The sequence below is a fragment of the Longivirga aurantiaca genome (assembly GCF_042660085.1).
Lineage (GTDB): Bacteria > Actinomycetota > Actinomycetes > S36-B12 > CAIYMF01 > Longivirga > Longivirga aurantiaca.
On the sequence record NZ_JBHSTI010000008.1, the window covers coordinates 840,180 to 895,676 of the forward strand.

Genomic DNA, 55,497 nt, shown 5'->3' on the forward strand with positions numbered 1-55,497 from the left:
AAGGCCGCGCCCGCGCGCAAGCGCTGATCCGGGCGGCTCCGGCCGCATCGGTGCACCACCTCCGGAGAGGGCCCGGGTCCACGAGGACCCGGGCCCTCTCCGCGCGTCCTGACCCGCTCAGGCGGGAAGGGTGACGCGCACGGCGATGCCGTCGACCAGGTGGAGGTGCACGCGCTGGCCGCTGCGCAGCAGAAGGAGCCCGCCGGCGGCGAAGGCCGCAGCGTCGTACGCCGCCTCGGTGCCGTCGTCGAGCAGCACGCTGCCGGCGCCGGTCGCGGGGTCGTGGACGCGGACGGTCGCGACCACCACGCCGACCGCGTCAGTCACCGTGCACCAGTGCTGCCGTGGCCGGCCCGAGCCCGAGGCGTCCGGCGTCCCAGAGGTCGACCTCGGTGTCGACGTCCCGACGTAGACCGGGGGCGGGGCCGGGCTCGAGCGCGACCGCTCCGGATGCCGCGTGCGCAGCCCTCGAGCGCGGGCCGAAACGGGGGCCGAGATCGCTGCCCGGCCGGGCCGTGAGCAGGGTCGTGCCAGTGCCGGCGGCGTCGGCCACGAACCCACGCGCCACCTCGCCGCCCGCCTCGAGGGCGCGTCGCAGCTCGTCCGAGCGGAGCGCCGGGAGGTCTGCCACCAGCGCCGCCAGCGCGACGTCCGGCTGCTCGAGCCGCAGCTGCGCGGCCACGGCCTCGACCAGCTCGTTCAGCCCGGCGCCCTCGATGTCGGGCACCCACCGGGCACCCAGGCCGGACACCGCCGACCGCACCTCCGCGTCGTCCGACGCCACCACGACCGAGCGGACCCGCTCGCACGCCAGTGCCGCGCGCACCGTGTCGACCGCGAAGGCGAGGGCGAGGCTGCGCCGTTCGGGAGCCGGGCGCCCGGAAAGCCGGGTCTTGGCGCGATCGAGCCGCTTCACGGGCGCGACGACGACCCAGTCGAGAGGGCTGGACGGGGAAGGCACGACCACATCCTCGCCCATCGGCGGTGTCAGGCTGGACCCGCGCCCCTGCGGAGGCGAGGATCGGCACCCGAGACGGCGAGAGGAGGCCCGGCGGATGGCCAAGCGAGCAAGCGGCAAGCACCTCGGGTTCTGGTACCTCTTCTGCGTCGGGCTCCTGAAGCCGTGGCTCCTGCTGCTGACCCGCCGCGACTGGCGCGGGGTGGAGCACCTCAGGCCGGAGATCCTGCCGGACGGCTCCCAGGAGGGCGTCGTGGTGTGCCCGAACCACATCTCGTGGTTCGACCCGCTCGTGAGCGCGCACTTCTTCTACGACAACGGGCGTCCGCCGCGCTTCCTCGGCAAGGAGTCGGTGTTCCGGGTGCCGGTCGTCGGATGGCTCCTGCGGCAGGCGGGCCAGATCCCGGTCTACCGGGAGACGGCTGACGCCGCCAACGCCATACGTGACGCGATCTCGGCGGTGCAGCGCGGGGAGTGCGTCGTGCTCTACCCCGAGGGGACCATCACCCGGGACCCTGGCATCTGGCCGATGCGCGGGAAGACGGGCGCCGCCCGCGTGGCGCTGCTGAGCGGCGCACCGCTGATCCCCGTCGCCATGTGGGGGCCGCAGGCCGTGATGCGCCCGTACGTCAAGGAGTTCCGGATCCTGCCCCGCAAGACCATGCAGGTGGTGGCAGGCCCGGCGGTTGATATCGACGACCTCCGTGGCAGGCCGCTCGACGCCGAACTGCTGCAGGAGGCGACCGACAGGCTCGTCGACGCGATCGTGCTGCTGGTCGAGGGCCTGAGGGGGGAGACTGCACCCGCGGAGCGGTTCGACTTCAAGGCCTACCGGGCCGCACAGGCTGCTGCGGCGGGGGAGACGTCAGGGCAGCAGGGCCCCGTCGGCACGGACGAGCAGGAGAGGTCGCAGGACTGATGCGTATCGCGGTCATGGGCACGGGGTCGTGGGGCACGGCGTACGCGATGGTGCTCGCGGACGCCGGCAACGAGGTCGTCATGTGGGGCCGCGACGCCGAGCTCTGCGAGGCGATCACCTCGACGCACGAGAACCCGCGCTACCACCCGGGGATCGCGCTGCCGACCTCGCTCCGGGCGACGACCAACCCCGGCGAGGCTCTGGGCGGCGTGACGGTGGCGGTGCTCGCCGTCCCCGCGCAGACGTTGCGCGCGAACCTCGGCTCGTGGACCGACGTCCTCCCCAGGGGTGCGGTGCTCGTCTCGCTCATGAAGGGCGTGGAGCAGGGCACCACGAAGCGGATGAGCGAGGTCGCGGCGGAGGTCGCCGGCGTCGACGCCATGCAGGTGGCGGTGGTGTCGGGGCCCAACCTCGCGCGCGAGATCGCCGAGCGCCAGCCGGCGGCGACCACGATCGCCTGCCCGAACCCGGCCACGGCCGAGCTCCTCGCCGAGGCGAGCACGACGGCGTACTTCCGGCCCTACTGGACCACCGATGTCGTGGGCACCGAGATCGGCGGGTCGGTGAAGAACGTCGTGGCCCTCGCGAACGGCATGGCCGTCGGCATGGGGTACGGCGAGAACGCGCAGTCCGCGCTCATCACGCGTGGCCTGGCCGAGATGACGCGCCTCGGCGTGGCTCTCGGCGCGTCGCCGCTGACGTTCCTCGGTCTCGCCGGGATCGGCGACCTGGTGGCGACCTGCCAGTCGCCGCTGTCGCGCAACCGCACCTTCGGCGAGCACCTCGGCCGCGGACTCACGCTCGACCAGGCCACCGCGGAGATGAAGCAGACCTGCGAGGGCGTGAAGTCGTGCCGGGCGATCCTCGAGCTCGCCCAGCGACAGGGCGTGGAGATGCCGATCACCGAGCAGGTCGTCGAGGTCGTGCACGCGGGCCTCGACCCGCGCGAGATGCTCCAGGCCTTCATGAGCCGCAGCCTGAAGGCCGAGGCCGAGGTCGGCTGACGTTCGCGATGGATGCGACCTTCATCCAAGAGAGCCGAGCAATCCGGCCATCATCCGGTCGTTCTCGATGATGGTCGCCTTCATCCAGAACGGGCGTCCCCCTACGGGGTGAGGGCGTCGAGCGCCTGGGCCAGGTCCGTCCAGAGGTCGTCGACGTCCTCGATGCCGACCGAGAGGCGGATGAGCGTCTCAGGGATGTCCGGGCGCTCCTCGATCCACCGCCGCCGGCGCTCCCACGAGGTCTCGACGCCGCCGAGGCTCGTCGCGTGGATGACGACCGAGGTGCGGTCGCACATCGCGTCGGTCTCCTCCGCGGTGCCGGTCGTCTCGAACGACACGATCGTCCCGAAGCCGCTCATCTGCTTGGCCGCCACGAGGTGCCCGGGGTCGTCCGGCAGCCCGGGGTAGCGGACGTTGCGCACAGCGGGGTGCGACTGCAGCCGCGTGGCGAGCTCGTACGCCGAGGCCTGGGCCTGGCGCAGGCGCAGCGCCAGCGTCCGGACCCCGCGCAGGGCCAGGTAGGCGTCGAGCGGGCCGGGGATCGCCCCGACCAGGGTGCGCACCCGCAGCAGCCTCGCGAGCAGGTCCTGATCAGCAGTAACGACCGCGCCCATGAGCACGTCGGAGTGGCCCGCCAGGGCCTTCGTCGCCGAGTGCACGACGACGTCCGCACCGAGCGCGAGCGGGCGCTGCAGCAACGGAGTGGCGAAGGTGTTGTCGCACACCGTGAGGGCGCCGTGCGCGCGCGCGGCAGCCGTGGCGGCGGCGAGGTCGCACACCTCCAGGGCGGGGTTGGTCGGTGTCTCGATCCAGAGCACCGAGGCGCCCTCGCAGGCGGCGGCGACGGCGTCCGGGTCGTCGATCTGCACGAGCCGTACGACGACGCGGCCGGCGGCCTCGAGGTCGCGGAGCCGCGCCGCGGTGCCGGAGTAGGAGTGCGACGACACCACCACGACGCCGCCGGTGGGCACGAGGTCGAGCACCGCGGACACCGCGCCCATGCCGCTCGCGAAGGCCAGGCAGCGGCCGCCCTCGAGCAGGCCGAGCGCCTCCTCGAACGCCTCCCACGACGGGTTGGACGTCCGGGCGTACCCGACGGGCCCGCCCGCGTGGAAGGTGGAGCTCAGCACCACGGGCACGTTCACGGGCGCATCGGGTGCGGCCTCGGGACGTCCTGCGGACACGACGACGGTCTCGGGGCGCAGCGTCTCGGGCGGCTGGGGCTCGGTCACGTGAGGACGCTAGCCGACCGAAGCCTGCCGGGGGCACCGACTGCACCCCACTAGGGTTGACGCCGTGAGCGAGCCCCGACGCATCCGAGTCGCCGTCGTCTTCGGTGGGCGCTCCAGCGAGCACGCGATCTCCTGCGTCTCGGCCGGCTCGGTGCTCCGTGCCCTGGACCGCCAGCGGTACGACGTCGTCCCGATCGGGCTCACCACGGACGGTCGCTGGGTGCTCGAGAGCGACGACCCGGACCGCCTGCGCATCACCGACGGCGTGCTGCCTGAGGTCGACGGCAGCGGCACCTCGCTCGTGCTGCCCGGGGACCCGACCCGGCGCGACCTCGAGGTGCACGCTCCCGGCGACGTGCCGGGCACGCTCGCCGGGGTCGACGTCGTCTTCCCCGTCCTGCACGGCGCGTACGGCGAGGACGGCACGATCCAGGGCCTGCTCGAGATGGCCGGCGTGCCGTACGTCGGGAGCGGCGTCCTCGCCTCTGCCGCCGCGATGGACAAGGGCGTCATGAAGGCGCTGTTCGCGAACGCCGGCCTCGCGCAGGCGCCGTACGCCGTCATCACCGACCGAGACTGGGCGCGCGACCGCGACGGCGCCCTGGCGCGCGTCGCGGAGCTCGGCCTGCCCGTGTTCGTGAAGCCTGCACGGGCCGGATCCTCGCTCGGCATCACGAAGGTGTCCGACGCCGACGGCCTCGTCGCCGCGATCGAGGCTGCGCGCGCGCATGACCCGCGCGTGGTGGTGGAGGCCTCGGTCGAGAGCGCCCGCGAGATCGAGTGCGGCGTGCTCGTGGATGCCGACGGTGTCCCGCAGCCGAGCGTGTGCGCCGAGATCGTGGTGAAGGGCGACCACGAGTTCTACGACTTCGATGCCAAGTACCTCGACGACGCCGCCGACCTCGTCGTACCCGCCGATCTGCCCGCCGACGTGAGCGACCAGGTTCGTGCCCTCGCCGTCCGCGCGTTCGACGCGCTGTCGTGCGAGGGGCTCGCCCGGTGCGACTTCTTCGTCGACGCCGACGGCCGCGTGCTCATCAACGAGGTCAACACGATGCCGGGGTTCACCTCGATCTCGATGTTCCCCCGCGTGTGGCAGGAGACCGGCGTCGACTACCCGACGCTCGTCGACCGCCTCGTCGCCGACGCCCTGCGTCGCGGCACCGGCCTGCGCTAGGCCGACCCTCAGGCGACGACGAGCGCGTCGCCTCGCGCGTCCAGCACGGTGAGGCCGTACGCCACCGCCCACCGGTGGCCGAGGGCACCTGCGACATCGGCCCGTCCGGGCGTCGACCCCGGCAGCGCGCGCACCACGAGGTCGAGCAGCTCGGAGTCGCCAGCCGGTCCGCCGACGAGCAGCACGTCCACACCGGCCGCCATGCCGGACGTCGCCCGCGCGATGTTGTCCCCCACCACGGCGCGCTTGAGGTGCTGGCGCAGCATCCGCCATTCGCCGGGGGCGAGCCGCCGGTGGAACGGCAGAAGACCGGCCGGGCCTGGCACGACGAGGGATCCGACGGCGTCGGCGGGCACAGCCGTCTCGACGAACCGGCGCTCGCCGTCCTCGCCCACCAGCACGTGCGGCCCCTCGAGCCGCGACGACGCCCCGCGCTTGGCCCACTCCGCGGCCCCGCGCGGCACGTCGAGCACGTGCGCCACCGCAGCGGTGAGCAGGTCGCCCGCGCCGGCCACGACGCGGGCCTCCTCGCCGTCAGGCACCACGTCGACGGTGCCGCCACCGAGGTCGATCACGAGAGCGCCCGGACGTGCGGACGGCGTGGTCATCGCACCGGTGCGCGCTGCGTGAGCCTCCGACGACACCCGGGACACGGGGACGCCGAGCGCGTGCGCCAGGACCGCGGCCGGATCGTCGTCGGGTGACGCGGAGGCCAGCGTGGCAATGGCGACGGCCCGGCCGTTGACCGACCGGGGCCGTGCGGCGGCGCTCGCACCGACCGCGTCGAGGTCGACCGCCCAGGCGTCGTCGACGACGTGCTCGACGAGCCGGCCGCGGGTGGGCAGCCCGACGGCGACCACCGCACCCCGCGGTTGCGGCGCCGCTGCCAGCTCGTGCAGTGACGACCTGTGTCCCCAAGCCGTTCGCGCCCAGGCGATGTCGGCGTCGTCGGCCGTGCTGCGGGGCATCGGCGACCCGATCCCCACGGCGGCGTCGCGCAGGCCGCGCAGGGACGCCGCCGCGGCCTCGGCGGCCGCGTGCTCCGCGCTGTCGAGGTCGAGCAGCGCGGCGACCCGCACCGGATCGACGAGCTGGGCGAGGCCGTGCTCGGCCACCTCGACCGCAACCAGCGAGCAGGCGAGCGCGGCGTCGGTGTCGACCTGGTCGACGACCGGCACAGGGCGCGAGATGCGCCGGCTCACGAGCACCGCCTCGTCGCCGGCGAGCAGCACGGCGACGACGTCGGCTCCGGCGGCCTGCCACACGTCGATCCGTTCGGACGTCGCGCGATAGCCGCGCGGATCGCGCGCCACGAGGACCACTGGACCATCGACCGCACCCGGTTCGTCGGCGAGGTCGACGGGCCGTCCCACGCCGGCTCCGGGAGCGCCCGGCGTGGCACTGCCCGATCCGAGCACCCGCAACCGCCCGGTGTCCGGCGGGGTTGCAGGCAGGACGAGGGTGTGCGAGTCGACGGGGCGCTGAGGAGCGACGACCACGCGGGTGACCTCGACGCCCGCCTTGCGCGCGAGCCGACGTACGACGACCGCGGCGGCCGACGCCGCAGCGGCGGAGCCCTTGCGGCCCCGCGTGGGAGTGCGCTCCCACACCAGCGGCATCGGAGGTACGACCGAGACGTCGACCAGCACGACCTCGGTGGTGGCGTTGCCGACGTCGACCCCCGCGACGACCGTGCGCGTCATCGCACCCGCTCAGCCCTCGGCCAGCAGGCCGCGACGGGCGTACGCGGCCGCGGCCTCACGGACGAGCGCCGCATTGAGGGCCGCGCCGCGCGACTCGAGCGAGGCGGCGATGGTCTCGAGCTGCACGGTCGTCGAGCGACGTGGCCGCAGCGCGTCGTAGACCGCGAGCACCTCGTCGTCGGGCAGCCCGGTGAGCTCGGCGGCGCGTCGCAGGTTGGCCGCGAGCTGCGGGTTGGCGTTCGCCTCGGCGACTGTCGCCTGGTGCTCGAGGGTGTCGGGGTGGATGCGGATGTCGTCGATGGACACCAGTCCGTCGCGGACGGCGTCGAGGGTGATCTCGCTGCTGTCGCGGCCCGAGCGCGCGGTGGTCATCGGTGCACCTCCAGCTCTTCCGGTCCGAGTGCAGGGTCGAGGCAGCCCCGTTCGATCGCCACGAGCGACACCACCTTGGTGTGGAAGCGCGCCTCGATCGCCATGTCGGAGTAAGGGTTTCGGAGCGGCTCCGGCGTCGAGCCCTTGGCGTGCCGGCCGGCGTTCGACCCGAGCGCACGGTAGAGCTCGGCGGTCACTGTGGGCGCGACGCTGAAGAGCTCAAGGTTGGCCAGAGGTGCGAGATCGCGACGGTGGATGAGCGCCGTGCCCTTGGCCTGCAGCCCGATTGCGATGCCCGATCCCGAGAGCCGCGCCGCAGTGAGGCCGATGAGGCCGAGGTCGACCGTGTCGTTGATGCGCACCACCCGACCGCGGCAGCCCTCCTCCTCGAGCCCCGCGAGCAGCTCCTCGAGGACGTCCTCGACCGAGAGGCCCGACAGCGTCGTCCAGATCCGCCGCCCCGTTGCTGCCGAGACCCCGATGACGACATCGGTGGGGTCCGACCCCGCTGCAGCCGGCCCGCGCACGGTGAACGCGCCGGTGCTGCCCGTCGCCTGCTCGCGCAGGAGGTCGTCGACCGACCGCTGCTGACGGACGGTGTTGATCTCGTGCAGGCGGGCGCCGGTCGGCCGATAGCCCGTGCCGGGACCGGCGTAGTCGTTGGGGTCGGTGACCAGCGAGAGCACGTTCATCTGCTCGTCGAAGATCGCGGCGGTCTGCAGGTAGTCGCCGGCCACGCGCGCGTGCAGCATCGCGAGCAGCCGCTCGGCCTCCTCGGCGTATCCGCACGCGTCGAGCGCGGTCACGACGTCGATCATCGTGACGCCGGACTGCCGGATGACCCGTGACGCCTCCAGCGGCACCATGAGGTCCGCGGCGGGGACGTCCTTGCTGCCCGCGGCGTCGACCGCCTGCTCGAGCCAGTCGTCGTCGAGGTCGGCGAGCCCGAGCCACCGGTACACGTCGCGCACGGCCTCGGCGGCACGACGACGCAGGCGCGCGACCTCCGGCTCGGCCGCGGTCCGCAGGCCGCCGTCGACGGTCCAGTCGCGCTGCATGACCAGGTAGTCGTCGATGTCCTCGGAGTTCCACTGGCTCGGGCCGAACATGTTGTCGTAGCGCTGGATCGAGCCGAAGCCGCTGCAGATGAAGTCCGAGCCGCCGATGAAGATCGGGTGCGTCCGCGACGTACGACGGACCTCGGACTCGCTCATGAGCGCGTCGTTGCCGGTGCACGCCTCGAGGTTGCGCAGCATCACCATGAGGTTCTCGGCCATGAGGCTCCGCACGCCGCCGGGGACGGAGCCGGCCACCGAGGCGGAGTCGATGCCGCCGTTCTGCACGCCCTGCGCGCCCATCGCGCGGGCGAGCGACACGCAGCGCGCCTCGAGGTAGAACATCGAACAGCCCTCGGCGCCGCCCATGAGCGCCTCGGAGCCGCCGCCCGTGGTCACGCGCATCTTGATGCCGCGGCTCGCGTACGCCGAGGTGAGGAACGCCTTGGACCACGGGGTGTCGTCGCCGTCGACGAAGATCTGCTCGGTGCCGTAGAGCGACACGGTCTCGGCGTACGACACGAGGCCCGCCATGCCGAGCTCGAGCTCGAGCGCCTCCTCGACCGAGCACTGCACGAGGACGCCGGGGGAGCCGACCGCAGCGCCGATCGACACGGCCACGGCGTTGCTGGGGGCGTCGCCGAGCACGGGCACGGTGGTCTCGATCTCGCGGAAGCCGAACGCTGCCGCGGTGGCTGCGTCGGCGGCGAGCAGCAGCGGGTCGTCGGAGCGGTTGGTGACGTGGGCCTGGTTGCTCGGCGTGCGCCGCGCGCGCATCTTGGTCATCGCGATGACGAGCTCGGCGGGCGTCAGCTGGGCGAGCACGCGCGCGAGCTTGGCGGGCGTCGCGCCCGCGGCGAGGCGCACCACCTCGGAGCGCGGCACGGCGACGTCCACCAGCATGCGGGCGAGGGCGACGTCGTCGAGCGCCATCACCTCTCCTGCTACGGACACGTCGATGCCGTGCGCGGCGATGAACGCGTCGACGACGTCGAAGTCGGCCTCGGCCCTGCCGTCGAGCTCGACGACGCGCCCGGACGCGTCGACCGCCAGGTTCGGCACGGGGTCGCCGGGGGAGTCGAAGGCCACGAGCCCGAGCGAGGGCTCCTCGACCGCGAACCCGTCGAGGTTGACCCGCTGGGCGTCCATGAAGCGGAAGCGCCCGATCGGCTGCTCAGCCACGGTCGTCTCCCTCCGCGTCGTACGAGGCCTCGAGGTGGTCGAAGACCGCCGCGCCGGCTGCCGCCGCCGCGGCGTCCTGCGCAGCCGTCCCGCCGCTGACGCCGACCCCGCCGACGACGCGGCCGCACGACCACAGCGGGACACCGCCCGCGAAGGCGATGTAGCGGCCGCCGTCCGCCGAGTTCATGCCGACGAGCTCGCCGCCGTCCGTGACCAGGGGGCCGAGCTCGGCCGTGGCGATGCGGTGCGCCACCGCCGTGTACGCCTTGTCGCGGGCAAGGGTCGGCCCCGCGATCTCGGCGCCGTCCATGCGCTGGAAGGCGACCAGGTGCCCGCCGCCGTCGACGACCGCCACCGACACGAGCGCGTCGGCGTCCGCCGCCGCGGCGCGGGCCGCCCCGCACATCGCGAGTGCGAGGTCGAGGTCGATCTCGGTCCTGGTCGCGCGGGCCATGCGGGCTCCTGGGGGAGGGGTTGAGGACAGAATGCGCCCCAGAAGGGCGCGTTCTGCCCTTAGCGGGAGAACTGGCGCAGGGCGGCGTGGGTGCCGCGCATGGCGACCGCGCCCGCGAGCACGGACTTGGGCACCTTCGCGACCACGGTGTAGTTGGTGTCGACCACGTTCGCCACCGGTGTCAGCGCGGTCTGCGACACGAGCTGGTAGGCGTCGAGGATCGACTGGCCCGTGAGCTCGGCGACCCAGAGCACCATCTGCTGGTGGGCGATGCGGAACGCGTCCTCGAGAGGACGGGCCGAGCCCGTGGTCATGATGAACGTGTCGTTCTCCATCCGCGGCCACGGTGTGGGGATGCCCTTGACCAGGTCGAGGATCACGACGGTGTCCATGGCGCACTCGACCGCGACGCCGCAGGTCTCGCCCTCGCCCTGCCGCGCGTGACCGTCGCCCAGGCTGAACAGCGCGCCCTCGACGTTCACGCCGAGGTAGCAGGTGGTGCCCGCCCGCATCTCGGGGGTGTCCATGTTGCCGCCCCAGTCGCCCGGGGTGAGGGACGAGCGCACCTCGCCGAGCGGGGGCGCGACGCCGACCGTGCCGTGCATGGGATCGAGCGGGAGGTCGGCGGTGAACTTCGTGTCGGCCGCGCTGTAGCGGACGAGCCTGTCCGTGGCGTCGATCTCGTAGATCCAGGTGCGCTCGAGGAGCGCGGGCTGGAGCGTGGCCGTCTGCGGGGTGGAGGTGAGCGATCCGAAGAAGGGGACCGTGCTGCTGACGCCCCAGGCCTCGCGCGGCTCGATCGAGACGAAGTGGACGGCGAGCGTGTCGCCCGGCTCGGCGCCCTCGACGTAGAAGGGGCCCGTCTGCGGGTTGAGCAGGCGGGGGTCGCACACCTCGCTCGGGAGGTCCGACGTGGAGCGCACGCGGCCGCCGAAGCAGTCGAAGGTCCAGGTCGACAGCCGGGTCCGGGGACGGACGGAGGCGACGGGGGCGACGCCGCCGAAGGTGTAGGTCAGGGCGGCGGGGTCGCCGTCGGGGTCGGGAGCCCAGAACAGGTCGGTCAGCGAGTCGGTCACGGCAGCAGTCTCCCTGCGCAGGCGACGGTTCGGAGGGCGAACGAAGGGGGTGCGCCGCGCATCTGCGCGACGCACCCCCTTCGGTGGTGCGAGGTCAGACGCGCTCGTGCGCCTCCTCGAGGGTGGTCTGGCCGATCTCGTCGTAGATCTCCGGCTTGGCCTTCTTGACCCAGAGGGCGTAGAGGAAGCCGATCACGAGGATGCCGACGATGTACCACGGCATGAGCTGGAACACGAGGCTGTCCGAGCCCAGACCGGCCGCGAACGCACGGTTGGTCCAGAGCAGGTACAGCGCGTAGAGCATGCCCGCCGCGCCGAGGAGCGGTGCGATGAGCGTGGTGATGATGTTGCCCTTGTGCGTCTTCTTGACCCAGAAGTACGAGATCACCGCGAACGAGGTGATCGTCTGGACCAGCAGGATCATGGCCGTGCCGATCACGGCGATGAGGCCGTAGACGTTGACGTAGGGCACGAGCTCGGGCGTCGCCACCGGGTTGCCCTCGGCGTCGGGCACGTACACGTTCGTGAAGAGCAGGAACGCGACGAGGATGACGACGGTGATGCCCGTCTGCAGGTACACCGCGTTGGCGGGCGACTGGTGCTTGGCGTTGATCTTGCCGAACGAGTTGCGCATCCAGCCCCACGCGCCCTCGCGGGCAAGGGCGTAGATGTAGCGGGACGCGGCGTTGCCGAAGGCCAGGGCGCAGGCGAACGAGCCGATGACCAGGAGGATCTTGTAGACCGTGGTCATGAAGTCGCCCATGTTGGCGGTGACGAGGCCTAGCCAGAGGTCGACCGGGTTGGCGCCGGCGGAGATCTCGACCGACTGCGCGGCACCGTTGCCGACCACGACCACCCACGACATGAGCGTGTAGAAGAGGCCGAGGCCGATGACGGCGATCATCGTGGCCCGCGGCACGTTCTTCTTCGGGTCCTTGGACTCCTCGCCGTACACGGCGGTCGTCCCGTAGCCGATCCACGACCAGAACGCGAAGAAGATGCCGATGGCGGCGGCACCCTGTGCCACGGCGGTGCCGAAGGCGCCCTCCTCGAGGGAGTTGAACGCGTTCTGCACGGGCACGATGTCGCTGAACATGAGGCCGTCGGGGCCGCCCTTGGCGAAGACCGTGACCGCGAGGCCGAGCAGCAGGAGCACCTCGGCGACGAGGGTGACGCTGAGGACGCCGGCGGCGACGGTGATCGAGAAGTACGTGAGGAGCCCGATCGCGATGGCGCCGATGAGGGCGATCACGATCCAGTTCACGTTGATGCCGGCCGGCACGAGGATGTAGCTGGTGGCGAAGTACGCGAACCCGCCGATCAGCGAGGCCTCGAAGACGATGTAGGCCACTGCCGCGAGAAGGCCGGACGCCATGCCCCACACCTGGCCGAGGCCCTGGGAGATGAAGCCGTAGAACGCGCCCGCGGTCGTCACGTACTTCGCCATGGCGACGAAGCCGATGGTGAAGATCGTGAGGACGATCGTGGCGAAGAGGTAGCCGGCCGAGGCGCCGATGCCGTTGCCGTAACCGATCGCGATGGGCACGTTGAAGCTCATCGCGGTGATCGGCGCGGCGTTGGCCACGGCCATGAAGAGGACGCCGACGAGGCCGACGGCGCCCGCCTTGAGGCGGACCTCCTCCTTCGGGCTCACGTGGTGGTCGCCCGGGAGGGCGGTGGGACCGTCAGGACCGTGTTCGGTCGTCATGCGCGGGTGTTCCTTTCGCTGGAGGCGCTGGGGGCGTGCCGCCGTCCGTCGGCCCGCTCCGTGATCGGGCTCACACGTTGTGGCGGAGTATTCACTGGACCTTTGGACCGAATCAAGCATTTTGGCGAACCGTTTACGCAGCCGAAACGGTCCCCCGTTCGGTCCAGCGTGGGGCGGGGGTCGACGAAATGTCCGCGTACGGCACGGTCGCCCCGCACGGCCCCGCAGGATGTGCCGCACATACGGTCTTGTTTTGGTCTGGTCATTCGGTATGCTCCGGTCATCGGTGCGAACGCGACCGGAGGTTCCCATGACCGACCAGATCCGGGTCGAGGACGGCGAGACGCCGCTCGACTACGGCTTCTTCTCGTTCGCGTCCAAGACCGAAATGCTCGAGAAGAGCAAGGAGTTCTGGAACCCGGACAAGACCACGTTCTGGTCCGAGTCGGGCGTCCCCCTGGTCATCGACCGGCGCGAGGACTACTTCATCTACGACGTCACCGGCAAGCGCCTCATCGACGTGCACCTCAACGGCGGCACGTACAACCTCGGGCACCGCAACCCCGAGATGGTGCAGGCCATCACCGTGGCGATGCAGCACTTCGACATCGGCAACCACCACTTCCCGTCGCTCGCGCGCACGGCGCTGGCCGAGGCCCTCATCGCCACCGCGCCGAGGAACCTGTCGAAGGTCGTCTACGCGTCCGGCGGCGGCGAGGCGATCGACATCGCGATCAAGACCGCGCGGCACGCCACGCAGAAGCGCAGGATCCTCTCGATCGTGAAGGCCTACCACGGCCACACCGGCCTCGCCGTCGGCACGGGCGACGACCGCTTCTCCAAGCTCTTCCTCTCGGACCAGCCCGAGGACTTCCCGCACGTCCCGTTCAACGACCTCCAGGCCATGGAGGACGTGCTCAAGGGGCGAGACATCGCCGCGGTGATCATGGAGACGATCCCGGCGACGTACGGCTTCCCGCTGCCGGACCCGGGCTATCTCGAGGCCGTCAAGCGCCTGTGCGAGAAGTACGACGCGCTCTACATCGCCGACGAGGTGCAGACCGGGCTCATGCGCACCGGCGAGCTCTGGGGCATCACCAAGCACGGCATCGAGCCGGACATCCTCGTGACGGGCAAGGGCATCTCGGGCGGCATGTACCCGATCGCGGCCGTGCTCGTGAGCGAGCGGGCGGCCGGCTGGCTCGACGAGGACGGCTTCGGCCACATCTCGACCTTCGGCGGCGCCGAGCTCGGCTGCATCGCCGCGCTCAAGGCGCTCGAGATCTGCAACCGCCCCGAGACGCGGTCGATGGTCCACTACATCTCGGACTTCATCGGGCGCGGCCTGCGCGACATCCAGGCGACCTACCCCGACTGGTTCGTCGGCATCCGCCAGAACGGCGTGGTGATGGGCCTGGAGTTCGCGCACCCGCAGGGGGCCAAGGCGGTCATGAAGAGGCTCTACGAGAACGGCGTGTGGGCGATCTTCTCCACGCTCGACCCCCGGGTGCTGCAGTACAAGCCCGGGATCCTGCTCAAGCCCGAGGTGGCCGAGGAGCTGCTCGACCGCACCGAGGTGGGCATCGCCAGGGCCCGCGAGGACGTGCTCGGCGCGGGCAGGAAGGCGTGGCGCTGATGGTCGAGACCATGTTCGAGATGCCGCTCGACCCCGCCGGTGTGCCGCGCGGCCGGGCCATGGTCGAGCGCGCCGAGTGGGCGGCCCGCGCGTTCGCGTCGTACGACGCCGCCACGGTGCAGCGCATCGTCGACGCCGCTGCCGGTGCGGGCGCCGCCCACGCGAAGGAGCTCGCCGAGGAGGCCGTGCGCGAGACCGGGTTCGGCGTGGCCGAGCACAAGCTGCTCAAGAACCTCGCGTGCTCGCGCGGGATCGCCGAGCTCTACAGGGCGGCCGACTACGTCGACGTCGTGGTCGACGCCGACGCGAAGATCGTGTCGGTGCCGCGCCCGGCCGGTGTGGTGCTCGCGCTGACGCCGTCGACCAACCCTGTCGCGACCGTCTTCTTCAAGACCCTGCTCGCGCTGCTGACGCGCAACGCCATCGTGATCTGCCCGCACCCTTACGCCAAGGAGGTGTGCGCCAAGGCGGCGCGCATCATGTCCGAGGCCGCCGTGGCCGCGGGAGCCCCCGACGGCTGCATCCAGGTGGTCGAGGAGCCGTCGATCCCGCTCGTCAACGCGCTCATGACCGACCCGCGCACCGACGTCATCGTGGCGACCGGCGGCTCGGCGATGGTGCGCTCGGCGTACCGCAGCGGCAACCCCGCCATCGGCGTGGGGCCCGGCAACGTGCCGGTGCTCGTCGACGCCTCCGCCGACCTCGCCGCGGCCGCCAAGCGGATCGTCGACAGCAAGGCGTTCGACAACTCGATCCTGTGCACCAACGAGAGCGTGCTCGTGGTCGAGAAGGCGGTCGCGAAGCAGCTGGTGAGCCAGCTCGAGCGCGCGGGCGCGCACCTGCTGGCCCCCGACGAGCGCGACCGTGTGCGCGACCTGATCTTCCCCGGCGGCCACTTCGACACCGCGTGGGTGGGCAAGGACGCCACCGACATCGCGAAGGCCGCCGGCGTGCGTGTGGGGCCGCGCACCCGGATCCTGCTCGCGCCGTTCGACCTCGTCGTGCCCGAGGAGCCGCTCGCGCACGAGAAGCTCTGCCCGGTGCTCGGCATGGTGGTGGTCGAGACGGCCGCCCGCGGCATCGACGCCGCCCGCGCGGTCCTGCGCATCACGGGCGAGGGTCACTCGGCCGCGATCCACAGCACCGACGCGCGCACGATCATGGAGTTCTCCGCGGCGGTCCGCGTGCTGCGCGTGTCGGTCAACGTCGGCAACAGCCTCGGCAGCTCGGGTCTCGAGACCAACCTCGCGCCCTCGATGACGATCGGCACCGGCTTCTTCGGCCGCTCGTCGGTGGGCGAGAACCTCGAGCCCAAGCACCTCGTCAACTGGACGCGCATGGCGTGGAACGCCGACTCCTCGGTGCGGATGCCCGACCTCGCCGCGCTCACCCCGTGGCACGCGCCCGACGGCCCGGTGCCGGCGTACCCGCGGGCGTCCAACGACGGAGGGTCGCCGCTCGTGCCGTCGCCCACGACGGACATCGCGGTCGAGGGCGCGCCGGACAACCTGCGCGACGAGATCCGCCGGCTCATCATCGAAGAGCTCAACGCGATCGTGCGGGGCTGACCTGTGGCCGAGCTCCGTTCGTTCATCTTCCTCGACCGTCTGCAGCCGCAGACCATGAGCTACATGGGCTCGACGGTCAAGGGCGCCCTGCCGCGCGCCGACATGGCCTCGCTGATCATCGAGGTGGCGCCCGGTCTCGACATCGAGCCGCTGACCGACGTCGCGCTGAAGTACGCCGAGGTGCAGGCGGGCATCCTCGTGGTCGAGCGGCAGTACGGCTACCTCGAGGTGCACGGCCCCACCGGCCAGGTGAAGGCCGCGGGCGACGCCGTCCTGCAGGCCCTCGGCGCGGACCCCGACCAGGCGACGAGGCCGCAGGTGCTCGCCTCGCGGATCGTGACGATGCTCGACCGCCAGCACGCGTTCCTCATCAACCGCAACAAGGCGGGATCGATGGCGCTGCCGGGCGAGTCGCTGTTCGTGCTCGAGATGGCGCCGGCGTCGTACGCGATCCTCGCCACCAACGAGGCCGAGAAGGCCGCGGCGATCAAGGTCGTGGACTTCCGCATGATCGGTGCGACGGGCCGGGTGTACCTGTCGGGCAAGGAGAGCGACGTCCGCCAGGCGGCCGATGCCGCCGAGGCTGCCCTGCGGGCGGCACGATGAGCAGTCTCGACGGGACCGAGCGGGACCTCCTGCGCCAGATGGTGCGCCAGGTCCTGCTGGAGGTCGTGCCCCAGACGATGGCCGCGGCATCCGCGTCCGCGAGCGCGTCCGACGAGAGCGTCGTGCTGACCAACGACGCCGAGCTCGAGGCGTTCGTGCGCCGGGTCGCGGTGCTCTGCGAGGACCCGGCCGAGCGCGAGGCGCTGCGCAGCGGGAGCCGTCGCTTCCGTCTGGCCGGCCACCCGGCGCCGTCCACATCCGCTCCCGCCCCCGCAGCCGCGGTGGTCCGGGTCGACAAGGGGGCCGTCACCGAGCGGCACGTGCGCGAGGCGGCGGCTGCGGGCGCCGACCTCGTCCTGGGACGAGGCGCCGTCCTGACTCCGCTCGCGCGCGACCGCGCGCGGGCTGCGGGCGTCCGGATCACGAAGGAGAAGTGATGCTGCGCGGACGGGTGATCGGGAACGTGTGGGCCAGCCGGAGGCTGGACGAGATCCCTTCAGGCGCGTTCCTGGAGGTGCAGATCGAGGGTGGCGCGACGCTCATCGCGTTCGACGTCCTCGGCAGCGGGATCGGGGAGTCCGTGCTCGTGTCCACGGGGTCGGTCGCGGCCTCATGGTTCCCGGGCGCCGCGCCCCCGATCGACGCGCTCATCATCGGCTCCATCGACGAGACAGCAGGCGCGCAGCAGTAGCTGGCGCCCCATCAGCCCCCACGCCGTCCGCGGCGTGGTCAACGAGGAGGAACATCCATGTCGAACAACGCGATCGGTCTCATCGAGACCAAGGGCTACGTCGCCGCGCTCGCCGCCGCGGACGCGATGGTGAAGGCCGCCAACGTCGTCATCGTCAGCCGCGACTCGGTCGGCAGCGGCCTCGTGGCCGTGACGATCGTCGGCGACGTCGGCGCCGTGAAGGCGGCCACCGAGGCCGGCGCCGAGACGGCGTCGTCGGTCGGCGAGCTCGTGTCGGTGCACGTCATCCCGCGCCCGCACGTCGAGCTCAGCAAGCACTTCACGGTCAGCGGCGACGCGTGAGCTCGGCCCCGATCGCGGGGCCGGAGCTGCGTGTCTACCTGCTGATCGAGGACCTGCAGCAGCAGTTCGCGGCGTACCTCGGTACGCCGACGCGAGCACGCGGCTACCCGCCGTACGCCGGGCAGCACGCGCTCATCATCGAGGTCGCACCAGGCCTCGCCATCGAGCGCGTGACGCACCAGGCGCTGACGTCGGTGCCCGACATCGAGCCGGGCATCCTGTTCGTCGAGCGTCAGTTCGGCGTGCTCGAGGTGCACGCGTCGTCGCTCGACGACGTGCTGCGCGCGGGCGAGGCGATCCTCGACGGCCTGGGCGCGGAGCCGGCCCACCAGCTGGCGCCGCGCGTGCTGTACCACGACGTCATCGAGGACGTCACCGACATGCACGCGGTCATCATCAACCGCAACCGGCAGGCCTCGATGCTGCTGCCGGGGCAGTCGCTGCTCGTGTACGAGATGACGCCGGCGCTGTTCGCGGCCGTCGCGGCCAACGAGGCCGAGAAGGTCGCGCCGGAGAACACCCTCGTCGACGTGCAGATGATCGGCGCCGCCGGTCGCGTGTACATCGGCGGCACCACCGAGGGCGTCATGAAGGCGCGCGACGCGATCACCCGGGTCCTCGGGTCGATCGAGGGCCGCGGCCACTAACCTCCAGCACCACGGGCGTTCCAGCCGCACGACGAGTCGATGGGAGAGCGAGTGAGCACGGAGCTCGACACCGAGCACCTCGAGGTCTTCGCGCGCGGCGCGGCGGCCGAGCACGGGATGCCCGACGCGGAGATCACGCTGCTCAACGTGTCGGAGAACGCGACCTACCGCGTCGACTCGGCCGACGGCCGTCGGCTGGTCCTCCGCGTGCACCGCACCGGCTACCACACGCGCGAGGCGATCGAGAGCGAGCTCGCCTGGATCAGGGCGCTGCGCGCCGACGGTGTGGTGCACACGGCCCCCGTGATCGCGACCCCGGACGGCCGCGACATCGTCGTCGTTCGCCACCCCGGCGGCGAGGAGCGCAACGTCGTCGCGTTCGAGTGGATGAACGGCACCGAGCCGCCGGAGGACAGGCTCGTCGACGACTTCCGCGAGCTCGGGGCCATCGCCGCGAGGCTGCACCGGCATGCCCGGCAGTGGGTGCGCCCGCCCGGGTTCACCCGGTTCCGCTGGGACTTCGACACCTCTCTCGGGGCGAACGGGCACTGGGGGCGCTGGCAGGACGGCATGGGCATGGGCCCGGCCGAGCTCGACGTGCTCGGCCGTGCCGCCGACCTCGTGCAGCGGCGGCTCGCCGCCTTCGGCACGGGTCCGGACCGGTTCGGCCTCGTGCACGCGGACATGCGCCTCGCCAACCTGCTCGTCGACGGCAGCAGCGTGTGCGTGATCGACTTCGACGACTGCGGCCTGTCCTGGTACCTCTACGACCTGGGCTCGTCGCTGTCGTTCATCGAGCACCTGCCGGTGGTGCCCGAGCTGGTCGACTCGTGGATCACCGGCTACCGCACCGAGGGCACGCTGTCGCAGGAGGAGGTCGACGAGCTGCCGACCTTCATCATGCTGCGCCGGCTCCTGCTGGTGGCCTGGATCGGCTCGCACTCCGCCGTCCCCGAGGCTCAGCGGATGGGCCCGGAGTTCACCACCGTCTCCTGCGACCTCGCCGAGAAGTACCTCGTCCAGCACGGCTGACCCGCCCGGAGGATCCATGTTCAGCTCCATCGCCGGCCGCTCCGTCATCGTCACCGGTGGCACCAAGGGGATCGGCAAGGGCATCGCCCGCGTCTTCGCCCGCGCCGGCGCCAACGTCCTCATCACCGGCCGGAACGAGGCCGACGCAGCCGCCTGCGCGGAGGAGCTCACGGCGCTGGGCGGCGGCACGGTCACGTACGTGCTCGGCGACGTCGCGTCCGCCGCCTCGTGCGCGGAGATGGCGGCCACGGCGGTCGAGCGCAACGGCGGCATCGACGTGCTCTGCGCGAACGCCGGCATCTTCCCCGACTCCAAGCTCGCCACCATGACCGAGGCCGACATGGATCTCGTCTTCGGCACCAACATCAAGGGCACGCTGCTGTCGGTGCAGGCGTGCATCCCCGCGCTCACGGCGTCGGGCCGCGGCCGGGTGATCCTCACCTCGTCGATCACGGGGCCGATCACCGGCTACCCGGGCTGGTCGCACTACGGAGCCAGCAAGGCCGCGCAGCTGGGCTTCATGCGCACGGCCGCGATCGAGCTCGCACCGCGCAAGATCACCGTGAACGCCGTGCTTCCCGGCAACGTCGCGACCGAGGGGCTTGCCGAGCTCGGTGCCGACTACCGCGCCTCGATGGAGGCGACGATCCCCATGAAGGCGCTCGGCGAGGTCGACGACATCGGCAACGCCGCGCTGTTCTTCGCCACCGACGAGGCGGGCTACATCACCGGCCAGGCGCTCGCGGTCGACGGCGGCCAGGTGCTGCCCGAGTCGCTCGCGGCGCTGGAGGCCGCGGCCGACTAGAGGCCGTACCGTGGTCGAACCGACGCCGCCCAGGGGGTGAGATGACCGAGACCGACGCCCTGCTGGGGCCCACGGCCGACGAGGCGCGTCGCAACATCGTCCGGCTCATCACCTCCGGTGCCCTGCGGCCGGGCCAGCGGCTCGGCGCCGAGCGCGACCTCGCGGTGCAGCTCGGCGTCAGCAGGTCCACCCTGCGCGCGGCGCTCGCGTCGCTCGAGCAGGACGGGCTGGTGCGCCGGGTGCCGGGCCGCGGAGGCGGCACGTTCGTCGCGCGGGAGAAGATCGACCGCGACCTCTCGCGCATCGTGGGCGTACCGGCCCTGCTGCGCGACCAGGGCTACACCGCGGGGTCGCGGGTGGTCAGCGGCGCGGTCGTCCCGCCTGACGCGGACGCCGCGGCTGCGCTCGCACTGCCGCCGGACTCGTTCGTCGTCGACCTCGTCCGCATCCGCCTCGCGGACGGCAGCCCGATCTCGCTGGAGCACGCGCGGTTCCCCGCCGAGCGGTTCCCGGGGCTGCTCGAGCGTCCGCTGGGCGGCTCGCTGTACCAGCTGCTCGAGAAGGACTACGGCGTCGGCCCGCATCAGGCCGTCGAGAGGCTCGAGGTGGTGTCGGCCTCGGACGACGAGGCCCGGGTGCTCGGCGTCGCACCCGGTGCGCCGCTCATCTCGATCACCCGCACCACCGTGGACGCGGACGGGGAGCCGTTCGAGTACTCGCACGACCTCTTCCGGGCCGACCGCACCCGCATCACCGTGCGGACGTCGGGCGCGCCGGCCGGGGCCGGGCAGGACGCCACCCGCGGCCGCCTCGTCGAGGTCCGCGAGAACATGGCCTGACCCCGGCGGTCGGTGCGAGCATCGGGGCGCGGCGTACGGCGGGTCGCTCCCGCCGAGGCAGGAGCGCTACGGAGCGGCCGTGATGGCCGCGGCGACCGCCGGCGAGATGTCGACGAGCGCATCGGCCTCGGGCGCGTACTCGTCAGGAACGCTGACCTCGACGTTGAGCTCGCGGCCCACCGTGGTGAACAGGTAGCCGCGCTCGAGCGGCTCCGGCAGCCAGTCGACGCCGTCGACGGTGATGAGCTGCGAGGTCGGCCCGAGGGCCGCCGGGACGGGGACGCCGCAGCGCACCACGATCGCCGGGTCGCCCCACGCGGCGGTGAACGAGCTGCGGGGGTCGACGGCCGTCACCGTCTGACCCACGACCTCGTCCGGGAGGTTGCTCTTGAAGTTGGCGCACGCGTAGGCGCCGGCCCCCTCGGGGAGGGGGTCGGGCAGCGGGACGGCGAGCCCTCGGGAGCAGCCGGTGAGCACCAGCACGGACGCGGCAGCGGCGATGCCGCCGACGAGCCTCCTGCCCACGACTGCCGGGATCAGAGGTGGACGACGGGGCAGGTGAGGGTGCGGGTGATGCCCTCGACCGCCTGGATGCGCGCCACGACGAGCTTGCCGAGCTCGTCGACGCTGCGCGCCTCGGCGCGCACGATGACGTCGTACGGGCCGGTGACGTCCTCGGCCTGCGTGACGCCCTTGATCTGGGCGATCTCGGCGGCCACGTGGGCCGCCTTGCCGACCTCGGTCTGGATGAGGATGTAGGCCTGTACCACCATGGTCGTCCTCCTCGGTCGGATGCTGGTGCGGACGGGGGACGTGCGACCTGGTGCCACCCCGTGGATCGTGCGGTCCCGCGCCTGTGCAGGGCCGCAGGGCGACACTAGCGCCAGGGTGAGCCGCTCGGAGAACGGGTACGGGACCCTCCCGCCGGACGTGAAGGAGAACACAGTGCCGAATGTGCCCGCCGGTGGTGCCGGCGAGGTGTCCGGGCTGGGGGAGTTCGGCCTCATCGGAGCGGTCGTGGGCCGGTTCGCCGTGACGCCCGACGTCCTGCTCGGCCCCGGCGACGACGCCGCGGTGGTGGCGGCCCCGGACTCCCGGGTGGTGGCCACCATGGACCTGCTCGTCGAGGGGCGGCACTTCCGCCGCGACTGGTCCTCCGCGCACGACGTAGGGCGCAAGGCAGCGGCCCAGAACCTCGCGGACCTGGTGGCCATGGGGGCGCGGCCCACGGCGCTGCTGGTGGGGCTCGGCTGCCCGCCGGACCTGCCCGTCGACTGGGCCACCGGGCTCGCGGACGGCCTCGCCGACGAGTGCGCGCTCGTCGGCGCCACCGTCGTCGGGGGCGACGTCGTACGCAGCGACCACGTCGTGGTCGCCGTGACGGCGCTCGGCGATCTCGAGGGACGGGCGCCCGTGACACGGTCCGGTGCTCGGCCGGGCGACGTGCTGGCCGTCGCCGGCCGCCTCGGATGGTCGGCAGCCGGTCTCGCCGTGCTCGGGCGCGGCTTCCGGTCGCCGCGCGTGCTCGTCGAGGCGCACAAGGTGCCGGCGCCGCCGTACGCCGCAGGCCCGGCCGCCGCGGTGGCGGGGGCGACGTCGATGGTCGACGTGTCCGACGGGCTGCTGCAGGACGCGGGCCATGTGGCCACGGCGTCCGGGGTGGTCCTGGAGATCGACACCGCGACGCTCGAGGTGGGCCAGCCCCTGGCCGACGCGGCGGCGGCGTTCAGCGCCGACCCGCTCGAGTGGGTGCTGCGCGGGGGAGAGGACCACGCGCTGCTGGCGACCTTCCCACCGGGCGCCGCGCTGCCCGACGGCTTCGTGGCGATCGGCCGCGTGAGCGCGGGCGAGGCGTCGGTGCTGGTCGACGGCGTACCTGCCACCGGTCTCGGCGGCCACGACCACTTCCGGTCCTGACGCTCGAGGAGTCAGGTGAGGCGGTAGGTGGCGCCGGGGACGGTGACGACGTCGCCGGCGGCGAGCTGGGCGCCGCGGCGCTGCTCGACCGCGCCGTTGACCTGCACGTCGCCCGCGGCGAGGAGGTCCTTGGCCTCGCCGCCGGTCTCGACGGCGTTGACGTACTTCAGGAGCTGGCCGAGGCGGATGCCTGCGGCGCCGACCTCGACGTCCTCGGTGTGGCTCATGGCCGCATCCTCTCTCGGTCGTGGGGCTGGGACGTGCGAAGGGCCGCACCCGATCGGGTGCGGCCCTTCGACAGGAGTGCGGAGCGTCAGACGCGGGCGACCTTGCCGGCCTTGATGCACGAGGTGCACACGTTGAGCTTCTTGGGGGTCTTGCCCACGAGGGCGCGCACGGTCTGGATGTTGGGGTTCCAGCGACGCTTGGTCCGGCGGTGCGAGTGCGAGATCGAGTGGCCGAAACCCGGGCCCTTGCCGCAGACGTCGCAGTTGGCAGCCACGGTGGTAGTCCTCACAGTCGAAACGGGTGGATCCGCCCACCAGCGGCAGGCGTCACGCCCGGACGACCGGGCAACCCTGGAAGGGTACAGGGAGAGGTGCGGCAGGCCCAAACCGGGCGATCCGGGCCGCCACCCCGCGCCGGTGCGCACCAGCGGGTCGGCGTCGCCCCCGGACACTACGCTCGCGGGGAGCCGTGACGACCGTCACGCCGTCCACCGCCCCGAGGGAGCAGCGACACCGTGCTCGAGCGCCTCGACGCCGCCGGGATCCGGCGCTGGGCCGACCTCGGCCTCGAGGCCCTCGGCCGCCACCGGGCCGAGATCGACGCGCTCAACGTGTTCCCGGTGCCGGACGGCGACACCGGCACCAACCTGTTCCTCACCTTCGAGTCGGCCGCCGCTGCCCTCTCGGACGCCGGCGCGAACCTCGACCTGCGCGACACCGTCCGCACCTTCGCCCACGGCGCCCTGCTCGGTGCCCGCGGCAACTCCGGGATCATCCTCAGCCAGCTCGTGCGCGGGTTCGCCGAGGCGCTCGCCGGCGCCGACCAGTTAGCCCACCATCAGGAGGCGGTGCTCGTCGACGCCTTCCGCAAGGCCTCGGACTCGGCGTACGCCGCGGTCGCCGAGCCCAAGGAGGGCACGGTGCTCACGGTCGCGCGGGCGGCGGCCGACGCCGTGGCGGCGCTCGGGCCCGGCACCAGCCTCGTCGGCCTCGTCACGGCGGCGGCCGACGCCGCGAGCGACGCGCTCGCGCGCACTCCGGAGCAGCTCGAGGCGCTCGCCCGCGCGGGGGTCGTGGACGCCGGGGGCCGCGGCCTCGTGGTGATCCTCGACGCGCTGGTCGAGACCGTCACCGGCGTACGCCGCGAGGCCGGTCCGGTCGCGCTGCCGCTCCCGAGGGAGAACGTCGGCGACGACATGCTCGAGGGCGGGGGCGCGTACGAGGTGATGTACCTCGTCGACGCCGAGGAGCCGGCCGTGCACGGCCTGCGCTCCACCCTCGGCGAGCTCGGCGACTCGCTCGTGGTCGTGGGCGGCGGCGGCCTCTGGAACGTGCACGTGCACACCGACGACATCGGCGCGGCCATCGAGGCCGGGATCGTGGCGGGGCGGCCGCACCGGATCCGCGTCACCGACCTGCGCCGCGACACCGATCTGCGCGCCGGGGCCGAGGGCCGCGGCGGACGTGCGGTCGTGGCCGTGGCGCACGGCAACGGCACGGCGGCGCTGCTCGAGGCCTCGGGCGCCGTCGTGGTCAGGGCGCATGGCAACGTCGCGCCGTCCACGGCCGAGCTGCTCGACGGCGTCCACCGTGCGGGGGCCGCCGAGGTCGTGCTGCTGCCCAGCGACTCCGACATCCGGCCCGTCGCCGAGGCCGCCGCCGATGCCGCGCGCCGGGAGGGCATGCGGGTGTCGGTGGTGCCGACGCGCTCGATCGTGCAGACGCTGGCCGCCGTCGCGGTGCACGAGGCGGGGCTGTCGTTCGAGGACGACGTCGTCTCGATGACGCGCGCGGCCGGTGCCACGCGCTACGGCGGTGTCTCGTTCGCCTCGCGCGAGGCGATGACGAGCGCCGGCCTCTGCCGGGTTGGCGACGTCCTCGGCATCGTCGGCGGCGACGTCGTCGAGATCGGCGGCTCGGTGGAGGACGTCGCGGCCGCGGTGCTGCTGCGCCTGCTCGCCACGGGCGGAGAGCTCGTCACGGTCGTGCGTGGGGACGATGCCGACGAGGCCGTCGTAGCCGCCGTGGCCAAGCGCGCCCGGCGCGAGCACCACGGCACCGAGGTCGTCGTCTTCGAGGGCGGGCAGCCGTACTGGCCGCTGATCCTCGGCGTGGAGTGACGGTGGCCGACCTGAGGATGGACGACCCGCTCAAGAAGGTGCTGGGTCGCACGGCCGATGCGCTCGAGAAGGGGCTCGGCCTGCGCACGGTCGAGGACCTGCTGCGCCACTACCCCCGCCGGTACGCCGAGCGGGGCCAGCTCACCGACCTGCGCATGCTCGAGGTCGACGAGCACGTCACCGTGCTCGCGCGCGTGAGCCGGGTCGACGTGAAGCAGTACAGGGACAAGCGCACCGGTCGGATGGTCGACCGGCTCGAGGTGGTCGTCGGCGACGGCGCCAGCACCCTGCAGCTCACCTTCTTCAAGCAGTCGTGGCGCACCAAGGACCTCCGCGTCGGACGCGTCGGCCTGTTCAGCGGCAAGGTCGGGAAGTTCCGCAGCGACCTGCAGCTCGCGCACCCCGACTACGTCCTGCTCCCCGACGACTCCGACGTCGCCCCCGCGGACGAGGTCGAGGACGACACCGTCCTGCGCTACGCCGGCGCGCTCATCCCGGTCTACCCGGCCACCGCGGCGATGCCGTCGTGGAAGATCGCGACGTCCGTGGGAGTGGTGCTCGACCAGCTGCCCGCCGACCTCGACGACCCCCTGCCCGAGGCCACGCGCACCCGCCACTCGCTGCCTCCGCTCGCCGGCGCGATCCGCAAGATCCACGTGCCCACCACGCGCGAGGAGATACGCGAGGCTGTCGAGCGCCTCACGTGGGACGAGGCGTTCGTCCTGCAGGCGGTCCTCGCCCAGCGCCGGTACGCCGCGGCCGCGCTGCCCGCCACGCCGCGCACCCCGGTGGCCGGCGGCCTGCTCGAGGCCTTCGACGCAAGGCTGCCGTTCACCCTCACCGCCGGCCAGGTCGAGGTGGGCGCGACGATCGCCGACGACCTCGCCCGCACGCACCCGATGCACCGCCTGCTGCAGGGAGAGGTCGGCTCCGGCAAGACCCTGGTCGCCCTGCGCGCGATGCTCACGGTCGTCGACTCCGGCGGCCAGGCGGTGCTGCTCGCGCCGACCGAGGTGCTCGCCCAGCAGCACCAGCGGTCGATCATCGCGATGCTCGGCCCGCTGGCCGAGCGCGGCCTCCTGGGCGGCGGCGACGTCGGCACCCGCGTCGCACTGCTCACCGGCTCGGTCACCGCGGCGCGACGGCGCGAGGCGATGCTCGACATCCAGTCGGGCGAGGCCGGGATCGTGATCGGCACCCACGCCCTCCTCGAGGAGAAGGTGCAGTTCTTCGACCTCGGCCTCGTGGTGGTCGACGAGCAGCACCGGTTCGGCGTCGAGCAGCGCGCAGCACTCGCGGCCAAGGCCCGCGACGACCAGCGACCGCACGTCCTGGTCATGACCGCGACGCCGATCCCGCGCACGGTCGCGATGACGACGTTCGGCGACCTCGAGACCTCGGTGCTCACCGAGCTGCCCGCCGGCCGCTCGCCGATCACCACGCACGTCGTGCCGACCTCCGAGAAGCCGGGCTACCTCGACCGCGCGTGGGAGCGCATCCGCGAGGAGGTCAGCGCGGGCAGGCAGGCGTACGTCGTCTTCCCGCGCATCGGCGGCGACGGTGCCGCGGGGGAGGACGTCGACGAGCCCGCCGACCCCGCGGCCGAGGAGAAGCGCCGACCGCCGCTCGCGGTGCTCGACCTCGTCGACCACCTGACCGCCGGGCCGCTGGCCGGACTGCGTGTCGGCGTCCTGCACGGACGGATGCCCAGCGACGAGAAGGACGACGTGATGCGCCGCTTCGGCGCCGGCCCGTCGTCGCCCGACGGCATCGACGTGCTGCTCGCGACCACCGTGGTCGAGGTGGGCGTCGACGTCCCGAACGCCACGGTCATGGTCGTGATGGACGCAGACCGCTTCGGCGTCTCGCAGCTGCACCAGCTGCGCGGCCGTATCGGGCGCGGAGCGCACGCCGGCCTCTGCCTGCTCGTCACCGAGATGCATCCGGCCTCGCCCGCCCGTGGGCGGCTCGACGCCGTGGCCGCGACGTCCGACGGCTTCGAGCTGTCCCGCATCGACCTCGAGGCGCGCCGAGAGGGCGACGTGCTGGGGGCGTCGCAGTCCGGAAGGCGCTCGTCCTTGCGCCTCCTCTCGGTGCTGCGCGACGAGGACGTCATCGTGGCCGCCCGCGAGGAGGCGGGCGAGCTCGTCGCCCGCGACCCCGAGCTCACCACCGTGCCCGCACTCGGGCGCGCCATCGCCGCCCTCCTCGACGAGGACCGCGCCGACTACCTGGAGAAGTCATGACGTACGACGAGACGGCCTCGACGCTCACGCTGGCTGACGGCCGCGAGCTCGACCTGCGCCGCCGCGGCCCGTCCGGCGGCGACGTGCTCGTCTACATCCACGGCACGCCGAGCAGCGCCGCGGCACCGTCCGCGCTGGCCGAGGCGGCGCACGCGCGCGGCCTGCAGCTCGTGAGCTGGTCGCGCCCCGGCTACTCGACGTCGACCCGTCAGCCCGGTCGGTCGATCGCGAGCTTCGCGACCGACGCCCGGGAGGTGCTCGACCGGCTCGGGATCGACCGGGTGCACGCGCTCGGCTGGTCCGGGGGCGGCCCGCACGTGCTGTCGCTCGCCGCGCTGCTGCCCGACCGCATCCGCTCCGCCACCTCGCTCGCGGGCGTCGCGCCGTACGCCGAGACCTCGGGCGAGCTCGAGTTCCTCGCCGGCATGGGTCGGGACAACATCGAGGAGTTCGGAGCCGCGGTCGAGGGCGAGGAGCCGTTGCGGCAGTTCCTCGCGCCGTTCGTGCCGGCGCTGCGGGTGGTGACGCCCGCCGGCATCGTCGAGGAGCTCGCGAGCCTGCTGCCCGACGTCGATCGCGCGTACTGCACCGACGAGCACGGTGGCGAGCTGGCCCAGGCGTTCCACGAGGCGCTCGTGGTGTCCGAGGACGGCTGGGTCGACGACGACCTCGCGTTCGTCCGGCCGTGGGGCTTCGACCTGGCCTCGATCCGGGTGCCGGTGCACGTGTGGCAGGGGAGCGCCGACCTCATGGTGCCGTTCGCGCACGGCGTCTGGCTTGCCTCGGCTGTCCCCGGCGCCGTGGCGCACCTGCTCGACGGCGACGGGCACCTCTCGATCGCCGTCGGCCAGGCCGAGGCGATCGTCGACGCGCTGCTCGCCTCCGGCTGATCCCGGATTCGCCCTGGCCCAGGTGATACCACGGCGGTACCATCGACCCATGGCCATGACGCTGCGTCTCACCGACGAGGAGACCGACATCCTCCGCGCTCTCGCCGAGCGTGAGCACCGCTCCATGCAGGAGGTCGTGCGACTCGCCGTCCTCGAGCGCGCCGAGCGCGCCGGGCGCGCCGTCGAGCGCGACGAGGTCCTCGACTGGGCTGAAGGGCGTTACGCGGCGCTGCTCGAGCGCCTGTCGCAGTGAGCGGCGAGACGCGGCTGCTCACGACCGAGGACCTCGTCGCCATCGCGACCCGGATCGGCCGGGGTGACCCCCAGGTGCGCGACCTCGGGCTGCTCGAGTCTGCGGCGGCGCGGCCCGGCACCTCCGTCTTCGGCGACGACGCCTATCCGGACATCGAGACCAAGGCCGCCGCCCTGCTCGAGTCGCTGGTGCGCAACCACGCCCTGATCGACGGCAACAAGCGGCTCGGCTGGCTCGCTCTCGTCCTGTTCCTGGCGCTCAACGGTCATCGCCTCGACGTCGACGACGACGAGGCGTACGACCTGGTGATCGGCGTCGCCGAAGGCCGGCACGAGATCGCCTCGATCGTCGGTGTCCTCCGCGGCTGGGGGGTCTCCTCGTGACACGGATCATCGCGGGCTCGGCGCGCGGGCGGCGGCTCGCCGTGCCTCCGAGCGGGACTCGCCCGACGGCCGACCGGGTGCGCGAGGCGCTGATGTCGGCGCTCACGCACGAGCTCGGCTCGCTCGGGGGAGCGGCCGTCGCCGACCTCTACGCCGGCACGGGCGCCGTGGGGCTCGAGGCGCTCTCGCGCGGGGCAGCGCACGCGCTGCTGGTCGACAAGGAGCGCAAGGCCGTCGAGACGCTGCGCGCCAACGTCGAGGCCGTCGGCGTCCCGGGCGCCGTGGTGCTCGCCGACGACGTCGTGCGGCTCACGGGATCCGTGCCGCCGGCGCTCGCGCGGGCGCCGTACGACCTGGTGTTCGCGGATCCGCCGTACGACGTGGCCGACGACGTCGTCGTGCAGGTGCTCACCGGTCTCGCGTCCCACGGGTGGCTCGCCGACGGCGCGCTCGTGGTGGTCGAGCGGGCGCGGCCGCGGCGCGGGGCGACCTTCGCCTGGCCCGACGGCTACGAGCCAGGCAAGGACCGCACGTACGGGGAGACCGTGCTGCGTACAGCCCTTTGGTACGGTCGCGACGCCTGACCAGCGGCCTCCCCGCCGCACCTCGCCGAACCGAGGAGTGACCGTGCGCAAGGCCGTCTGTCCCGGCTCGTTCGACCCGGTCACCAACGGGCACCTCGACATCATCGTGCGCGCCGCGTCGCTGTTCGACGAGGTGACCGTCGCGGTGCTCATCAACAAGACCAAGAGCAGCATGTTCACGGTCGACGAGCGGATCGACCTGCTGCGCGAGGTCGTCGCGCCGTACCCGAACGTGAAGGTCGACTCGTTCCACGGGCTGCTCGTCGACTACTGCCAGGCGCGCGACATCGCGGCGATCGTGAAGGGGCTGCGGGCGGTCAGCGACTTCGACTACGAGCTGCAGATGGCGCAGATGAACCACCGCCTCGCCGGCGTCGAGACCCTGTTCGTGAGCACCAACCCGCTCTACAGCTACCTGTCCTCGTCGCTGCTCAAGGAGATCGCGACGTACGGTGGTGACGTGTCCGGGCTCGTGCCCGAGACTGTGCTCGCCCGCCTCGGCGAGCGGATCGCCGAACGAGCGCAGGGCTGACGCCCCGCGCGACCCGACAGCCGAAGGACCCCCGTGGACGTCCACGACAAGCTCGACGAGCTCTCCGCCCTGGTCGAGGGCGCCCGCGCGATGCCGATGTCGGCGTCGTGCGTGGTCAACCGCGCCCAGGTGCTCGACCTCCTCGACGAGGCCCGCTCGCTCCTGCCCGCCTCGCTCGACCAGGCCGACGACATCCTCGCCGAGCGCGACGGCATCGTGGCCGCCGCGCGGGTGAGCGCCGCCGAGGTGCTCGCCCAGGCCGACGAGGAGGCCCGGGCACGGGTGTCCGAGCACGAGGTCTACCGCGCGGCGCTGGCCGAGGCCGACGCCGTCCGGGCCGAGGCCGACGCCGAGGCCGAGCGCATGCGCCGCGAGACCGACGACTACGTCGACGCCAAGCTCGCCAACTTCGAGGTGGCGCTGCACAAGACCCTCGCCGCGGTCCAGAAGGGCCGCGACAAGATCCGTGGCCGCCAGGAGTACGACGAGCTCGGGTACGACGACAGCCCGCTGCCCGGCTGAGCCGTCCGTCCGGTGCTGGAGTCCGGTTTGGGCGGTACGGCGGCCCTCCGGTACCCTGGCGTGTCGGCCGTCGTGAGGCCGATCCCCACCGCAGCGCACCCGGTGACCCCGGGGGCGCGCCTGCACGGCCCGGAAAGGCGATCTCCTGACCACGCTCGACCCCCGATCCCCTCTCGTGCTCGACACGCGAGAGCTGGGACGACGTGCGGGGTCGATGCGCGAGGAGTCGCTCGTCCGGTCCGCGCCGGAGGGGATCGGGATCATGTCGATCGGCGTCCCCCCGGGGAGCGAGGTCGAGCTGGATCTTCGGCTCGAGTCGGTCATCGAGGGTGTGCTCGTGTCGGGAACGGCGCGGGTGCAGCTCACGGGCGAGTGCAGCAGGTGCTTGGATCCGGTCTCCGACGAGCTGGAGGTCGACATCCAGGAGCTGTACGTCTACGAGGAGACCGATCATCGCGGTCGCCCCGTACGGACGGACTCGCTCGAGGGTGAGGACGAGGACGAGCAGCGACACCTGGTCGGGGACTACCTCGACCTGGAGCCGGTGCTCCGCGACGCGGTGGTGCTCGACCTGCCGCTCGCACCCGTGTGCAGGGACGACTGCCCGGGGCTGTGCCCGCAGTGCGGGTTCCGCCTCGAGGACGACCCGAAGCACGGCCACGACGTGATCGACCCGCGGTGGGCCGCCCTCGGCGCACTGGCGGACGAGACGAGCTCCGCCCGCACGAACGCACCGAGCACCGACGACCAGCAGGAAGAGGACTAAGGCCATGGCCGTCCCGAAGCGCAAGACCTCGCGCAGCAACACCCGCCACCGCCGTTCGCAGTGGAAGGCCAAGCTGCCCCAGATCAACAAGGTCGTCCGCAACGGCCGCGTCGAGTTCGTGGTGCCCCACCGCGTCGACGCGGACGGCGAGTACAACGGCCGCCAGGTCCTCGACGTCTGAGCTCGACGTCCGAGCGCGACCTGGACCACCAGCACGCATCCCGCGGCACCCGACCGCGGCCCGTCCCACGCCGGACGTGCCGCCGGTCGGGTGCCGCGTCGCGTCCGGGGTTAGCCTTCGGCCATGACCACCGAGAACCTGAGCCTCGCGGCCCGGGCCCTCGCGGTCGTGCTCGACCTCGAGGCCGTCGATCTGCGGGCTGACAGCCCGCTCGACGACCTGGGGGCCGACTCGATCGCACGGGTCCAGTGGGCCGACGTCGTCGAACAGCTGGCTGCCGGCGACGGCCGCCCCGTGACCGTGGACGACTCGGCCCTGCGCGACGCCGTCGTGCTCGGCGACCTCGCCGACCACCTCGTGCCCGTCGGCGCCGCAGGAGGCTCGGCGTGAGCCCCCGCTCGCACCCGCCGATGTCCGAGCTCGCCGCCCGCCTCTCGGTAGAGATCGGCGACGACATCCTGCGGCGCGCGCTCACCCACCGGTCGTTCGCGTACGAGAACGGCGGGCTGCCCACGAACGAGCGCCTCGAGTTCCTCGGCGACTCCGTCCTCGGCCTCGTGGTGACCGACACGCTGTTCCGCGCCCACCCCGACCTGCCCGAGGGGCAGCTCGCCAAGCTGCGCGCCGCCGTCGTCAACGCCAAGGCCCTGGCCGGCATCGGCCGCTCGCTCGGCCTCGGCGAGCACCTGCTGCTCGGCAAGGGCGAGGAGGCCACCGGTGGCCGCGACAAGTCCTCGATCGTGGCCGACACGGTCGAGGCGGTGATCGGCGCGGTCTACCTCGACCGCGGCCTCGAGGTGGCCACCGAGCTCGTGCACCGGCTGTTCGACCCGCTCATCGCCGAGTCGGCGGGCCTCGGTGCGGGCCTCGACTGGAAGACGAGCCTGCAGGAGCTCTGCGCGTCGCTCTCGGCCGGCGTCCCCGAGTACGTCGTCGAGGAGAGCGGGCCCGACCACCAGAAGAGCTTCCGCGCCCGCGTCCGGGTCGGCGAGGACCTCTACGGCGACGGCAGGGGACGCAGCAAGAAGGAGGCGGAGCAGGAGGCCGCGGCCACCGCGTACGCCGAGCTCTCGGACAAGCGCGACACGCTGATCGCCACCGAGGCGGGTGCCCCCTCCGGCTCGGAGGCGTAGTGCCCGAGCTCCCCGAGGTCGAGGTGGTGCGCCGAGGCCTCGACCGCTGGGTCGCCGGTCGCACCGTGGCCTCGGCGGCCGTCCTGCACGAGCGGGCCGCCCGCCGGCACGCCGCCGGCGGCGACGACCTCGCCGCGCGCCTGCTCGGCCGCACGATCGAGACGGCGAGCCGTCGGGGCAAGTACCTCTGGCTGCCGCTCGACGGACGCGACGCCGCGCTCGTCGCGCACCTCGGCATGAGCGGCCAGCTGCTCGTGCAGCCGCCGGGCAGCCCCGACGAGAAGCACCTCCGGGCCCGGCTGACCTTCACCGACGGCGGTCGCGAGCTGCGGTTCGTCGACCAGCGCACCTTCGGCGGAGTGGCCCTCGACGACCTCGTGCCCGACTCCGCCGACGGCCGCGTGCCGGCGTCGGTCGCCCACATCGCCCGCGACCCGCTCGACCCGCTCTTCGACGACGCCCTCTGGGTGCGGCGGCTGCGCTCGCGCCGGACGGGCCTGAAGCGCGCGCTGCTCGACCAGACGCTGGTGAGCGGCATCGGCAACATCTACGCCGACGAGGCGCTGTGGCGCGCGCGCCTGCACTGGGCCACGCCGTCCGATGCCGTCGCCCCGGCCCGCGCCCGCGAGCTGCTCGGGCACGTGCGCGACGTGATGGGTGACGCCCTCGTCCAGGGCGGCACGTCCTTCGACGCGCTCTACGTCAACGTCAACGGCGAGAGCGGCTACTTCGACCGCTCGCTCGCGGCGTACGGCCAGGCCGACCGGCCGTGCCCGCGCTGCGGCCGACCGATCGTGCGCGAGGCGTTCATGAACCGCTCGTCGTTCCGCTGCCCGCGGTGCCAGCGGACGCCGCGGAGCCCGCGGTGGTGACGGTCCGCCTGACGGCGTGGGTGCGCGGCCGCGTGCAGGGCGTCGGCTTCCGCTGGTGGACCCGCGCCCGCGCCCTCGAGCTCGGGCTCGCCGGGTGGGCCCGCAACCTGGACGACGGCCGCGTCGAGGTGGTGGCCGAGGGGCCGCGGGAGGCCTGCGAGGCCCTGCTGGGGCTGCTCCGCGCGGGTGGCGCGCCGGGCCACGTGCAGACGGTCGTCGAGCAGTGGTCCGACGCCCGCGGGGCCGAGGGCTTCCTCGAGCGGTGACGCGGGCCGCGGCGAGGGTGCCCTGACCTGCGACGTCGCCTCCGCCTGGTGTGCTGCGCGTCTCAGCGCCGCGCCCCGAGCCGGGTTGACGCCTCCGCGGCCCCGCTGTCACCCTGGTCGCACCGGCCCACGCGTCTCGCGAGAAGCCGCCACGACCTCTCCGCCATCTCGAGGCGATCCGCGTGCCTGCAGGGCACCGATCCGCACGCACGCCGCACGTGTCAAGGGAGACACCGCATGTCCAAGGCGATCTACGGCCACCTGGGTTCGTCCGATGCTCTCCTCGTCGCCGAGGTGACCCGCCTGCGCCGCCGCGTCCGCGAGCTCGAGGAGCAGCTGGCGACGTACGAGTCGATGGTGCCCTCCGACCTGGCCGACCTCGAGCGTGTCGACGTCACGGTGCGCGAGCTGCCGGCCGACGCGCCGGTGCCCGCCTGACCGACCACCGACCGCCGCGGCACCCCGAGGGGTGACCGCGGCGTCGTCGTGTCCGGGGGTCCCGAGGCGGGGCGTCGACAGGCCGGGGCGTGCCTCCGCGAAGCGGCCAGGGGCCGAGATAGGGTGTCGGCACTTCCCCCGCCTGGTCGCCGTGCCCGGTGAAACCCGTTCACCACGAAGCGCCTGGAGCATCCCGCGTGCACCTGAAGAGCCTCACCCTGAGGGGCTTCAAGTCCTTCGCGTCCTCGACGACGCTGCACTTCGAGCCGGGCATCACCTGCGTGGTCGGGCCGAACGGCTCGGGCAAGTCCAACGTCGTCGACGCCATCGCCTGGGTCATGGGCGAGCAGGGTGCCAAGAGCCTGCGCGGCGGCAAGATGGAGGACGTCATCTTCGCCGGCACGTCCGGCCGCCCGCCGCTCGGCCGGGCCGAGGTGCTCCTCACGATCGACAACCACGACGGCGTGCTCCCCATCGACTACGCCGAGGTCACCATCTCGCGCACGATGTTCCGCAACGGTGGCTCCGAGTACGCCATCAACGGCACCCCGTGCCGTCTGCTCGACGTGCAGGAGCTGCTCTCGGACTCCGGCATCGGCCGCGAGATGCACGTCATCGTCGGCCAGGGCAAGCTCGACGAGATCCTGTCGGCGTCGCCGGAGGACCGCCGCGGCTTCGTCGAGGAGGCCGCCGGCGTCCTCAAGCACCGCAAGCGCAAGGAGAAGGCGCTCCGCAAGCTCGACGCGATGCAGGCCAACCTCACGCGCCTGCAGGACCTCACCACCGAGCTGCGCCGTCAGCTCAAGCCCCTCGGCAAGCAGGCCGAGGTGGCGCGCCGGGCCGCCGTCATCCAGGCCGACCTCCGCGACTCGCGCCTGCGCCTCATCGCCGACGACCTTCTCAACCTCCGCGACGCCGTCCAGCAGGAGGTGGCCGACGAGACCGCCCTGCGCGAGCGCCGCGGCGAGGTCGAGTCCGAGCTCGCCGGCGCCCAGGCGCGCGAGGCCGTGCTCGACGCCGAGATGGCCGGCGAGGCCCCGGCCCTCGCTCGCGCGCAGGACACCTGGTTCCGGCTGTCGTCCCTGCGCGAGCGGGTCTCCAGCACGGCGGCCCTCGCCTCCGAGCGGGTGCGGCTGCTCGCTCCCGAGCCCGAGGAGGAGCGCCGCGGCCGCGACCCCGAGGAGCTCGACGCCGACGCCAAGGCCGCGCGCGAGGAGGAGGCGGCGCTCGGCCGCGACGTCGCCGCCGCCCGCGAGGTCCTTGCGGGTGCGGTCACGGCGCGCGCCACCGCCGAGGGCGCCCACGCCGCGGAGGAGCAGCGGCTCACCGCTCTGCAGCGTGCCGCCGCCGACCGTCGTGAGGGCCTCGTGCGGCTCACGGGTCAGGTGCACGCCGCGACGTCCCGCCTCGAGGCTCGCGCGGCCGAGCTCGAGCGGCTCGCCGCTCAGGCCGCCGACGCGCGCGCCCGCGCCGACAAGGCCAACGCCGACTTCCACGCGCTCGAGACGCAGGTGGCCGGGCTCGACGAGGGCGAGGTCGGGCTCGACGAGGAGCACGAGATCGCCTCGTCGGAGCTCGCCGCCGCGGACGGCCGGGTGCAGGCCCTGCGGATGCAGGAGCAGGAGGCCGAGCGCGAGCGGCACGCCCTGACCGCACGCGTCGAGGCGCTCGAGCTGGGCCTCGCCCGCAAGGACGGCGGCGCGGCGGTGCTCGCTGCCGGCGACCGCCTCTCCGGCGTGCTCGGCACCGTCGCCGCGCTGCTGCGCGTCCGCCCGGGCTACGAGGCCGCCGTCTCCGCCGCGCTCGGCCCGCTGGCCGACGCCGTCGCGGTCGGCTCGGTCTCCCAGGCGGTCGACGCCCTCACGCTGCTGAAGTCCGACGACGCCGGTCGCGCCTCTCTCCTGGTCGCCGGCGCGGCCGCGCCCGACCGTTCGTCCTGGCCGGCGCTGCCGGCGGGTGCGGTGTGGGCCGTCGACGTCGTCGAGGCGCCGGACGCGCTGCGTGGCTCGGTCGGCGTCGCGCTCGCCCGCGTCGCTCTCGTCGAGGACCTCGCGACGGCCGGGTCGCTCGTCCGCCAGCACGACGTCGTCGCGGTCACCCGCGCCGGCGATGTCGTCGCGGCCGGCGTGGTGCACGGCGGGTCGGCGTCCGCGCCCTCCCTGCTCGAGGTCCAGGCCGCCGTCGACGAGGCGCGCACCAAGCTCGACGACGCCACCCACCGTTACGAGCGCGCCAAGTTCGAGCTCGTCGGCGCGCTCGAGGCGGTCGCAGCAGCGCAGCACCGCGTGGACTCCGCCCTCTCGCGCCTGCACGAGTCCGACGCCCGCATGGCCGCCGTCGCCGAGCAGCTCGGGCAGCTCGGGTCGGCCTCGCGCGCGGCGTCGGGCGAGGCGGACCGCATCGCCGCCGGCATCGCCTCGGCGACCGCAGCACGCGACGCCGACCAGGCGACGCTCGAGGAGCTCACCGCCCGCCTCGAGGCCGCAGAGGCGACCCCGGACGAGGGCGAGCCGTCGCACGAGGAGCGCGACCGGCTGGCCGAGGCCGCCGTGCTCGCCCGCCAGGGCGAGGTCGAGGCGCGGCTGGCCGTCCGCACGGGCGAGGAGCGCGTGCGTGCGCTCGCCGGTCGCGCCGAGCAGCTCGAGCATGCGGCCAACGCCGAGCGCGCCGCCCGGGCGCGGTCGGCCGAGCGCCGCGCGTCGCGCGCCCGCGCCGTCGCCGTCGCCGCCGCCGTGCGCGCCGGTGCTGCCGCGACGCTCGTGCGCATCGACATCTCGCTCGCCGTCGCCGCCAGCGAGCGCGACGCCGCCGAGCAGGCCCGCACCGTCCGCGAGGGCGAGCTCCTCGCGCTGCGCACCCGCACCCGCGAGCTCCAGACCGAGCTCGAGGCGCTCACGTCATCCGTGCACCGCGACGAGATGGCCCGCGCCGAGCAGCGCATGCGGATCGAGCAGCTCGAGGCGCGCGCGATGGAGGAGTTCGGCGTCGACGCCGAGACCCTCGAGACCGAGTACGCGCCCGACGTCCTCGTGCCGCCGTCGATGATCGCCCCCGGCGACGAGGTCGACCCCGAGGCGCCCGAGCCCGAGGCCTACCCGTACGTGCGCGAGGAGCAGGAGAAGCGCATGCGCTCCGCCGAGCGCTCGCTCAACCTGCTCGGCAAGGTCAACCCGCTGGCGCTCGAGGAGTTCTCGGCGCTCGAGGAGCGGCACCGCTTCCTCAACGAGCAGCTCGACGACCTCAAGCGCTCGCGGGCCGAGCTGCTCGGGATCGTCACCGAGGTCGACGCCCGCGTGCAGCAGGTGTTCGCCGAGGCGTACGCCGACGTCGAGCGCGAGTTCGAGCGGATCTTCGCCCGGCTGTTCCCGGGCGGAGAGGGCCGGCTCTTCCTCACCGACCCGGGCGACCTGCTCACCACGGGCATCGAGGTCGAGGCGCGTCCGCCGGGCAAGAAGGTCAAGCGGCTGTCGCTGCTGTCCGGCGGCGAGCGGTCGCTCACCGCGGTGGCGTTCCTCGTCGCGCTGTTCAAGGCGCGTCCGAGCCCGTTCTACATCATGGACGAGGTCGAGGCCGCGCTCGACGACGTCAACCTCCAGCGACTGCTCGGCATCATGGAGGAGCTGCGCGAGGACTCCCAGCTGCTGGTCATCACGCACCAGAAGCGCACGATGGAGATCGCGGACGCGCTGTACGGCGTGTCGATGCGCGGCGACGGCGTCACCACGGTCATCGGCCAGCGGATGGCCTCGCACCGGTCGGGCGACGACGACGGGTCTGACCCGGTCGACGTCAGCGACTCCGCGGTCCCCGCCTAGCCCTCCGCCGCCAGAGGCCTACCCGTAGCTGGGTGGCGATTCCGTCGCAGGCCGCACGCTGGTTACCCGGGTAGAGCGGCGTACCTGTAGCTGGGTGGCGATTCCGTCGCAGGCCGCACGCTGGTTACCCGGGTAGCGCGGTGCCGAGCACCCGCGCGACTCTGGGAGGATGACGGCGTGGAATCCGGACTTCTCTATGCCCTGATCGCGCTGGCCGTCCTCGTCATCGGCGGGGGAGCCGTGCTGCTCCTGCGCCGCTCGTCGGGCCGCGCGATCGAGGCGCCCCCGGCCCGGCCGCAGGTCGCCGCGCCCGAGCGCGAGGCCGACGGCGGCCTCGCGCTCGCGGAGCCCGAGGCGCCCGCACCCACCACCACCGAGGTCCCCGAGCCGTCGGCCGGCCGCCTGGCCCGGCTGCGTGCCCGCCTCGCCCGCTCGAACACCGCCGTCGGCAAGGGCCTGCTCGCGCTGCTCACCCGTGACCAGCTCGACCAGGACACCTGGGACGAGGTCGAGGAGACCCTGCTCGCCGCCGACCTCGGCGTCGGGCCCACGCAGGAGCTGGTCGCCGCGCTGCAGCGACGTACCCGGGTCGAGGGCGTCTCCGACGTCGCCGGCGCCCGTGCCCTGCTGCGCGAGGAGCTGCTCGCCCTCGTCGACCCCACGCTCGACCGCAGCGTCGCGACCCATGTGGCCGACGACCGCCCCGCCGTCGTCCTCGTCGTCGGCGTCAACGGCACCGGCAAGACCACCACCACCGGCAAGCTCGCGCGCGTGCTCGTGGCCGACGGCCGCAGCGTGGTGCTCGGCGCCGCCGACACCTTCCGTGCCGCGGCGAGCCAGCAGCTGCAGACCTGGGGCGACCGGGTCGGGGCGCGCGTCGTCACGGGCGCGGAGAACGCCGATCCCGCCGCCGTCGCGTTCGACGCCGTGAAGCACGCCGTCGACGAGGGCGCCGACGTCTGCGTCATCGACACCGCCGGCCGCCTGCACACCAAGACCGGTCTCATGGACGAGCTCGGCAAGGTCAAGCGCGTCGTGGAGAAGCAGGCGCCGGTCGACGAGGTGCTGCTCGTCCTCGACGCCACGACCGGCCAGAACGGCCTGCGCCAGGCTCAGGTCTTCTCCGAGGTCGTCGAGGTGACGGGCATCGTGCTCACCAAGCTCGACGGCACGGCCAAGGGCGGCATCGTCATCGCGGTGCAGCGCGAGCTCGGCGTGCCCGTGAAGCTCGTCGGGCTCGGCGAGGGCCCGGACGACCTCGCACCGTTCGACGCCGAGGCCTTCGTCGACGCGCTCCTCGACTGACCCGCCCAGCCGAGCCGAGCGCACCACCCGTTCCGAGCGCAGGGTGAGGAGCGGACGGCGCGGAAGCGGGTGCGGGGTGGGCGGTGCGGTGGTGAGGTGGGGCCATGGACATCGCCAAGCTCACCGACACCCAGACCCTGCGGCGCGAGGAGGCGGCCCGCCGTCTGCACGAGATCGCCGACGAGCTCGCCTCGGGCAACGGCTTCGTGATCGAGCGCGACGGCATCCGCTTCGACGTCGCCGTGCCCGACGAGGTGCGCATGAAGGTCGAGGTCGAGATCGAGTCCGACGAGCGCGAGATCGAGATCGAGCTCACCTGGTAGACCGGTGGGCCGCCCGGCCCGACGCGCTGCGCCGGCCGAGCGACGTCCCACGCGTGCGGAAACAGCGGCGTAACAGGACATGTCCAAACGTCACGGGCTGGAAACAGCACAGGCGGAGCCGGGCAACACGGGCCCGATGAGATCCCTCTAGTTCGACGCAGCGGCGCGTCGGGTGCAGCTCGACGCGCCCCGCGTCGCTGCCCTGTTCATAGAGAGGGTGACCGATGGAGTTGAACTCCGGCGACACCGCCTGGGTCCTGGCCAGCACAGCGCTCGTGCTGATCATGACGCCGGGCCTCGCGTTCTTCTACGGCGGTATGACCAAGGCCAAGACCACGCTGAACATGATGATGATGTCGTTCGCCAGCATCGCCGTGGTGAGCGTGCTCTGGGTCATCTACGGCTTCTCGCTCGCCTTCGGCAACTCCGGCAGCGGCCTCTACGGCGCGTTCAGCCTCTCGGGTCTCACCGACGCTGTCGGCGAGCTGACCAACAACGGGGGCGTGTACGGCATCCCGCTCCTGGCCTTCGCCGGCTTCCAGCTCATGTTCGCGGTCATCACGCCCGCGCTCATCAGCGGTGCGATCGCCGACCGCGCCAAGTTCTCCACCTGGATCATCTTCGTGGCCCTGTGGGTCACGATCGTCTACTTCCCGGTCGCGCACTGGGTCTTCGACTTCGGCGACGCCGACGCCGACGGCAACATCACCGGCAACGGCTGGCTCGCCGCCCGCGGCGTGCTCGACTTCGCCGGTGGCACCGCGGTCCACATCAACGCCGGCGCCGCGGGTCTCGCGCTCGCGATCGTCCTCGGTCGCCGTCTGGGCTTCAAGAAGAACCCGAACCGCCCGCACAACCTGCCGTTGGTCCTCATGGGTGCCGGGCTGCTGTGGTTCGGCTGGTTCGGCTTCAACGCCGGCTCCGCCCTCGGCGCCACCGACACCGCCGCGCTCGCCCTGCTCAACACCCAGGTCGCCACGGCGGCCGGCCTCGCCGGCTGGCTCATCACGGAGAAGCTCCGCGACGGCCACCCGACCAGCCTCGGTGCCGCCTCCGGCGCCGTCGCCGGCCTCGTCGCCATCACCCCGGCCTGTGCGTTCATCGCCCCGTGGGCCGCGGTCGTCCTCGGCCTCATCGCCGGCATCGTCTGCGCCCTGGCGGTCGGCCTGAAGTACAAGCTCAACTACGACGACTCGCTCGACGTCGTGGGCGTCCACCTCGTGGGTGGGCTCATCGGCTGCCTCTTCATCGGCTTCTTCGGGACCACGCAGGTGAACAGCTTCAGCGCGAACGGCGTCTTCTACGGCGGCGGCTGGGAGCTGCTGGGCAAGCAGGCGCTCGGCGCCTTCTCGGTGCTCGCCTACTCGTTCATCGTCACGCTGATCCTCGGTTTCCTGCTGGAGAAGACGATCGGTTTCCGTGTCAGCAAGGAGCAGGAGCTCGAGGGCGTCGACGTGGCGCAGCACCTCGAGTCGGCGTACGACTTCGAAGGCAACCTCGGGGGTACGTTCTCCGGTGGCGCGTCGCTCAAGCACAAGGTCGCCGCAAAGAGCGACGAGGAGGTCTCCGCATGAAGCTCATCACCGCGATCATCAAGCCGTTCAAGCTCGACGACGTGAAGTCGGCGCTCGAGGCGTACGGCATCCAGGGCATGACGGTGTCCGAGGCCAGCGGCTACGGCCGCCAGCGCGGCCACACCGAGGTCTACCGCGGTGCGGAGTACACCGTCGACCTCGTGCCCAAGGTGCGCCTCGAGGTCCTCGTCGAGGACGATGACGCCGACTCGGTCATCGACGTCGTCGTCAAGGCGGCTCAGACCGGTCGCATCGGCGACGGGAAGGTCTGGTCCGTCCCGGTCGAGACCGTCGCCCGCGTGCGGACGGGCGAGCGGGGCCCGGACGCCCTGTAAGCGAAGGTAGAGAAACCGAAGGACACCAACGGGAGAGGAGCATCCGGTGCGGGTCACGGCAGACGAGGCGACCACCACGTACGCCGAGGCCCGCGCCGAGCTCCTCTCCCGACCGGGAGCGCCCGGCGCTGCGAAGCGCCGGGCGCTCACGGCTCTCACCGACGACTGGCTGCACGCGCTCTACGTCGCGGCCGGCGCCGGCGAGATCGGCGCCGCCCTGGTCGCGGTCGGCGGCTACGGCCGCGGCGACCTCGCGCCGGGCAGCGACCTCGACCTCCTGCTCCTGCACTCGCCCTCGGTGTCGGCGTCCGACGTCACCGCCGTGGCGGACCGGCTCTGGTACCCCGTCTGGGACGCCGGCCTGCGGCTCGACCACTCCGTCCGGGTGCCGGCCGAGGCGCGGCGCCTCGCCGCCCAGGACATCAAGGTGGTCCTCGGGCTTCTCGACGCCCGCACGGTCGTCGGCTACGACAACCTCACCAAGCAGCTGCGCGAGTCGGTGCTCGGCGACTGGCGCGCCCTGGCTCCGCGCCGTCTCGGCGAGCTGCACTACGGCGTGACCGAGCGCATCGAGCGCAGCGGCGAGCTCGCGCACCTGCTCGAGCCCGACCTCAAGGAGTCGTACGGCGGTCTCCGCGACCTCGTCGCACTGCGCGCGGTGGCGGCCTCCTGGGTGACCGACGCGCCCGTCGCGGCACTCGCGCCGCACCGCGACCTCCTGCTCGACGTGCGCGACGCCCTGCACCTCGTGACCGGCCGGTCGTCCGACCGGCTGCTGCAGCAGGAGCAGGTGGCAGCCGCCGAGCGGCTCGGCCTCGAGGGGGACGATCCGTCCGACCATCTCCTGCGCTCGGTCTCGGCCGCCGGTCGTGCGGTGGCGTACGCCGCCGACACCACCTGGCACCGCGTCGAGCGGCTCACCCGCCGCGGGGGGGTGCGCGCGAGCCTCGCCGGCACCGCCCGCCGCCTGCGCGGCCCGCGCGTCGAGCGCGCACCGCTGGCCGAGGGCGTCGTCGTCCAGGACGGCGAGGCGGTGCTCGCCGCCGACGCCAGGCCCGAGAAGGACCCGGTGCTCGTGCTGCGCGCCGCGGCCGCCGCGGCCCAGGCAGGGATGCGCCTCGCGCCGCACGCGGTCGAGCGCCTGGCGCGCGACTCCGCGCCCATGCCGGAGCCGTGGCCGGCGCCGGCCCGCGACGCCCTCGTCTCGCTCCTCGGCGCGGGCCGGCCCGCGATCCCCGTGTGGGAGGCCCTGGACCAGGCCGACATCTGGAGCCGGCTCATGCCCGAGTGGGCGGTGGTGCGCAGCGCGCCGCAGCGCAACCCGGTGCACCGCTTCACGGTCGACCGCCACCTGGTCGAGACCGCGGTGCAGTCCGGCCCCCACACCCGCCGCGTGAACCGGCCCGACCTGCTGCTCGTGGGCGCCCTGCTGCACGACATCGGCAAGGGCCGCCCCGGCGACCACACCGAGGTGGGCATCGACCTCGTGCGGGTGATCGCGCCGCGGCTGGGATTCTCGCCGGAGGACAGCGCCACCCTCGTGACGATGGTGCGGCACCACCTCCTGCTGCCGGAGACGGCCACCCGTCGCGACCTCGACGACCCCTCGACCGTCGCCGGTGTCGCGACCGCGGTCGGCGACGTCGACGTCCTCGACCTGCTGCACGCCCTGACCGAGGCGGACGCCGCGGCCACGGGCCCGGCCGCCTGGAGCGACTGGAAGAAGGCGCTCATCGATGACCTCGTGGGTCGCACCCGTGCCGCCCTCGCCGGCAGGCCGCGGGCGGAGGAGATCCACGTGACCGCCGCCCAGGTGCGCCTGGCCGAGGCCGTGCGCGTGACGACCGAGGGCGGCGTCGCAGTGCTCCTCGACCACGACGAGGCGGCCACCACGGCCACCGTCACGGTCGCGGCGCCGGACCGCACCGGCCTGCTCTCGACCGTCGCGGGCGTGCTGTCGCTGCACCGGCTCCAGGTGCGCGGGGCCCAGGTCGACACCGTCACCGCGCCGGACGGCGGCCGTCGGGCCGTGCAGGTCTGGACCGTCACTCCGGCGTACGGCGACCCGCCGCCCATCGACCGCCTGCGCGAGGACCTCACGCGTGCGATCAACGGCTCGCTGGACGTCGCGGCCCGTCTCGACGCGCGCGAGCAGGCGTACCCGGCCCCGCAGGGGACCGCGCCTCCACGGGTCGACCTCGTGCCCGGTGCGAGCGAGCGTGCCACCGTGCTCGAGGTGCGCGCCCACGACGCCCCGGCGCTGCTGCACCGCGTCACCCGCGCCATCGCGGCCGCCGACGTCGCCATCAGCGCCGCCCGCGTGGCCACCCTGGGCTCGGAGGTGGTCGACGTGTTCTACCTCGTCGACCGCGACGGCAGCCCCCTCAGCGTGCAGCGGGCCGCGACCGTGCGCGTGACGGTGCTCGGCGAGCTCTCCCGCACCTAGGCCCGGCGGCTGCCGGGCCCCGCGGCGTGCCCCGGTTAGGCTGGGGCCGCTCCGCACGACCTCGACCGACGGGACTCCCGCGTGTTCACCTCGCTCTCCGACCGGCTCTCCGCCACGTTCAAGAACCTGCGCGGCAAGGGCAGGCTGTCCGAGGCCGACGTCGACGCCACGGTGCGCGAGATCCGCACGGCCCTGCTCGAGGCCGACGTCGCGCTGCCGGTCGTCCGGCAGTTCACGGCCACGGTCAAGGAGCGGGCCCTCGGCGTCGAGGTCAGCAAGGCCCTCAACCCGGCCCAGCAGATCGTCAAGATCGTCCACGAGGAGCTCGTCGGCATCCTCGGCGGCGAGACCCGGCGCCTGCGCCTGGCCAAGACCCCGCCGACGGTCATCCTGCTCGCGGGCCTGCAGGGAGCGGGCAAGACCACCCTCGCCGGCAAGCTCGCGCTCCACCTCAGGGAGGCCGGCCACACCCCGCTGCTCGTCGCCGCCGACCTCCAGCGCCCGAACGCCGTCGACCAGCTGAGCGTCGTCGCCGAGCGCGCCGGCGTCGCCGTCCACGCCCCGGAGCCGGGCAACGGCGTGGGCGACCCCGTCGCGGTCGCGACGTCCGGCATCGAGCTCGCGAAGGCGAAGCTGTACGACGTCGTCATCGTCGACACCGCCGGCCGGCTCGCGATCGACGCCGACCTCATGGACCAGCTCAAGCGGGTCCGCGACGCCGTGCAGCCGGACGAGACGCTGCTCGTCATCGACGCGATGATCGGCCAGGACGCCGTCCAGACGGCGGCTGCGTTCGACGAGGCCATCGGCATCGACGGCGTCGTGCTCTCCAAGCTCGACGGCGACGCCCGTGGTGGTGCGGCGCTGTCCGTGGTCACGGTCACCGGCAAGCCGATCCTGTTCGCGTCCGTGGGCGAGAAGCTCACCGAGCTCGAGACCTTCCACCCCGACCGGATGGCCTCGCGCATCCTCGACATGGGTGACGTCCTCACCCTCATCGAGCAGGCCGAGAAGGCGTTCGACGCCGAGCAGGCCGAGCGCATGGCCGCCAAGGTGGCCAAGGGCGACGACTTCACGCTCGAGGACTTCCTCGAGCAGATGACGAGCCTGAAGAAGATGGGCTCGCTCACCAAGATGCTGGGGATGCTGCCGGGCATGGGCGACATGAAGGCCCAGATCGAGTCGATCGACGACCGCGAGCTCGACCGCGTCGCCTCGATCATCACGTCCATGACGCCGGCCGAGCGCGCCGACCACACGATCCTCAACGGCTCGCGCCGCGCCCGCATCGCCCGCGGCGCCGGCGTCGAGGTGTCGGCGGTCAACCAGCTCGTCGACCGGTTCGTCGAGGCGCAGAAGATGATGCGCCAGATGCGCGCCGGTGGCGGCATGCCGGGGATGCCGGGGATGCCCGGCATGGGCGGCGGCAAGCGCGCCAAGGCCAAGCAGAAGGCCCAGGTCAAGCAGGGCAAGGGCGCCAAGCGCAGCGGCAACCCGGCCAAGCGTGCGGCGGAGGAGTCCGCCCCGGCGGCCGGTGCCGGGCTGCCCGGCCTTCCTGGATCCGGCCCGGCCGGCCTGCCCGGCGGCCTCGGCGGCTTCGACCAGGCCGAGCTGGAGAAGTCCCTAGGCGAGCTGCCCCCGGAGTTCAAGGGCCTCCTCGGCAAGTAGCGGCCCGGCCCGGGGCGATTTCCTGCTCGGCGGGGCTCTCTGGCAGACTGCGGGGGTTGATCCCGGCGCAGTCGGCGGCCCTCTAACCGGCCGGTCGCGCTCGGGACCGTCGGGACCCACCGGAAAGCACCCCACGCCGTACCGGCTCGGGACCCACCCCGTACACGTCAAGGAGACAACGGCCCCGTGGCTGTCAAGATCAAGCTCAAGCGCATGGGCAAGATGCGCAACGCCCAGTACCGCATCGTCGTCGCCGACGCCCGCACCAAGCGTGATGGTCGTGCGATCGAGGAGATCGGCATCTACCAGCCGAAGGAGGAGCCGAGCCTCATCCGCGTCGACTCCGACCGCGCGCAGTACTGGCTCGGCGTCGGCGCTCAGCCGACCGAGGCCGTCGCGGCCATCCTCAAGGTGACCGGCGACTGGCAGAAGTTCAAGGGCCTCCCGGGCGCCGAGGGCACGCTGCGCGTGGCCGAGCCCAAGGCCGACAAGAAGTCGGTCTTCGAGGCTGCTGCGCTCGAGGCCGCCAACGAGCCGGCCAAGCCCGCGACCACCCCGAAGAAGAAGGCCGAGCCGGTCGCCGAGGCTGCTCCGGTCGTCGAGGCCGAGGCTGCCCCGGTCGTCGAGGCTGCTGCCGAGGAGGCCCCCGCTGCGGAGGCCGTCGAGGCGCCGGTGACCGAGGCTGCTGCCGAGGAGGCGCCGGCCGTCGAGGCCGAGGCCGCCGAGGCCGCCGCCGAGACCACCGAGGCCTGACATGCTCGAGGAGGCTCTCGAGCACCTCGTCAAGGGCATCGTCGACAACCCCGACGACGTCGAGGTCCGCGACCGCGCCAACCGGCGCGGCCCCGGCCGCACCCTCGAGGTGCGCGTGCACCCCGACGACATGGGTCGCGTCATCGGCAAGGCCGGTCGCACCGCCACGGCGCTGCGCACCGTCCTCTCGGCCCTCGCGCCGGGGAAGGGTGTCCGGGTCGACTTCCTCGACCTCGGCGAGCGCTGAGCGCGAGGAGACTCGTGCAGCTCGTCGTCGGTCGCATCGGGAAGCCCCACGGGATCCGTGGTGAGCTGACCGTCGAGGTGCGCACCGACGCCCCCGAGATCCGCTTCGCGCCGGGGTCGGTCCTCGTGACCGACCCCGCGCGCGTCGGACCCATCACGGTCGAAGCCGTCCGCTGGCACAGCGGACGGCTTCTGCTGCGTGTGGTGGGCGTGCACGACCGCACCGCGGCCGAGGGCCTGCGCGGCGTCGTCCTCACCGCCGACGTCCCCGACGACGAGGTGCCGGAGGACCCCGAGGAGTTCTTCGACCACCAGCTCCGCGGCCTGTCCGTGCGCACCGCCGACGGCACCGTGATCGGCGTCGTCGACGACGTCGTCCACCTGCCCTCGCAGGACCTGCTGTCGGTGCAGCGCGAGGCTGGCCGCGAGGTGCTCGTGCCGTTCGTGGCCGAGATCGTGACCGCTATCGACGTCGACGCGGGCACCGTCACGGTCGAGCTGCCCGAGGGCCTGCTCGACCTCGACCTCACCGACACCGAGCACCGCGAGCTCGACCAGGCCGAGGCCGCCGCAGCCGCGGCCCAGGGGCGCGACGGCAGCGAGGGCTGAGGCGTGCGCATCGACGTCGTCTCGATCTTCCCCGACTACCTCGCCCCGCTGGGGCTCTCGCTGGTCGGCAAGGCCGTGGCCGCCGGCACCCTCGACCTCCGGGTGCACGACCTGCGCGAGTGCACGCACGACCGGCACCGCACCGTCGACGACACGCCGTACGGCGGCGGCCCGGGCATGGTCATGAAGCCCGAGCCGTGGGGCGAGGCGCTCGATGCGATCCTCGACTCCGCCGCCGGTCGTCCGCGGCTCGTCGTCCCGACCCCGAGCGGGCGCCGGTTCACCCAGGAGGTGGCGACCGAGCTCGCCGTCGCCGAGCACCTGGTCTTCGCGTGCGGCCGCTACGAGGGGATCGACTCCCGGGTGATGGCCCACTACGCCGACCGGTTCGAGGTCGACGAGATCTCGATCGGCGACTACGTGCTCGCCGGCGGAGAGGCCGCGGTGCTCGTCATGGTCGAGGCGCTGGCCCGGCTCCTGCCCGGCGTGCTCGGCAACCCCGAGAGCGTGGTCGACGACTCCTTCGCACCGGGTGCCATGGCGGCGCTCCTCGAGGGCCCGGTCTACACCAAGCCGCCCGAGTGGCGCGGTCTCGCGGTGCCCGAGGTGCTCCTCTCGGGCGACCACGGCCGGATCGCGGCCTGGCGCCGCGAGCAGGCCCTCGCCCGCACCGAGCGCTTCCGGCCCGACCTGCTGGGGGACGGGGCCTGACCCGGGATTTGGGTTCGCCCGGGCGCCTCTGGCAGACTGTGACGGCTCGATCCGTTCGTCCTGCCACAGGGGGACGTCGGAACCACCGGCTCGCCGGCGAGCACATCCGACCAGCCGCGCACGCGGCACTGTTCCGCGGGTGACCTGTGGCGCCGGCGAGGAGAAGACATGAACACGCTCGACTTCGTCGATGCAGCGTCGCTCAAGAGCGACATCCCGAACTTCCGCCCCGGTGACACCGTCAAGGTCCACGTGAAGGTCGTCGAGGGCAACCGCTCCCGCATCCAGGTCTTCCAGGGCGTCGTCATCCGTCGCCAGGGCGGCGGCGTGCGCGAGACCTTCACGGTCCGCAAGGTCAGCTTCGGCGTCGGCGTGGAGCGCACCTTCCCGGTGCACACCCCGGTCGTCGAGAAGATCGAGCTCGTGACCCGTGGTGACGTCCGCCGCGCCAAGCTGTACTACCTCCGCGACCTGCGCGGCAAGAAGGCGAAGATCAAGGAGAAGCGCGACAACGCGCCGAAGGCCTGATCTTCCGCCTCACCGAACGACACGAGCGCCCGACCCGCAGGGGTCGGGCGCTCGTCTCTTCCCCGGCGTCGGACGGTTACCCTCGTACCACCATGGCTGATCAGACGGACCTCGGTCCGGCGCGCCCCGAGCCCGCGGACCCAGGTCCGCGGTCGCGGCCGTCGGGGGGCCGCCACGCGCGCGTCGAGGCCGTGCCCGAGCACCACCACGGGTCGTTCTGGAAAGAGCTGCCGATCCTGCTGCTCGTCGCGTTCGGCCTCGCGTTCCTCGTCAAGACCTTCGTCGTGCAGGCCTTCTACATCCCGAGCGGCTCGATGGAGCAGACCCTGCAGGTCGGCGACCGCGTGCTGGTGAACAAGGTGGTCTACAAGACACGCGACATCGAGCGCGGCGACGTCGTCGTGTTCAACGGCGTCGACTCGTTCACGCCCGAGGTGGAGATCGCCGAGCCGACCGACCTCGTGCCCAAGGTCGTGACCTGGTTCGGCCGCACGTTCGGGTTCGCGCCTCCGGACGAGCGCGACTTCGTCAAGCGCGTCATCGGTGTCGGCGGCGACCACGTCGTCTGCTGCGATGCGAAGGGCCGCGTCACCGTGAACGACGTGCCGCTCGACGAGTCGTCGTACCTCTACCCGGACAACAAGCCGAGCAACAACCCGTTCGACGTGATCGTCCCCGCAGGCAAGCTCTGGGTCATGGGCGACCACCGGGACGCCTCGAGCGACTCGCGCGCGCACCTCGGCGACCCGGGCGGCGGGTTCGTCCCGGCGGACCGCGTCATCGGCCGCGCGTTCGCCGTCCTGTGGCCCACGGACCATGCGCAGTGGCTGGAGATCCCTGACACGTTCGCGACGATCGACCAGAAGGGCTGACCGTGTCGGGTACTCCGCAGGAGCGCGAGGAGAAGCGTCGCGCCAAGGAGAGCAAGGGCGGGTCGCTCGGCCGCGAGCTCATCATCATCGTGGGCGTCGCCCTCGTGCTGTCGGTGCTGGTGCGCACCTTCGTCGCGCAGGCGTTCTTCGTCCCCAGCTCGTCGATGGAGGACACCCTCCTCGTCCAGGACCGCATCCTCGCCTCCAAGCTCACCACCGAGCTCGGAGGAGTCCACCGCGGCGAGATCGTGGTGTTCACGGACCCGGGCGGCTGGCTGCCCGAGACCGCGCCGCCCACCGGCGTGTCCGGCGCCGTCCGCAAGGCGCTGATGTTCGTCGGGCTGCTGCCGTCCGACACCGGCGAGGACCTGGTCAAGCGCGTGATCGCGGTCGGCGGCGATCGGATCGCCTGCTGCACGGCGAAGGACCAGATCACCGTCAACGGAGTGGCCCTCGACGAGGAGGCGTACCTCAAGCCGGGCAGCAAGACCGACCAGGTGCGGTTCGACGTGCTCGTCCCCGAGGGGCGGGTCTTCGTGATGGGCGACAACCGGGGCGACTCCTCCGACTCCCGCTACCACCTCGACTCCGACGACGGCACCGTGTCGGTCGACTCCGTGGTCGGCCGGGTGGTCGCCGTCGTGTGGCCGGCGTCGCGCTGGTCGGGCGAGCCCGTGCCCGTGATCTTCGAGAACCCCGAGATCGACGCCCAGGCCGGCAAGGTGGGTGCGCCCAAGGCCGTCGACTCCGCCGACGAGGCGACGAACCCCGACGGCGGCTGAGCGATGGACGGCGGGCCCGACGTCACCGCGTGGCCGGCGTACGACGTCGAGCGCACGAGCGTCCGCGTGGTGCTCCTCGACGACGACCAACGGCTCCTGCTGTTCCGCACCGTCGACCCGACCATGCCCGAGATCGGCGAGTGGTGGGAGCTGCCCGGCGGCGGTATCGAGCCCGGGGAGTCGTACGCCGAGACCGCGGTCCGGGAGATCAGCGAGGAGACCGGCTTCGAGGTGTCGCTCGCGGTGCTGCCAGACCTGCCGCGCTGGAACCGCGACTCCACCTACGTCCGCCGGCACGTGCGCACCTGGCAGCACGAGGTGGTCGTCCTCGCGCGCGTGGCCGGCTCCTCGCCGGTGCCCGCCCGCGACGGCCGTACGCCGGAGGAGCTCGACGAGTACGTCGGCCACCGCTGGTGGACGCCGGAGGAGGTCGCAGCCGCGGGCACCAGCAGGTTCTTCCCCGGACGGCTGCCCGAGCTGCTCCCGCGGTTCCTGGCCGGCGAGGTGCTCGACGAGCCGTTCGACCTCTGGAACTGACGCCGTCGTAGGGTCGGTCGCATGACCGAGCGGCCCGTGGTGAAGCGTCGGGCCGCGCGCGTGCTCGCCCTCTCGCCGGCGGGTCGGGTGCTGCTGTTCGAGGGCGGCGACCCCGACCGGCCGCACGTGCGGATCTGGCACGCGCCCGGCGGCGGCGTGGAGGCCGGCGAGAGCGACGCGGACGCGGCGCAGCGCGAGTTCCTCGAGGAGACCGGAGTCCCGGTCGAGCTCGGGCCGCACGTGTGGGACCGCGAGCTCGTCTTCGGGTTCAACGGCACGACCTACGACCAGGTCGAGGTCTACTTCCTCGCCCGTGTGGAGGCCGAGCACGCGGCCAGCTCGGACGGCCACAACGAGATCGAGCAGCTCTACCTGACCGACCACGGCTGGTTCTCGGTCGACGAGCTGCGCGCGCTGCCGACCCCGGACGGCTCGGTGCTGGTCGCGCCGCCGGACATCGCCGACCGGCTCGAGGACCTCCTGCGCGACGGCCCGCCGTCGGCGCCGGTGCGGGTGGCGGGGGTGGTGCTGCCGTGAGCGCCGCGCCGTCGCTGCGCGTCGAGCGCGAGATGCTCCGCGCGCACGGGATCCGCTGGCTGGCCTCTGTCGACGAGGTCGGGCGCGGGGCGCTCGGCGGGCCGGTGTCGGTGGGCGTCGTGCTCGTCGACCTGGACACGCGCTCGGCTCCGTCGGGCGTCCGCGACTCCAAGCTGCTGACGCCGGCGGCGCGCGAGCGCATGGTGCCGAAGCTGCAGCGCTGGGCCCCGTCGTGGGCGGTCGCGCACGCGAGCGCGGCGGAGATCGACGCGCTCGGCATCCTGCGGGCGCTGAGGCTCGCGGGGGAGCGGGCCTTCGCCCAGCTGCCCGTGCGGCCCGACCACGTGCTGCTCGACGGCTCGTACGACTGGATCAGCCGTCCGGCCCCCGCACTGTTCGACGAGGACGGCGCGGTGGCCGACCTCGACGCCGTCGTGGACCCGCCGCCGGTCACCATGCGGATCAAGGCCGACATGACGTGCTCGTCCGTCGCCGCGGCGAGCGTGCTGGCCAAGACCACGCGCGACGCGATCATGGTCGGCCTCGCGACCGAGCACCCGGAGTACGGCTGGGAGATCAACAAGGGCTACGCCAGCCCCGAGCACCTCGACGCGCTGCGCCGGCTCGGACCGTGCGTCCAGCACCGGCGCAGCTGGGCCATCCCCGGGGGCGACCGCGACGTCCTGCTGCTCGACGTCGAGGCGGCGGACGACGCGCTGGCACATGGTTGAAGATCGAACTATCCTGACCGCATGGCGAACCGCAGGATCGACCGGGTGCAGGCCAAGCGACGCCTCGGCCCCGACGCGCAGGTCGACGACAAGGCGATCGTCATCATGCCGACCGACCCCCGCGCGACCGACCCGTTCCTGGCCCTGGCCGAGGACTGGTTCTCCGAGCCCGGCTTCGAGTGGCACCCGCACCGGGGCATCGAGACCGTGACGCTGGTGCTGGACGGCGTCCTCGAGCACGGCGACAACGCCGGGCACGCGGGCGCCCTGCAGGCGGGCGACCTGCAGTGGATGACCGCGGGCCGCGGGATCATCCACCGCGAGCTGGCCTTTCGGAACGAGCACGCGCACACGCTGCAGCTGTGGCTCAACCTCCCCGGCAGCAAGCGCATGGTCGACACCCGGTACCAGGACGTCCGCGCGGCGGACCGGCCGAGGGTCGAGCTGCCGGGGGTCTCGGTCGACGTCGTGTCCGGCTCGGTCGCGGGAGCCAGGGGGCCGGCGAAGAACCACTGGCCCATCCACGGCTCGGTGATCACGCTCGAGCCGAAGGCCTCGATGACGCACACCCTGCCGGGCGACCACCGCGCGTTCTTCTTCGTGCTCGACGGCGAGGTGAGCATCGGCGGGCGCCGCGTGCGCGAGGGCGAGATCGCCTGGAGCGACCCCGTGCCGGGACAGCCGGCGTCCAGCAGCCTCGTGGTCTCGACCGCAGACGGCGACGCGCCCTCGCGCGTCATGGTCTACAGCGGACGCCCCATCCGCGAGACGGTGGCGATGGGCGGCCCGTTCGTGATGAACACCAAGGCCGAGGTGCAGAAGGCGTACGCCGACTTCCACGCAGGCACGTTCGGCCAGGTGCCGCGCCAGGCCCGGCTGAAGCACCTCTAGGCCCCGGTTTCCTGCCCCGGGCGGGCGCGAGGCGTGCGGCCTGGGCCAGGATGGGCGCGAGCGACCGGATCCGGCGCTCTGGGCGGAGGAGTGGCGATGTCGGCCGAGGACCTCGAACGGTACGAGAACGAGATCGAGCTCGGGCTCTACCGCGAGTACCGCGACGTCGTCGGCCTGTTCTCGTACGTCGTGGAGACCGAGCGCCGGTTCTACCTCACGAACTCGGTCGACGTGCAGGTGCGCACGAACGACGGCGGCGACACCTTCTTCGAGGTGCGCATGACCGACGCCTGGGTGTGGGACATGTACCGCCAGGCCCGCTTCGTGAAGAACGTCCGCGTCCTCACCTTCAAGGACGTGAACGTCGAGGAGCTCGCCAAGCCCGAGCTGCAGATCCCCGACGGCACGGCCTGACCTTCGTCCACCGACGCGCGCTTCGGCGTGTCGTCCCCAGGCCCGCCGTGCCGACGTCCGGCTGAGGTCGTCGCCCGTCCCGACGCTGCTCCTCGCGGTGCATCGCGCACCGCTCGGAGGAGGCGGTGCGGTGAGCAGGCCCACGGGAGTCGTCCGTGCGAAGGACGCGCTCGGTCGGTTCGGGGAGGACGTGGCCGCGCGCCACCTCGAGGCCGAGGGGTTCGTCGTCCTCGAGCGCAACTGGCGCTGTGCGGACGGCGAGCTCGACATCCTCGCCCGCGACGGCGACACCCTCGTGGTCTGCGAGGTCAAGACACGCAGCTCCCTGCGCTACGGCTCGCCGTTCGAGGCCATCACCGAGCGCAAGCTGCACCGGCTCGAACGGCTCGGCATGCGCTGGATGCGCGAGCGCGGGGTGAGGCCGCAGCGGATGCGCGTCGACATCGTGTCGGTGCTCGCGCCGCCCGGTGGCCGTCGCGTGATCGAGCACGTGCGAGGCCTGTCGTGAGCGGTGTGGCCCGCACCCGCGGGGTGGTGCTGCTCGGAGTCGACGGCCACGTGATCGGCGTCGAGGCGCACGTGTCGATCGGGGTCTCGGGCTTCTCGGTGGTCGGCCTCGCCGACAAGCTCGTGGGCGAGGCCCGCGACCGGTGCCGGTCCGCGGTGCTCAACACCGGCCTGGAGTGGCCGGGCCCCAAGAACACGATCGGGCTGTCGCCGTCCGAGCTGCCGAAGAAGGGGCCCACCCTCGACCTCGCGATCGCCATCGCGCTGCTCGCCGCCAGCGGCCAGGTGCCCGCCGATGCCGTCGCCGAGCTGGTCGTGGTGGGCGAGCTCGGCCTCGACGGCAAGGTCCGCGCGGTGCGCGGCGCGCTCGTGGCCGCGCTCGCGGCCCGGTCGGTCGGCGCTCGTCGGCTCGTGGTGCCGGCCGCCAACGTCGACGAGGCGTCGCTCGTGCCCGACCTCGAGGTGGTCGGAGTCCGTACTCTCGCCGGGCTCGTCGCGATGGTCCGCGGCGACGACGTCCCTGACGTCGAGCTGCTGGCCGACGACGACGACCTCTCGGCGGAGCCGCAGGCGCCCGATATTCCGGACCTCGTCGACGTGCGCGGGCAGCACGCCGCCCGGGCCGCCCTCGAGCTCGCGGCTGCGGGCGGCCACCACCTGGCAATGTCCGGGCTTCCCGGCGTCGGCAAGACGATGCTCGCCGAGAGGCTGCCCGGGCTGCTGCCCGCGCTCGACGAGCAGGCGGCGCTCGAGGTCACCGCCATCCACTCCGTGGCCGGCCGGCTCGGCAGCGGCGGCCGGCTCATCACCGTGCCGCCGTTCGAGGCGCCGCACCACACCGCGACGCACGCGGCGATGGTCGGTGGAGGCAGCGGCGTGCCGCGGGTCGGTCTCGTGTCGCTCGCGCACCGCGGGGTGCTGTTCCTCGACGAGGCGCCGGAGTTCGACCCCGGCGCGCTCGAGGCCCTGCGCCAGCCGTTGGAGTCGGGCGAGATGGTGGTGGCGCGGTCGGCGTTCTCGGTCACGTTCCCCGCCCGCTTCCACCTCGTGCTGGCGATGAACCCGTGCCCCTGCGGACGGTCGGGCGCTCCTCCGCGGCCGGGCGTGCCCTCGTGCTCGTGCACCCCGCAGCAGCGCCGCCGCTATCTCGCCCGCATCAGCGGCCCGCTGCTCGACCGCGTCGACCTCCGCGTCACGCTCGTGCCGCCCACCCTCGCCGACCTCGAGTTCGGCGTGTCCGACGCCGAGCCCACGGCGGCCGTGGCCGCCCGCGTGGCGGCCGCCCGGGAGCGCGCCGGGCGGAGGTACGCCGGCACGCCGTGGCGGGTCAACGCCGACGTGCCCGGCCCCGTCATCCGCCGCGAGTTCGGGCTCGACGCCGAGGCCGCCCAGCCGCTCGAGCAGGCGCTGGCCCGCGGGCTGCTCTCCGCCCGCGGCGCCGACCGGCTCGTCCGGGTCGCGTGGACGGTCGCCGACCTCGCCGGCCGCGACCGACCGGGCCGGCAGGACGTCGGCGCAGCGCTCGCGCACCGCGAGGCGGGTGCGGCATGGGCGGCGTGAGCGACGAGCGCCGTGCG

Annotated in this window: 64 protein-coding genes and 1 pseudogene (2 of these 65 running past the window's edge); 52 read left to right on the plus strand and 13 right to left on the minus strand. The window is 73.0% G+C overall.

What is annotated here, in order from left to right:
* A pseudogene (locus ACFQGU_RS07895) lies at positions 1–21 on the plus strand (HU family DNA-binding protein); its annotated part reaches 399 nt to the left of the window's first position; the annotation flags it as partial.
* 96 nt (positions 22–117) lie between these two features.
* Here the strand turns inward: ACFQGU_RS07895 and ACFQGU_RS07900 are convergent.
* Positions 118–306, minus strand: a complete 189-nt coding sequence (locus ACFQGU_RS07900) for a hypothetical protein (protein ID WP_386768197.1) — start codon at positions 304–306, stop codon at positions 118–120.
* Between the two features lie 13 nt (positions 307–319).
* Positions 320–961 carry a 2-phospho-L-lactate guanylyltransferase gene (cofC, locus tag ACFQGU_RS07905; RefSeq protein WP_386765424.1) on the minus strand — a complete coding sequence of 214 codons (642 nt, stop codon included), beginning with the start codon at positions 959–961 and terminating at the stop codon, positions 320–322.
* A 94-nt stretch (positions 962–1,055) separates the two neighbouring features.
* Here cofC and ACFQGU_RS07910 point away from each other — a divergent pair, with 94 nt between their 5' ends.
* Together ACFQGU_RS07910 and ACFQGU_RS07915 are read left to right on the plus strand one after the other, a co-directional pair.
* Positions 1,056–1,877, plus strand: a complete 822-nt coding sequence (locus tag ACFQGU_RS07910; protein ID WP_386765426.1) for a lysophospholipid acyltransferase family protein — start codon at positions 1,056–1,058, stop codon at positions 1,875–1,877.
* Positions 1,877–2,881: an NAD(P)H-dependent glycerol-3-phosphate dehydrogenase gene (locus ACFQGU_RS07915; RefSeq protein ID WP_386765428.1), complete on the plus strand. Its 1,005-nt coding sequence runs from the start codon at positions 1,877–1,879 to the stop codon at positions 2,879–2,881. The genes ACFQGU_RS07910 and ACFQGU_RS07915 overlap by 1 nt, the downstream gene beginning before the upstream one ends.
* A gap of 101 nt (positions 2,882–2,982) precedes the next feature.
* On the opposite strand, the gene ACFQGU_RS07920 is transcribed toward ACFQGU_RS07915, so the two are convergent.
* Complete coding sequence (locus ACFQGU_RS07920; RefSeq protein WP_386765430.1) at positions 2,983–4,113, minus strand: trans-sulfuration enzyme family protein; 1,131 nt, start codon at positions 4,111–4,113, stop codon at positions 2,983–2,985.
* Positions 4,114–4,177: 64 nt separating this feature from the next.
* Here ACFQGU_RS07920 and ACFQGU_RS07925 point away from each other — a divergent pair, with 64 nt between their 5' ends.
* Positions 4,178–5,290 (plus strand): D-alanine--D-alanine ligase family protein, encoded by a 1,113-nt coding sequence (locus ACFQGU_RS07925; protein WP_386765432.1) that lies wholly within the window; start codon positions 4,178–4,180, stop codon positions 5,288–5,290.
* 8 nt (positions 5,291–5,298) lie between these two features.
* On the opposite strand, the gene ACFQGU_RS07930 is transcribed toward ACFQGU_RS07925, so the two are convergent.
* The 6 genes from ACFQGU_RS07930 to ACFQGU_RS07955 all read right to left on the minus strand — a co-directional run bounded on the left by ACFQGU_RS07930 (position 5,299) and on the right by ACFQGU_RS07955 (position 12,840).
* The gene (locus ACFQGU_RS07930) at positions 5,299–6,993 is read right to left on the minus strand and encodes a diol dehydratase reactivase ATPase-like domain-containing protein (protein ID WP_386765434.1); all 1,695 of its coding nucleotides are present in this window, start codon (positions 6,991–6,993) and stop codon (positions 5,299–5,301) included.
* 9 nt (positions 6,994–7,002) lie between these two features.
* Complete coding sequence (locus ACFQGU_RS07935; protein ID WP_386765436.1) at positions 7,003–7,365, minus strand: diol dehydratase small subunit; 363 nt, start codon at positions 7,363–7,365, stop codon at positions 7,003–7,005.
* On the minus strand, positions 7,362–9,602 hold the full coding sequence (locus tag ACFQGU_RS07940) for a propanediol/glycerol family dehydratase large subunit (RefSeq protein ID WP_386765438.1): 2,241 nt from the start codon (positions 9,600–9,602) through the stop codon (positions 7,362–7,364). The genes ACFQGU_RS07935 and ACFQGU_RS07940 overlap by 4 nt, the downstream gene beginning before the upstream one ends.
* Positions 9,595–10,056: a GlcG/HbpS family heme-binding protein gene (locus tag ACFQGU_RS07945; protein ID WP_386765440.1), complete on the minus strand. Its 462-nt coding sequence runs from the start codon at positions 10,054–10,056 to the stop codon at positions 9,595–9,597. Before ACFQGU_RS07945 ends, ACFQGU_RS07940 begins: the two co-directional genes overlap by 8 nt.
* Before the next feature lie 59 nt (positions 10,057–10,115).
* Positions 10,116–11,132: an acetamidase/formamidase family protein gene (locus tag ACFQGU_RS07950; RefSeq protein ID WP_386765442.1), complete on the minus strand. Its 1,017-nt coding sequence runs from the start codon at positions 11,130–11,132 to the stop codon at positions 10,116–10,118.
* Positions 11,133–11,226: 94 nt separating this feature from the next.
* On the minus strand, positions 11,227–12,840 hold the full coding sequence (locus ACFQGU_RS07955) for an APC family permease (RefSeq protein ID WP_386765444.1): 1,614 nt from the start codon (positions 12,838–12,840) through the stop codon (positions 11,227–11,229).
* Positions 12,841–13,150: 310 nt separating this feature from the next.
* Here ACFQGU_RS07955 and ACFQGU_RS07960 point away from each other — a divergent pair, with 310 nt between their 5' ends.
* From ACFQGU_RS07960 to ACFQGU_RS08005, 10 genes are read left to right on the plus strand one after another with little or no spacing between them, the layout of a single operon-like run.
* Positions 13,151–14,476, plus strand: coding sequence for a class-III pyridoxal-phosphate-dependent aminotransferase (locus ACFQGU_RS07960; RefSeq protein WP_386765445.1), 1,326 nt, complete (start codon positions 13,151–13,153; stop codon positions 14,474–14,476).
* On the plus strand, positions 14,476–16,044 hold the full coding sequence (locus ACFQGU_RS07965; protein ID WP_386765447.1) for an aldehyde dehydrogenase family protein: 1,569 nt from the start codon (positions 14,476–14,478) through the stop codon (positions 16,042–16,044). Before ACFQGU_RS07960 ends, ACFQGU_RS07965 begins: the two co-directional genes overlap by 1 nt.
* Before the next feature lie 3 nt (positions 16,045–16,047).
* Positions 16,048–16,650, plus strand: coding sequence for a BMC domain-containing protein (locus ACFQGU_RS07970; RefSeq protein ID WP_386765449.1), 603 nt, complete (start codon positions 16,048–16,050; stop codon positions 16,648–16,650).
* Positions 16,647–17,087 carry a hypothetical protein gene (locus ACFQGU_RS07975; RefSeq protein WP_386765451.1) on the plus strand — a complete coding sequence of 147 codons (441 nt, stop codon included), beginning with the start codon at positions 16,647–16,649 and terminating at the stop codon, positions 17,085–17,087. Before ACFQGU_RS07970 ends, ACFQGU_RS07975 begins: the two co-directional genes overlap by 4 nt.
* On the plus strand, positions 17,087–17,341 hold the full coding sequence (locus ACFQGU_RS07980; RefSeq protein ID WP_386765453.1) for a EutN/CcmL family microcompartment protein: 255 nt from the start codon (positions 17,087–17,089) through the stop codon (positions 17,339–17,341). The genes ACFQGU_RS07975 and ACFQGU_RS07980 overlap by 1 nt, the downstream gene beginning before the upstream one ends.
* Before the next feature lie 57 nt (positions 17,342–17,398).
* Positions 17,399–17,683, plus strand: coding sequence for a BMC domain-containing protein (locus ACFQGU_RS07985; RefSeq protein WP_386765455.1), 285 nt, complete (start codon positions 17,399–17,401; stop codon positions 17,681–17,683).
* Complete coding sequence (locus ACFQGU_RS07990; protein WP_386765457.1) at positions 17,680–18,330, plus strand: microcompartment protein; 651 nt, start codon at positions 17,680–17,682, stop codon at positions 18,328–18,330. The genes ACFQGU_RS07985 and ACFQGU_RS07990 overlap by 4 nt, the downstream gene beginning before the upstream one ends.
* Positions 18,331–18,381: 51 nt before the next feature.
* Positions 18,382–19,362, plus strand: a complete 981-nt coding sequence (locus ACFQGU_RS07995; RefSeq protein WP_386765459.1) for a phosphotransferase enzyme family protein — start codon at positions 18,382–18,384, stop codon at positions 19,360–19,362.
* 16 nt (positions 19,363–19,378) lie between these two features.
* A complete protein-coding gene (fabG, locus tag ACFQGU_RS08000; protein ID WP_386765461.1) occupies positions 19,379–20,167 on the plus strand; it encodes a 3-oxoacyl-ACP reductase FabG in 789 nt (262 codons plus the stop codon).
* Between the two features lie 41 nt (positions 20,168–20,208).
* The gene (locus ACFQGU_RS08005; protein ID WP_386765463.1) at positions 20,209–21,006 is read left to right on the plus strand and encodes a GntR family transcriptional regulator; all 798 of its coding nucleotides are present in this window, start codon (positions 20,209–20,211) and stop codon (positions 21,004–21,006) included.
* A gap of 66 nt (positions 21,007–21,072) precedes the next feature.
* On the opposite strand, the gene ACFQGU_RS08010 is transcribed toward ACFQGU_RS08005, so the two are convergent.
* Together ACFQGU_RS08010 and ACFQGU_RS08015 are read right to left on the minus strand one after the other, a co-directional pair.
* Positions 21,073–21,531, minus strand: a complete 459-nt coding sequence (locus ACFQGU_RS08010) for a DUF3515 domain-containing protein (protein ID WP_386765465.1) — start codon at positions 21,529–21,531, stop codon at positions 21,073–21,075.
* Between the two features lie 11 nt (positions 21,532–21,542).
* Positions 21,543–21,776 (minus strand): Lrp/AsnC family transcriptional regulator, encoded by a 234-nt coding sequence (locus ACFQGU_RS08015; protein WP_386768199.1) that lies wholly within the window; start codon positions 21,774–21,776, stop codon positions 21,543–21,545.
* Positions 21,777–21,951: 175 nt separating this feature from the next.
* Here ACFQGU_RS08015 and ACFQGU_RS08020 point away from each other — a divergent pair, with 175 nt between their 5' ends.
* Positions 21,952–22,923, plus strand: coding sequence for a thiamine-phosphate kinase (locus tag ACFQGU_RS08020; RefSeq protein ID WP_386765467.1), 972 nt, complete (start codon positions 21,952–21,954; stop codon positions 22,921–22,923).
* A gap of 11 nt (positions 22,924–22,934) precedes the next feature.
* Here ACFQGU_RS08020 and ACFQGU_RS08025 read toward each other — a convergent pair whose 3' ends face one another.
* Entirely contained in the window at positions 22,935–23,150 is a 216-nt protein-coding gene (locus ACFQGU_RS08025) for an RNA-binding S4 domain-containing protein (protein WP_386765469.1), read from the minus strand.
* 86 nt (positions 23,151–23,236) lie between these two features.
* The gene (gene rpmB, locus ACFQGU_RS08030; RefSeq protein WP_386765471.1) at positions 23,237–23,425 is read right to left on the minus strand and encodes a 50S ribosomal protein L28; all 189 of its coding nucleotides are present in this window, start codon (positions 23,423–23,425) and stop codon (positions 23,237–23,239) included.
* Between the two features lie 240 nt (positions 23,426–23,665).
* On the opposite strand from rpmB, the gene ACFQGU_RS08035 reads away from it, so the two are divergent.
* From ACFQGU_RS08035 to dprA, 37 genes are all read left to right on the plus strand, one after another.
* Entirely contained in the window at positions 23,666–25,270 is a 1,605-nt protein-coding gene (locus ACFQGU_RS08035) for a DAK2 domain-containing protein (protein ID WP_386765473.1), read from the plus strand.
* 17 nt (positions 25,271–25,287) lie between these two features.
* A complete protein-coding gene (gene recG, locus ACFQGU_RS08040; RefSeq protein ID WP_386768201.1) occupies positions 25,288–27,516 on the plus strand; it encodes an ATP-dependent DNA helicase RecG in 2,229 nt (742 codons plus the stop codon).
* A complete protein-coding gene (locus tag ACFQGU_RS08045) occupies positions 27,513–28,406 on the plus strand; it encodes an alpha/beta fold hydrolase (protein ID WP_386765475.1) in 894 nt (297 codons plus the stop codon). Before recG ends, ACFQGU_RS08045 begins: the two co-directional genes overlap by 4 nt.
* Positions 28,407–28,455: 49 nt before the next feature.
* Entirely contained in the window at positions 28,456–28,659 is a 204-nt protein-coding gene (locus ACFQGU_RS08050; RefSeq protein ID WP_386765477.1) for a ribbon-helix-helix protein, CopG family, read from the plus strand.
* Positions 28,656–29,042 (plus strand): type II toxin-antitoxin system death-on-curing family toxin, encoded by a 387-nt coding sequence (locus ACFQGU_RS08055; protein ID WP_386765479.1) that lies wholly within the window; start codon positions 28,656–28,658, stop codon positions 29,040–29,042. Before ACFQGU_RS08050 ends, ACFQGU_RS08055 begins: the two co-directional genes overlap by 4 nt.
* A complete protein-coding gene (gene rsmD / locus ACFQGU_RS08060) occupies positions 29,039–29,626 on the plus strand; it encodes a 16S rRNA (guanine(966)-N(2))-methyltransferase RsmD (RefSeq protein ID WP_386765481.1) in 588 nt (195 codons plus the stop codon). The genes ACFQGU_RS08055 and rsmD overlap by 4 nt, the downstream gene beginning before the upstream one ends.
* A gap of 43 nt (positions 29,627–29,669) precedes the next feature.
* Positions 29,670–30,158, plus strand: coding sequence for a pantetheine-phosphate adenylyltransferase (coaD, locus tag ACFQGU_RS08065; RefSeq protein ID WP_386765483.1), 489 nt, complete (start codon positions 29,670–29,672; stop codon positions 30,156–30,158).
* A 33-nt stretch (positions 30,159–30,191) separates the two neighbouring features.
* Positions 30,192–30,680, plus strand: a complete 489-nt coding sequence (locus ACFQGU_RS08070; protein WP_386765485.1) for a hypothetical protein — start codon at positions 30,192–30,194, stop codon at positions 30,678–30,680.
* 175 nt (positions 30,681–30,855) lie between these two features.
* A complete protein-coding gene (locus ACFQGU_RS08075) occupies positions 30,856–31,446 on the plus strand; it encodes a YceD family protein (protein WP_386765487.1) in 591 nt (196 codons plus the stop codon).
* A gap of 4 nt (positions 31,447–31,450) precedes the next feature.
* Positions 31,451–31,627, plus strand: coding sequence for a 50S ribosomal protein L32 (gene rpmF / locus ACFQGU_RS08080; RefSeq protein WP_386765489.1), 177 nt, complete (start codon positions 31,451–31,453; stop codon positions 31,625–31,627).
* Positions 31,628–31,750: 123 nt separating this feature from the next.
* Positions 31,751–32,017, plus strand: coding sequence for a phosphopantetheine-binding protein (locus ACFQGU_RS08085; protein ID WP_386765491.1), 267 nt, complete (start codon positions 31,751–31,753; stop codon positions 32,015–32,017).
* Between the two features lie 20 nt (positions 32,018–32,037).
* A complete protein-coding gene (gene rnc / locus ACFQGU_RS08090) occupies positions 32,038–32,760 on the plus strand; it encodes a ribonuclease III (RefSeq protein ID WP_386768203.1) in 723 nt (240 codons plus the stop codon).
* Positions 32,760–33,632, plus strand: coding sequence for a bifunctional DNA-formamidopyrimidine glycosylase/DNA-(apurinic or apyrimidinic site) lyase (mutM, locus tag ACFQGU_RS08095; protein WP_386765493.1), 873 nt, complete (start codon positions 32,760–32,762; stop codon positions 33,630–33,632). Before rnc ends, mutM begins: the two co-directional genes overlap by 1 nt.
* The gene (locus ACFQGU_RS08100) at positions 33,626–33,898 is read left to right on the plus strand and encodes an acylphosphatase (RefSeq protein ID WP_386765495.1); all 273 of its coding nucleotides are present in this window, start codon (positions 33,626–33,628) and stop codon (positions 33,896–33,898) included. Before mutM ends, ACFQGU_RS08100 begins: the two co-directional genes overlap by 7 nt.
* A gap of 237 nt (positions 33,899–34,135) precedes the next feature.
* On the plus strand, positions 34,136–34,336 hold the full coding sequence (locus ACFQGU_RS08105) for a hypothetical protein (protein ID WP_386765497.1): 201 nt from the start codon (positions 34,136–34,138) through the stop codon (positions 34,334–34,336).
* Positions 34,337–34,533: 197 nt separating this feature from the next.
* Complete coding sequence (gene smc, locus ACFQGU_RS08110) at positions 34,534–38,151, plus strand: chromosome segregation protein SMC (protein WP_386765499.1); 3,618 nt, start codon at positions 34,534–34,536, stop codon at positions 38,149–38,151.
* A 177-nt stretch (positions 38,152–38,328) separates the two neighbouring features.
* On the plus strand, positions 38,329–39,456 hold the full coding sequence (gene ftsY / locus ACFQGU_RS08115; protein ID WP_386765501.1) for a signal recognition particle-docking protein FtsY: 1,128 nt from the start codon (positions 38,329–38,331) through the stop codon (positions 39,454–39,456).
* A gap of 104 nt (positions 39,457–39,560) precedes the next feature.
* Entirely contained in the window at positions 39,561–39,779 is a 219-nt protein-coding gene (locus ACFQGU_RS08120) for an amphi-Trp domain-containing protein (protein ID WP_386765503.1), read from the plus strand.
* 224 nt (positions 39,780–40,003) lie between these two features.
* Positions 40,004–41,353, plus strand: a complete 1,350-nt coding sequence (locus ACFQGU_RS08125) for an ammonium transporter (protein ID WP_386765505.1) — start codon at positions 40,004–40,006, stop codon at positions 41,351–41,353.
* Positions 41,350–41,688 carry a P-II family nitrogen regulator gene (locus tag ACFQGU_RS08130; protein ID WP_386765507.1) on the plus strand — a complete coding sequence of 113 codons (339 nt, stop codon included), beginning with the start codon at positions 41,350–41,352 and terminating at the stop codon, positions 41,686–41,688. Before ACFQGU_RS08125 ends, ACFQGU_RS08130 begins: the two co-directional genes overlap by 4 nt.
* A gap of 46 nt (positions 41,689–41,734) precedes the next feature.
* Positions 41,735–44,134, plus strand: coding sequence for a [protein-PII] uridylyltransferase (locus ACFQGU_RS08135; protein ID WP_386765509.1), 2,400 nt, complete (start codon positions 41,735–41,737; stop codon positions 44,132–44,134).
* 81 nt (positions 44,135–44,215) lie between these two features.
* Positions 44,216–45,802 (plus strand): signal recognition particle protein, encoded by a 1,587-nt coding sequence (ffh, locus tag ACFQGU_RS08140; protein ID WP_386765511.1) that lies wholly within the window; start codon positions 44,216–44,218, stop codon positions 45,800–45,802.
* A 186-nt stretch (positions 45,803–45,988) separates the two neighbouring features.
* Entirely contained in the window at positions 45,989–46,555 is a 567-nt protein-coding gene (rpsP, locus tag ACFQGU_RS08145) for a 30S ribosomal protein S16 (RefSeq protein WP_386765513.1), read from the plus strand.
* Position 46,556: 1 nt separating this feature from the next.
* The gene (locus ACFQGU_RS08150) at positions 46,557–46,802 is read left to right on the plus strand and encodes an RNA-binding protein (RefSeq protein WP_386765515.1); all 246 of its coding nucleotides are present in this window, start codon (positions 46,557–46,559) and stop codon (positions 46,800–46,802) included.
* 14 nt (positions 46,803–46,816) lie between these two features.
* A complete protein-coding gene (gene rimM, locus ACFQGU_RS08155; RefSeq protein ID WP_386765517.1) occupies positions 46,817–47,410 on the plus strand; it encodes a ribosome maturation factor RimM in 594 nt (197 codons plus the stop codon).
* Between the two features lie 3 nt (positions 47,411–47,413).
* Positions 47,414–48,121, plus strand: coding sequence for a tRNA (guanosine(37)-N1)-methyltransferase TrmD (gene trmD / locus ACFQGU_RS08160; RefSeq protein ID WP_386765519.1), 708 nt, complete (start codon positions 47,414–47,416; stop codon positions 48,119–48,121).
* A gap of 168 nt (positions 48,122–48,289) precedes the next feature.
* Positions 48,290–48,649, plus strand: coding sequence for a 50S ribosomal protein L19 (rplS, locus tag ACFQGU_RS08165; protein ID WP_386765521.1), 360 nt, complete (start codon positions 48,290–48,292; stop codon positions 48,647–48,649).
* Positions 48,650–48,741: 92 nt separating this feature from the next.
* Positions 48,742–49,521, plus strand: a complete 780-nt coding sequence (lepB, locus tag ACFQGU_RS08170; protein ID WP_386765523.1) for a signal peptidase I — start codon at positions 48,742–48,744, stop codon at positions 49,519–49,521.
* 2 nt (positions 49,522–49,523) lie between these two features.
* Positions 49,524–50,303 carry a signal peptidase I gene (gene lepB / locus ACFQGU_RS08175; protein ID WP_386765525.1) on the plus strand — a complete coding sequence of 260 codons (780 nt, stop codon included), beginning with the start codon at positions 49,524–49,526 and terminating at the stop codon, positions 50,301–50,303.
* A 3-nt stretch (positions 50,304–50,306) separates the two neighbouring features.
* Complete coding sequence (locus tag ACFQGU_RS08180; protein WP_386765527.1) at positions 50,307–50,840, plus strand: NUDIX domain-containing protein; 534 nt, start codon at positions 50,307–50,309, stop codon at positions 50,838–50,840.
* A gap of 21 nt (positions 50,841–50,861) precedes the next feature.
* Complete coding sequence (locus ACFQGU_RS08185; protein WP_386765529.1) at positions 50,862–51,377, plus strand: NUDIX hydrolase; 516 nt, start codon at positions 50,862–50,864, stop codon at positions 51,375–51,377.
* Positions 51,374–52,108: a ribonuclease HII gene (locus tag ACFQGU_RS08190; RefSeq protein ID WP_386765531.1), complete on the plus strand. Its 735-nt coding sequence runs from the start codon at positions 51,374–51,376 to the stop codon at positions 52,106–52,108. Before ACFQGU_RS08185 ends, ACFQGU_RS08190 begins: the two co-directional genes overlap by 4 nt.
* Before the next feature lie 21 nt (positions 52,109–52,129).
* Complete coding sequence (locus ACFQGU_RS08195) at positions 52,130–52,999, plus strand: pirin family protein (RefSeq protein WP_386765533.1); 870 nt, start codon at positions 52,130–52,132, stop codon at positions 52,997–52,999.
* Positions 53,000–53,095: 96 nt separating this feature from the next.
* Positions 53,096–53,413: a DUF2469 domain-containing protein gene (locus ACFQGU_RS08200; protein ID WP_386765535.1), complete on the plus strand. Its 318-nt coding sequence runs from the start codon at positions 53,096–53,098 to the stop codon at positions 53,411–53,413.
* A 130-nt stretch (positions 53,414–53,543) separates the two neighbouring features.
* Positions 53,544–53,921, plus strand: a complete 378-nt coding sequence (locus ACFQGU_RS08205; RefSeq protein WP_386765537.1) for a YraN family protein — start codon at positions 53,544–53,546, stop codon at positions 53,919–53,921.
* Positions 53,918–55,480 (plus strand): YifB family Mg chelatase-like AAA ATPase, encoded by a 1,563-nt coding sequence (locus ACFQGU_RS08210; RefSeq protein WP_386765539.1) that lies wholly within the window; start codon positions 53,918–53,920, stop codon positions 55,478–55,480. Before ACFQGU_RS08205 ends, ACFQGU_RS08210 begins: the two co-directional genes overlap by 4 nt.
* Positions 55,468–55,497: the 5' portion of a DNA-processing protein DprA gene (dprA, locus tag ACFQGU_RS08215; RefSeq protein WP_386765541.1), read on the plus strand. Its footprint extends 1,080 nt past the window's final position; the window shows 30 of its 1,110 coding nt (coding positions 1–30); its start codon is at positions 55,468–55,470; its stop codon lies off the right edge, out of view. Before ACFQGU_RS08210 ends, dprA begins: the two co-directional genes overlap by 13 nt.

Coding starts and splice junctions, on each gene's coding strand:
- ACFQGU_RS08195 (WP_386765533.1), top strand. CDS start 52,130: ATGGCGAACCGCAGGATCGACCGGGTGCAGGCCAAGCGACGCCTCGGC.
- ACFQGU_RS08005 (WP_386765463.1), top strand. CDS start 20,209: ATGACCGAGACCGACGCCCTGCTGGGGCCCACGGCCGACGAGGCGCGT.
- ACFQGU_RS08185 (WP_386765529.1), top strand. CDS start 50,862: ATGACCGAGCGGCCCGTGGTGAAGCGTCGGGCCGCGCGCGTGCTCGCC.
- rplS (WP_386765521.1), top strand. CDS start 48,290: ATGAACACGCTCGACTTCGTCGATGCAGCGTCGCTCAAGAGCGACATC.
- ACFQGU_RS07930 (WP_386765434.1), bottom strand. CDS start 6,993: ATGACGCGCACGGTCGTCGCGGGGGTCGACGTCGGCAACGCCACCACC.
- fabG (WP_386765461.1), top strand. CDS start 19,379: ATGTTCAGCTCCATCGCCGGCCGCTCCGTCATCGTCACCGGTGGCACC.
- ACFQGU_RS08050 (WP_386765477.1), top strand. CDS start 28,456: ATGGCCATGACGCTGCGTCTCACCGACGAGGAGACCGACATCCTCCGC.
- ACFQGU_RS07965 (WP_386765447.1), top strand. CDS start 14,476: ATGGTCGAGACCATGTTCGAGATGCCGCTCGACCCCGCCGGTGTGCCG.
- ACFQGU_RS08085 (WP_386765491.1), top strand. CDS start 31,751: ATGACCACCGAGAACCTGAGCCTCGCGGCCCGGGCCCTCGCGGTCGTG.
- ACFQGU_RS08150 (WP_386765515.1), top strand. CDS start 46,557: ATGCTCGAGGAGGCTCTCGAGCACCTCGTCAAGGGCATCGTCGACAAC.
- ACFQGU_RS07975 (WP_386765451.1), top strand. CDS start 16,647: ATGAGCAGTCTCGACGGGACCGAGCGGGACCTCCTGCGCCAGATGGTG.
- ACFQGU_RS07945 (WP_386765440.1), bottom strand. CDS start 10,056: ATGGCCCGCGCGACCAGGACCGAGATCGACCTCGACCTCGCACTCGCG.
- ACFQGU_RS07955 (WP_386765444.1), bottom strand. CDS start 12,840: ATGACGACCGAACACGGTCCTGACGGTCCCACCGCCCTCCCGGGCGAC.
- ACFQGU_RS07985 (WP_386765455.1), top strand. CDS start 17,399: ATGTCGAACAACGCGATCGGTCTCATCGAGACCAAGGGCTACGTCGCC.
- ACFQGU_RS07935 (WP_386765436.1), bottom strand. CDS start 7,365: ATGACCACCGCGCGCTCGGGCCGCGACAGCAGCGAGATCACCCTCGAC.
- ACFQGU_RS08025 (WP_386765469.1), bottom strand. CDS start 23,150: ATGAGCCACACCGAGGACGTCGAGGTCGGCGCCGCAGGCATCCGCCTC.
- ACFQGU_RS07960 (WP_386765445.1), top strand. CDS start 13,151: ATGACCGACCAGATCCGGGTCGAGGACGGCGAGACGCCGCTCGACTAC.
- ACFQGU_RS07980 (WP_386765453.1), top strand. CDS start 17,087: ATGCTGCGCGGACGGGTGATCGGGAACGTGTGGGCCAGCCGGAGGCTG.
- rpmF (WP_386765489.1), top strand. CDS start 31,451: ATGGCCGTCCCGAAGCGCAAGACCTCGCGCAGCAACACCCGCCACCGC.
- ACFQGU_RS08105 (WP_386765497.1), top strand. CDS start 34,136: ATGTCCAAGGCGATCTACGGCCACCTGGGTTCGTCCGATGCTCTCCTC.
- ACFQGU_RS08120 (WP_386765503.1), top strand. CDS start 39,561: ATGGACATCGCCAAGCTCACCGACACCCAGACCCTGCGGCGCGAGGAG.
- ACFQGU_RS07910 (WP_386765426.1), top strand. CDS start 1,056: ATGGCCAAGCGAGCAAGCGGCAAGCACCTCGGGTTCTGGTACCTCTTC.
- ACFQGU_RS08045 (WP_386765475.1), top strand. CDS start 27,513: ATGACGTACGACGAGACGGCCTCGACGCTCACGCTGGCTGACGGCCGC.
- ACFQGU_RS08180 (WP_386765527.1), top strand. CDS start 50,307: ATGGACGGCGGGCCCGACGTCACCGCGTGGCCGGCGTACGACGTCGAG.
- recG (WP_386768201.1), top strand. CDS start 25,288: ATGGACGACCCGCTCAAGAAGGTGCTGGGTCGCACGGCCGATGCGCTC.
- ACFQGU_RS07915 (WP_386765428.1), top strand. CDS start 1,877: ATGCGTATCGCGGTCATGGGCACGGGGTCGTGGGGCACGGCGTACGCG.
- ACFQGU_RS08130 (WP_386765507.1), top strand. CDS start 41,350: ATGAAGCTCATCACCGCGATCATCAAGCCGTTCAAGCTCGACGACGTG.
- ACFQGU_RS08200 (WP_386765535.1), top strand. CDS start 53,096: ATGTCGGCCGAGGACCTCGAACGGTACGAGAACGAGATCGAGCTCGGG.
- ACFQGU_RS08125 (WP_386765505.1), top strand. CDS start 40,004: ATGGAGTTGAACTCCGGCGACACCGCCTGGGTCCTGGCCAGCACAGCG.
- lepB (WP_386765523.1), top strand. CDS start 48,742: ATGGCTGATCAGACGGACCTCGGTCCGGCGCGCCCCGAGCCCGCGGAC.
- rnc (WP_386768203.1), top strand. CDS start 32,038: ATGTCCGAGCTCGCCGCCCGCCTCTCGGTAGAGATCGGCGACGACATC.